Annotated in this window: 38 protein-coding genes and 1 tRNA gene (1 of these 39 running past the window's edge); 27 read left to right on the top strand and 12 right to left on the bottom strand. The window is 57.4% G+C overall.

The genetic code is table 11. The features are described from left to right. Positions 1-384: 384 nt before the first annotated feature. Positions 385-654, bottom strand: coding sequence for a WhiB family transcriptional regulator (locus Q4E11_RS09395; protein ID WP_016422223.1), 270 nt, complete (start codon positions 652-654; stop codon positions 385-387). 522 nt (positions 655-1176) lie between these two features. Continuing rightward, the gene (locus Q4E11_RS09390; RefSeq protein ID WP_303165371.1) at positions 1177-2253 is read right to left on the bottom strand and encodes a diacylglycerol kinase family protein; all 1077 of its coding nucleotides are present in this window, start codon (positions 2251-2253) and stop codon (positions 1177-1179) included. Positions 2254-2305: 52 nt separating this feature from the next. Between Q4E11_RS09390 and Q4E11_RS09385 the strand changes: the two genes are divergently transcribed. After that, a complete protein-coding gene (locus Q4E11_RS09385; protein WP_303165370.1) occupies positions 2306-2755 on the top strand; it encodes a hypothetical protein in 450 nt (149 codons plus the stop codon). A 41-nt stretch (positions 2756-2796) separates the two neighbouring features. On the opposite strand, the gene Q4E11_RS09380 is transcribed toward Q4E11_RS09385, so the two are convergent. Continuing rightward, entirely contained in the window at positions 2797-4125 is a 1329-nt protein-coding gene (locus Q4E11_RS09380) for a hypothetical protein (RefSeq protein ID WP_303165369.1), read from the bottom strand. Positions 4126-4182: 57 nt separating this feature from the next. After that, positions 4183-5541, bottom strand: a complete 1359-nt coding sequence (locus Q4E11_RS09375) for a DEAD/DEAH box helicase (protein WP_303165368.1) — start codon at positions 5539-5541, stop codon at positions 4183-4185. Between the two features lie 62 nt (positions 5542-5603). Here Q4E11_RS09375 and Q4E11_RS09370 point away from each other — a divergent pair, with 62 nt between their 5' ends. The 7 genes from Q4E11_RS09370 to Q4E11_RS09340 all read left to right on the top strand — a co-directional run bounded on the left by Q4E11_RS09370 (position 5604) and on the right by Q4E11_RS09340 (position 17862). Further along, positions 5604-5828 carry a DUF3107 domain-containing protein gene (locus Q4E11_RS09370; protein ID WP_303165367.1) on the top strand — a complete coding sequence of 75 codons (225 nt, stop codon included), beginning with the start codon at positions 5604-5606 and terminating at the stop codon, positions 5826-5828. Next, the gene (locus Q4E11_RS09365) at positions 5828-6739 is read left to right on the top strand and encodes a DUF3152 domain-containing protein (RefSeq protein WP_303165366.1); all 912 of its coding nucleotides are present in this window, start codon (positions 5828-5830) and stop codon (positions 6737-6739) included. The genes Q4E11_RS09370 and Q4E11_RS09365 overlap by 1 nt, the downstream gene beginning before the upstream one ends. 6 nt (positions 6740-6745) lie before the next feature. Continuing rightward, positions 6746-7597 carry a TIGR02569 family protein gene (locus Q4E11_RS09360; protein WP_303165365.1) on the top strand — a complete coding sequence of 284 codons (852 nt, stop codon included), beginning with the start codon at positions 6746-6748 and terminating at the stop codon, positions 7595-7597. Positions 7598-7726: 129 nt separating this feature from the next. Next, a complete protein-coding gene (locus tag Q4E11_RS09355) occupies positions 7727-11002 on the top strand; it encodes an ATP-dependent DNA helicase (RefSeq protein WP_303165364.1) in 3276 nt (1091 codons plus the stop codon). A 2-nt stretch (positions 11003-11004) separates the two neighbouring features. Beyond that, positions 11005-14493: an ATP-dependent DNA helicase gene (locus tag Q4E11_RS09350; RefSeq protein ID WP_303165363.1), complete on the top strand. Its 3489-nt coding sequence runs from the start codon at positions 11005-11007 to the stop codon at positions 14491-14493. 102 nt (positions 14494-14595) lie between these two features. Beyond that, the gene (locus Q4E11_RS09345; protein ID WP_303165362.1) at positions 14596-15663 is read left to right on the top strand and encodes a TrkA family potassium uptake protein; all 1068 of its coding nucleotides are present in this window, start codon (positions 14596-14598) and stop codon (positions 15661-15663) included. A 60-nt stretch (positions 15664-15723) separates the two neighbouring features. Next, a complete protein-coding gene (locus Q4E11_RS09340) occupies positions 15724-17862 on the top strand; it encodes an ATP-dependent DNA helicase UvrD2 (RefSeq protein ID WP_303165361.1) in 2139 nt (712 codons plus the stop codon). Between the two features lie 9 nt (positions 17863-17871). On the opposite strand, the gene Q4E11_RS09335 is transcribed toward Q4E11_RS09340, so the two are convergent. Further along, complete coding sequence (locus tag Q4E11_RS09335) at positions 17872-18675, bottom strand: TOMM precursor leader peptide-binding protein (RefSeq protein ID WP_303165360.1); 804 nt, start codon at positions 18673-18675, stop codon at positions 17872-17874. Positions 18676-18842: 167 nt separating this feature from the next. Between Q4E11_RS09335 and Q4E11_RS09330 the strand changes: the two genes are divergently transcribed. After that, a complete protein-coding gene (locus Q4E11_RS09330) occupies positions 18843-19373 on the top strand; it encodes a YgjP-like metallopeptidase domain-containing protein (protein ID WP_303165359.1) in 531 nt (176 codons plus the stop codon). A gap of 39 nt (positions 19374-19412) precedes the next feature. Here the strand turns inward: Q4E11_RS09330 and Q4E11_RS09325 are convergent, their stop codons facing one another. Next, positions 19413-20939, bottom strand: coding sequence for a zinc-dependent metalloprotease (locus Q4E11_RS09325; RefSeq protein WP_303165358.1), 1527 nt, complete (start codon positions 20937-20939; stop codon positions 19413-19415). A gap of 165 nt (positions 20940-21104) precedes the next feature. On the opposite strand from Q4E11_RS09325, the gene Q4E11_RS09320 reads away from it, so the two are divergent. Continuing rightward, a complete protein-coding gene (locus tag Q4E11_RS09320) occupies positions 21105-22163 on the top strand; it encodes a PDZ domain-containing protein (RefSeq protein WP_303165357.1) in 1059 nt (352 codons plus the stop codon). Positions 22164-22259: 96 nt separating this feature from the next. Here the strand turns inward: Q4E11_RS09320 and Q4E11_RS09315 are convergent, their stop codons facing one another. The 3 genes from Q4E11_RS09315 to Q4E11_RS09305 all read right to left on the bottom strand — a co-directional run bounded on the left by Q4E11_RS09315 (position 22260) and on the right by Q4E11_RS09305 (position 24613). Then, positions 22260-23687 (bottom strand): sodium:alanine symporter family protein, encoded by a 1428-nt coding sequence (locus Q4E11_RS09315; protein WP_303165356.1) that lies wholly within the window; start codon positions 23685-23687, stop codon positions 22260-22262. Between the two features lie 69 nt (positions 23688-23756). Continuing rightward, the gene (locus Q4E11_RS09310) at positions 23757-24185 is read right to left on the bottom strand and encodes a CrcB family protein (protein ID WP_303165355.1); all 429 of its coding nucleotides are present in this window, start codon (positions 24183-24185) and stop codon (positions 23757-23759) included. Further along, positions 24182-24613 (bottom strand): CrcB family protein, encoded by a 432-nt coding sequence (locus Q4E11_RS09305; protein ID WP_303165354.1) that lies wholly within the window; start codon positions 24611-24613, stop codon positions 24182-24184. Before Q4E11_RS09305 ends, Q4E11_RS09310 begins: the two co-directional genes overlap by 4 nt. Before the next feature lie 194 nt (positions 24614-24807). Here Q4E11_RS09305 and pgm point away from each other — a divergent pair, with 194 nt between their 5' ends. From pgm to Q4E11_RS09275, 6 genes are all read left to right on the top strand, one after another. Beyond that, complete coding sequence (gene pgm / locus Q4E11_RS09300) at positions 24808-26463, top strand: phosphoglucomutase (alpha-D-glucose-1,6-bisphosphate-dependent) (protein WP_303165353.1); 1656 nt, start codon at positions 24808-24810, stop codon at positions 26461-26463. A 54-nt stretch (positions 26464-26517) separates the two neighbouring features. Further along, positions 26518-26958, top strand: coding sequence for a MauE/DoxX family redox-associated membrane protein (locus tag Q4E11_RS09295; RefSeq protein ID WP_303165352.1), 441 nt, complete (start codon positions 26518-26520; stop codon positions 26956-26958). 82 nt (positions 26959-27040) lie between these two features. After that, a complete protein-coding gene (locus Q4E11_RS09290; RefSeq protein ID WP_303165351.1) occupies positions 27041-27772 on the top strand; it encodes a thioredoxin domain-containing protein in 732 nt (243 codons plus the stop codon). A 109-nt stretch (positions 27773-27881) separates the two neighbouring features. Next, positions 27882-27957: transfer RNA gene (locus Q4E11_RS09285), tRNA-Ala, on the top strand. A gap of 109 nt (positions 27958-28066) precedes the next feature. Next, positions 28067-28501 (top strand): pyridoxamine 5'-phosphate oxidase family protein, encoded by a 435-nt coding sequence (locus Q4E11_RS09280; RefSeq protein WP_303165350.1) that lies wholly within the window; start codon positions 28067-28069, stop codon positions 28499-28501. A gap of 179 nt (positions 28502-28680) precedes the next feature. Beyond that, entirely contained in the window at positions 28681-29277 is a 597-nt protein-coding gene (locus Q4E11_RS09275; protein WP_303165349.1) for a TetR/AcrR family transcriptional regulator, read from the top strand. 18 nt (positions 29278-29295) lie between these two features. Here the strand turns inward: Q4E11_RS09275 and nadE are convergent, their stop codons facing one another. Further along, a complete protein-coding gene (gene nadE / locus Q4E11_RS09270) occupies positions 29296-30147 on the bottom strand; it encodes an ammonia-dependent NAD(+) synthetase (protein WP_303165348.1) in 852 nt (283 codons plus the stop codon). Between the two features lie 137 nt (positions 30148-30284). Between nadE and Q4E11_RS09265 the strand changes: the two genes are divergently transcribed. From Q4E11_RS09265 to Q4E11_RS09215, 11 genes are all read left to right on the top strand, one after another. After that, a complete protein-coding gene (locus tag Q4E11_RS09265) occupies positions 30285-31667 on the top strand; it encodes a sugar porter family MFS transporter (protein WP_303165347.1) in 1383 nt (460 codons plus the stop codon). Positions 31668-31860: 193 nt separating this feature from the next. Then, positions 31861-31983, top strand: coding sequence for a type B 50S ribosomal protein L36 (ykgO, locus tag Q4E11_RS09260; RefSeq protein WP_005511141.1), 123 nt, complete (start codon positions 31861-31863; stop codon positions 31981-31983). A gap of 553 nt (positions 31984-32536) precedes the next feature. Next, positions 32537-32761, top strand: coding sequence for a glutaredoxin-like protein NrdH (gene nrdH / locus Q4E11_RS09255; RefSeq protein ID WP_005511161.1), 225 nt, complete (start codon positions 32537-32539; stop codon positions 32759-32761). Positions 32762-32845: 84 nt separating this feature from the next. Then, positions 32846-33268 carry a class Ib ribonucleoside-diphosphate reductase assembly flavoprotein NrdI gene (gene nrdI, locus Q4E11_RS09250; RefSeq protein ID WP_303165374.1) on the top strand — a complete coding sequence of 141 codons (423 nt, stop codon included), beginning with the start codon at positions 32846-32848 and terminating at the stop codon, positions 33266-33268. 158 nt (positions 33269-33426) lie between these two features. Continuing rightward, entirely contained in the window at positions 33427-35571 is a 2145-nt protein-coding gene (gene nrdE / locus Q4E11_RS09245; RefSeq protein ID WP_303165346.1) for a class 1b ribonucleoside-diphosphate reductase subunit alpha, read from the top strand. 381 nt (positions 35572-35952) lie between these two features. Continuing rightward, positions 35953-36678, top strand: a complete 726-nt coding sequence (gene deoD, locus Q4E11_RS09240; RefSeq protein WP_303165345.1) for a purine-nucleoside phosphorylase — start codon at positions 35953-35955, stop codon at positions 36676-36678. Positions 36679-36724: 46 nt separating this feature from the next. Further along, positions 36725-38155 carry an MFS transporter gene (locus Q4E11_RS09235; protein ID WP_303165344.1) on the top strand — a complete coding sequence of 477 codons (1431 nt, stop codon included), beginning with the start codon at positions 36725-36727 and terminating at the stop codon, positions 38153-38155. Positions 38156-38457: 302 nt separating this feature from the next. Further along, positions 38458-39474 (top strand): class 1b ribonucleoside-diphosphate reductase subunit beta, encoded by a 1017-nt coding sequence (gene nrdF / locus Q4E11_RS09230; protein WP_303165343.1) that lies wholly within the window; start codon positions 38458-38460, stop codon positions 39472-39474. Between the two features lie 294 nt (positions 39475-39768). After that, entirely contained in the window at positions 39769-41469 is a 1701-nt protein-coding gene (gene ctaD / locus Q4E11_RS09225; protein WP_303165342.1) for a cytochrome c oxidase subunit I, read from the top strand. Between the two features lie 223 nt (positions 41470-41692). Further along, complete coding sequence (gene serB / locus Q4E11_RS09220) at positions 41693-42985, top strand: phosphoserine phosphatase SerB (protein WP_303165341.1); 1293 nt, start codon at positions 41693-41695, stop codon at positions 42983-42985. After that, on the top strand, positions 42985-43764 hold the full coding sequence (locus Q4E11_RS09215) for a peptidyl-tRNA hydrolase (protein ID WP_303165340.1): 780 nt from the start codon (positions 42985-42987) through the stop codon (positions 43762-43764). Before serB ends, Q4E11_RS09215 begins: the two co-directional genes overlap by 1 nt. On the opposite strand, the gene Q4E11_RS09210 is transcribed toward Q4E11_RS09215, so the two are convergent. Both Q4E11_RS09210 and Q4E11_RS09205 read right to left on the bottom strand, forming a co-directional pair. After that, positions 43761-45338, bottom strand: a complete 1578-nt coding sequence (locus tag Q4E11_RS09210) for an AMP-binding protein (RefSeq protein WP_303165339.1) — start codon at positions 45336-45338, stop codon at positions 43761-43763. The genes Q4E11_RS09215 and Q4E11_RS09210 overlap by 4 nt on opposite strands. Positions 45339-45480: 142 nt before the next feature. After that, positions 45481-47077, bottom strand: partial view of an ATP-dependent DNA helicase gene (locus Q4E11_RS09205; protein WP_303165338.1) — the 3' portion only. 446 nt of this gene lie beyond the right edge of the window; 1597 of the gene's 2043 nt are visible here — the last part of the coding sequence; its start codon lies beyond the right edge, outside the window; the stop codon is at positions 45481-45483.

Genomic DNA, 47077 nt, shown 5'->3' with positions numbered 1-47077 from the left:
CTTCACTACTTCTCCTGGTCGAAAAGTGGTGATGCATTCACCGCTAGAACCTACCGGGCCTAATTCGGGCCCAAAGTGCCATAAACCTAGTCACTTTCTCATCTGATACTCGTTGGGGCATCCGTTAGAGCCGCAAAAACTCCACCCCATTGCATCGGCGCAACGCCGACGCAATGGGGTGGAGTGAGATGTCCTAGCCAAGGTCGGCTAAGACTGCTGCAACTAAGGGCAACTTAGCTGTTCGGACGCTTGCCGTGGTTAGCCTTGTTCTTACGGCGGTCCTTGCGCTTACGGCCACGCTTGCTCATAGCTGGGCTCTCTTTCTATCGGATTAAACAGGTATCAACCGGTATAGATTACACGGTAAGGGTGTAAGTCTATTAATTAGACGGTGGTGCTGGTGCGAGTACGGCGGGTGCGACCACGGTTGCGGCGACGCTTCAGAGCACGACGCTCGTCCTCGCTCATGCCGCCCCAAACACCGGCATCCTGGCCGGTCTCGAGTGCCCAGGCCAGGCACTGAGCGGTAACTGGGCAGCGGTTGCAAACGACCTTGGCCTTTGCAATCTGTGCGAGAGCCGGGCCGGAGTTACCGACCGGGAAGAACAGCTCGGGATCTTCTTCACGACAAACGGCCTTGTGACGCCAATCCATGACAAACTCCTAAAACGTGACATGCCCGGGTGTGGGCTGGGTGAATTTCCTTGCGGGAAGGGCAGTGGCCGACAACGGATTTCACCGGGCACGACTAATGAAGCCGAGACCAGTGAGAATCGGGGGTTCGTTCCCGGGTGCCCAGAGACGGGGTGATTAGGCAACTTTGGACTGGTTGCTTATTCGCTTACCTGCCACAGGTGGCAGTAGTTGGTGCGTACCAAATACTTTGTGCCTAAAAATTGCGAGACTGCATGATTGCACATTGAGTGAACTTCACGCTTGTCCCGCCGACGGATTACATATTTTCATGAGTGAGCGGTTTCGTAAAGGGCAAACTGAATAAAAGTGCCAAACCTCACAGAAAAGTTAAGTTTTGGTTAAAACCCCTGGTTAAAAGCAGCCCCTTTAGGGGGTAATTTTAGTTTTGGAGATTGCAGCACCTAGAGGGTATGGGGCCAGACAGGTGATGAGTAAACAATCGGTGAAAGTTTAAGTAAGCGTTACTTTGCTGTCTGTGGGCTAACTCAACGGTCTACGGAACCGGTCGATGACTCGTTTTGTCACCACATTGAACAAACGCGCGTCCATCGGACGGGATGCAACATTCTTGGTGAACTGGCCCTCCGTGTAATCGTCGGCAAGCGCGACAATATTAAGTGCCCCCTGGCGAACTCGCAACGTGAGATGCTCGCGCTGACCGATATACTCGCCGTCCAACTGGAGTCGGAGCGGGGAGGTGGCCTCGAGGTGAATCACGTGGGCATTGTCGGCCCGGCGTTCGCGATCTTCGACCTGGAAGGTAGTGCGCAGGCGCGTCAGCGATCCGGCCAAGTTAGCTGCGGCGATAAGCCCTGGCATACCTTTCAGCGAGGTAAAGCCGTAGAAACCGAGTCCCTGGCGAACGGAAAGGGAAGGGTTGGTGACAATCGGCAAGTCGCCGAGGAAAGTCCATGGATTGGAATTGGAAACCACAGCCATGGCTAGGTCGCGTCCCAGCTCTTTGCCGTCAACGGTAGCGGTGATGCTCGGTGGATTGCGGCGCAGCTCATTCCACACACTGAAAATAGTCGGAATGTAGCGTGCTGCACTTGCGCGGGTGCCGTTTTCCCGCAACTGCTCCATCGCGGCAATTACTTCGGCATCAATGCCGATGCCGGCGTTGACCACAAAGCAGCGGTCCGCAGCGTGGCCGACGCTAATTGTGCAGCACTTACCGGCTCGCAAAAGGCTTGCGACGAACCAAGCGGCATCCACTGGATCGCGCGGCATTCCCAGGCAGCCAGCGAGCACATTCGCGCTACCGGTGGGGATGATGGCGACAGTAGGCAGCTCATCTGCAGGGCGCGCGCTAAACGGGTCGGAGTTCATCAGCCCGTTGACTATTTCATTGATGGTGCCGTCACCACCGAGACAAATGATGACGTCGAAGTCCTCGTTTGAAAGTCCCGCCACCATTTCCTCGGCATGGCCGGGGTAAGCAGTAAATTTCGTCGTCAAGCGCATTCCATCGACGGAGCGCAACGCTCGGACCATACCGGGCATACGCGAAGCGGTATTGCTGGTGGAGTTGGGATTCGAAATTAGCAACGCACGCACAGGCTCCAAGACTAGTGCAAAGTGCGGTAGCCGTCGGGCTAACATGTAGGGCGTGAGTAACCAGAAAAACAGCAGCAATGCCCCCGCAGCTCGGTCGGATGCTCAGTTCGCAGGCCCGATTGCAGCGCCGCAAATTGTCATGACCGGCGCTTGGATTGGTGTCGTCGAATGTGTCCTGGGCTTGGGATACGGTGTCTTTCTTCTGATTCGCGATCTTATGGGGTATCGCGATGAGGCTGCGGTGATTTCCGGATGGGGCACCGCGTTGTGGTTTTTCCTCATCTTTGGTGCCGTCTTGGCCGGTGCCATCATGCTGCTGCGCGGTGCAAGGTGGGGTCGTGGCCCCATCATCATGCTAAACCTGTGCTTGCTCGGCGTTTCCTATTACATGTTCCGCTCCAGCGCGTTCGTTCTGGCTATTCCTACTGCCGCAGTATCGATTGCGGCGCTGGCATGCATGTTTAGCCCGAAGGCCATTGACTGGGCAGCGCGCTCGATGTAATTAGGTGAAAATCGAAACCGGCTGTAAAAGCACAACCGGTTTTATGCCTCGATTGCGAAGGCATCAATTGCGGCGTCGTGCTGCACCAGCAGCGTGTCGCCGACTACAGCGAGCCGAACGGGGACTGAAGCGTTGGAGCCCGCAAATCCCATCCCGTCCGGCAGTGGTAGGGTGCCAATAATCTCGCGCGTCTCACTATTGATTACGGCGATTCCATCGGCGACAGGCATCAAAATATGCTCGCCCCAGGGGGCCGGGGTGCCAACGGCCTCGGGAAATTCGAAGGCCGACTCCAGCGTACTCGGCCTAAATCCCATCAAGCCACGCGGAGACCACCAGGTCATCTGGTGCGGCAGGTCAGCGGTAAACGCCGCGCGCGGCTCGTCCGAAGTCGGCTTCTGACTCGTTGCATCTGACTGAGCTGGGCGCAACGCGGTGTCCTGCAGCGCAGTATCGCTGAGCTGAGTGCCGTCTTCCCGGAACACGCGCACACGATTGTCCGACAGCACCGCCGCGGATTTTTGGCCAATCGCCACCAGCTGCATATCCGAGGTCATCGGCCCAAGGTCAATATCACTCTTGACCTCTGGTTTCCTGGACTCCTTCGGGTTGGCGTCCTGCATCACCAGGCGAGCCCTCCCATTGCAGTTATTAATCACGGCCAGCAGCTCCACACGCGTTTGAGCACTGACAATCGAGCAATCCGCGTGCGGCTGCAGATCCGGCTCCGGAGTCGCAGGAATTTTGCCGTACTCAACGACACGCACAAGGTCGGTGCGCCACAGCTCCAGGAAATCGGAGTTGTACACGCCGGCGTAGGAGTTGGAGCGCACGGCAATCGGGCTATCCGAGGAAATCGACCTGCGCGTGGCCGCATATTCCCCCGTCTCCGGCTTCAGCGCCACAGTCTCACCGCAGCCGGCCGGGCCGCGGAATGTCGCGTAGACCAGGCCGTCACTGCCCGAGAGCGCGCACAGGGGAATATCTCGACGGTAGTGCCAGCGCTCGGTGCCGTCGTGAAGCGAAACGGCGCGCACACCGCTGTCTTCAGCGACGATGAGGGAGGTGCCCAGCACCAGCGGCGTGGGGGAGGTCAGGTGCGAATCCGTGCTTGACGACGTCGCGGTGGACCACACCGGATTGAGCGCACGTGGCATGGCTGCAGGGTCGCCCGCCACCGGCGATTGCCCCATGGTGCTGGCGGTGGCGGCCGATTGACTGCGGTCGACGTTGCGGGCGGGCGATGACCACCACGTCCACCCGATGACCAGGACTACTGCAACAATGATGAGTGCTGATGCGATGCGATTGCGGCGTAAGCGAGTTGATGCGTCCGAGTCCACTGCGCGAGTCGAGGTGGGGAAAGGCACGTAGCAGGTCCTGTCAACGAGTTGTCGGTGCTTAAGGTCGGGTGATGGTGGAAGTGGCTAACTGCGCGGTCGGCGTGGGCGGCGGGAGCCAGACCGACGCGGCCGTGAGCCATGACCGCCCCTGCCGCCGTGGCCCCTTGGCGGGCGAGCGCCGAGTACCGGACGCGGTGGTCCGACCTTCTCCTCGATGCCGTCGGGGATATCCAGCGCTTCCGCCAGCTCTGGGGAGGTTGAGAACCACGTGGGAATCTCGGCCATGTCCAAATCGAGAGCGTCAGAGATCATCTTCCACTTGGCGGTTTCATCCCAGCCGACCAAGGTGACTGCAACGCCGCTGTGTCCAGCACGACCGGTGCGGCCAATGCGATGGACGTAGGTCATTTCATCATCGGGGACCTGGTGGTTGATGACGTGCGTGACATCGTCGATGTCAATGCCGCGGGCTGCGACATCGGTGGCGACCAGCACGTCGACATCACCATTGCGGAACGCGGTGAGAGAGCGCTCACGGGCGGGCTGGCCCATATCGCCATGGACGGCGGTGACTAGGAAGCCACGCTCGCCGAGCTGCTCGGCAACGGAGGCGGCACCGCGCTTGGTGCGGGCGAAAATAATGGTGCGACCGCGACCGCGGGCTTGCAAGATGCGGGAGATAACCGCGACCTTATCCATCTGATGAGACTGGAACACGATCTGTTTAGTGGTCTCATGAATCGTGGCTTCTTCCTCGCCGGATTCAGCGCGGATATGGACCGGGCGATTCATGAATGTGCGGGCCAGCGTGAGGATTGGCCCCGGCATGGTGGCCGAGAAGAGCATGGTCTGGCGCTCAGTGGGCACGGCAGCCAAAATCTTTTCAATATCCGGCAGGAAGCCCAAGTCCAGCATCTCGTCAGCTTCATCGAGGACCAAGATTTTGACTCCGGAGAGCTCCAGATTGCCACGCTGGTAGAGGTCAATCAGACGACCCGGCGTGCCGACGATGATGTCGACGCCCCGTTCAAGCTGGTCAATCTGCTCTTCGTAGGGACGTCCACCGTAGATGGTGCAAATGCGCAAGTCGGTCGACTGCGCCGCGCGGTGAAGATCCTCGCCGACCTGGACACACAACTCGCGGGTAGGGACAATAATCATTGCCCGTGCAGTGCCATCGGGCTCTGGAATACGAGCATCGTCGAAGACTCGGTCAATCAGTGGGACACCGAAGCCCAAGGTTTTGCCCATTCCGGTGCGAGCTTGGCCAATGATGTCGGTGCCATCGAGGGCCAGCGGCAGCGTGAGTTCCTGAATGGCAAAGGTATGGGTAATGCCTTCGTCCGCGAGTGCGTCGCAAATCTCGGCGGCGACTCCCAATTCGACGAATGTCGGGGACTGAGACTCTGCCACGGCGACTCCTTCACTGCTCAAAGACGGCATATTGTATTCGTTTACGGTCAGCCCTAATCCTAGCTTCTTTGGGAATGGTTATGATGTCACCTATGGACATCACTATTGGATTCGCAGAAAACACACGCGAGCTGAACATCGAAAACGTCGCCGGTGGTGAAGAGACTAAGGCGAAGATTGCTGAGAAGCTGGCGAGCGGCGAAGGCCTGATTGAGCTGACCGACGCTGCAGGTTCTTCGTACCTGATTAACGTTGACAAGGTTGCTTACGTGCGTACCGGCAGCGGTTCTGACCGAAAGGTCGGCTTCTTCGCCTAATGTCCGACGAACCCTTTCTCGTTCGCATTGCAAGACAGTGGGGCTGGCGGGCATACGCCATCCCCGTTCTTATAGTGCTTACCGTCATCATCCTCGTTGATATCTTCAGCGCTGATGGCAGCTCGTCAGGTGCGGGCGATGAGACCGTCGCCTCGCAGCAGGGCAGTGGCCGGTCAGGCCCGGTTCCGGGTAAGGGATACGGTGACGGCTTCGAGAATGGTCAACTGCCACCGGGGCCTGACTACGCCACTAAGTCTTCGGGCACGTTTAAAGACATCACTGTCGTACATCCGCGCGTCGGTGAGGGGACAAACCACAAGGTTACCTATGCCGTCGAAATGGAAGACAACATTGATGCTCCGTCGGTAGGCGGGGAGCGCGCTTTTGCCGAAACTGTGAAGTCGATTCTGTCCGATCCACGTGGGTGGACTGCAGACCCGAGCTACTCGTTTGAGGCTGTCCCGCGCGATAAGGAACCGACGTTGCTGGTGCAACTGGCCGCCACGGAGACTACTCATCAGCTGTGTGGCAATAGCCTGGAGGTGGAGACGTCCTGCTACTTGTCTGGTCAAAAAGAGGGCGAGCCGGGTCGGGTGATTGTCAATATCGCACGGTGGACCAGGGGAGCGCTGCCTTTCCAGGGCGACTTGGGGCTCTATCGGCAGTACTTGATTAACCATGAAGTCGGTCATGCTCTGGGGTATGCGGCTCATGAGCCCTGCCCGTCAGATGGCGCGGTCGCGCCGATTATGATGCAGCAAACCCTCAGCGTGTCCAATGATGAATTGAATTCGTTGGACGAAAATGAGGTCTATCAGCGCGATGGTAAGACCTGTACCGTCAATGGCTGGCCGTATCCGTTCGGTGCCGACGATGTCGTCGCCGCTCCGACTCAGAAAGTGAGGCAGTAGCAGCACATGAGCGCCACTCCTCCTGACCATGTTCTCAACGCCTTCGGCGCCGAGGGCGAGCCGCGTCGCGCCGGGCGCGCGTGGGATAACGGCTGGGTCTACGACGATTCCATCGTGCTGTCGGCCGTGCGCAACTCGGCGCAGGCACTCTGGTCTGCAAAGGTACGCAGCACACTCGATGTCGATGGTGTGCGCGTTGCCAACTCCGTGCGTACCAGCGACGGGCGCTTGGTCATTGCCGGCTGGCAAGCGCGGCATTATATTCCCGGCGACTTTGCCCCGCGCGCCGACGAAACCATCGTCGCCGCAGGTCGCGTCGAAGAGGGGCTTGCTGGCGTGGCACGTCCGCAGTTTCTCTCTGATAAGGAAGAGGATTACTTCCGCAAGTGCGATCGCGCAGCATGGTCTGCCGACCCCATTTCTATTCTCGAGGAGATGCTCGATCCCAACAGCGTCCCACGTGCCGATTGTGCCGAGGCGCTCACCATCGCCGGCGACCTATTGCAACTTCGCGAGGAACTGGTCGTGCCAACAGAGCACATGCAGGTCTGTCACGCAGATCTCGTCGGCACGCTGCTTTACGACGGCACGGCCGCCCCGGTTTTAACCGACATCGTGCCAGCGTGGCATGTTCGCGGTTGGACCGCGGCGCTGGCAGCCGTGGATTGCCTGGCCATGGTCGGGGCGGATGAAGAGCTATTGCGTCGTTTTGATCATCTGCCTGATTTTGGTCAGCTTTTGGTGCGTGCGATGTGCTACCGACTTTTCGTCCACGCCGTCTGTCCGGAGTCTCAGCCGGGTGCCTACCGTGGACTTTTCCGTGCTGCGTCGTTGGTTCGCGCTTTTGTGAGTAACTAGTAGTCTCGGTGCTCCCTTGGTAGGAGGGGGGGGGACATGGGAGCGCCGTGAGCTGGGGCGGGGGTAATTTCCACCTAATTCGCATATGTGTTCGAATATGGATCCGGTGAATGTGCCACAATGGTGCACATGATCTTAGAAGGCATGCCGAAGGTCCGGTTCGTCCAGGAAGAACCGCCTAGTACCAGGCAGTGGGAAGGCACTGCGGTAGAGGGGCTTTTCCCTTCCCGTAATCAGGCATTGGTTGCGGGGCGAACTGTGTGCCAGCAGCCAGTAACCCGTGTTCTCGGAGGCCCTGGTACGGGTAAGAGTTCGCTGTTGGTGGATCTGGCAGTGGACTACATTGAGGCCGGTATCCCAGCGGACAGCATTGTAGTGATTTCGCAGTCAAAGGAGTCCGCTGCGGCGCTGCGGCGTGATTTTGACCGGCGGTTTGCTTCCTCAGATTCAGAAGTTCGTGGTGCCGGTCAGGGTGGGATGATCCGTGCGTTGCACTCTCTTGCATTTGCGGTGGTGCGGGACGCAGCGGTCAGCCGCGGGGAGCCGGAGCCATCACTGACCACTGGTGCCAGGCAGGATGCCGTGGTTCGTGAGCTGTTGACTGGGCATGCTGAAGACGGTGGTGCGTATTGGCCAGAGAGGTTGCGTCCGGCGCTGCCATTGGTCGGCTTTTCCAGGGCCGTTCGTGATTTCCTGCTGCGTGCCGCAGAGCGAGGAGTAGATGCGCAGCGCCTGCAGCAATTGGGTGCGGATTATGGCATTGAGGCCTGGAGCGCTGCCGGTAAGTTCATGGCGGAGTACCAGCAAACAATGCGCTTGGCGTGGGAGCCCAGCTTGAATGCCGCTGAGATCGTTTCTGCTGCATTGGCTGAGCTTGATGCTGATGAAGAGGCGCTTTCGCGGTGGGGCAAGTCGGTGGTTTTGGTCGATGATGCGGAGCATCTGTCACCGGAAGCAGCACGGCTGGTGGATAGGTTTGTGCAGCACGCAGCGGTGGCAGTGATTACTGGTGATGAAGACCAGTCGGTGTTGCATTTCCGCGGTGCTAGTAATGACTATCTCCGGGCATCCGGCGACGACGCCCAGCAGATACTGCTCAAACAGTCCTACCGCTGCCGCAGTGCTATTGCAGATGCGGCTAATTCGGTATCGGAGAAGTTGCCTAAGCCGCCTGCTTACCGCGGTATTGTCGGTTTTTCAGGCGATGAGGTAGGGGAAGTGACCGCTGATGCAACTGCCATGAATGGCGCCGTGCGCATTGCCATCCACTCTTCAGAGCGTGCACAGCGGGCAACTATTGCTGACTTCTTCCGCCGTCTTCATATTGATGAAGGCCTGGCGTGGCGGGACATGGCAGTCATTGTACGTTCTGGAGCAGGGGAATCATCGCTGTTTCGAGCTCTGTCGCGTGCAGGTGTACCAGTGCAGATTGACCCGACAGACATCGTCCTGCGTCATCAGCGTCTAGTCCGTGCGCTGCTGGTTGCGCTGCGCGCCACTCTCAACCAGCTCGATGATGTGGAATGGGAGGAATTCCTCGCGGGACCATTGGTCAACATGGACCCCATTGTGAAGGAGCGGTTGCTGCGTGGAATCCGTAAAGCGGATTTGTACGGCGAATCAGCAATGTCGCAGTTGATTGACATTCTGCGTGCGGAAACGCTTACCGCAGAGCAGGAAGAACTGATTGCATCGCTGTCTGAGCGTGAGCGTCAGGCTCTATCCGTACCGGTGGAGCTGTTGCGGGGTGCGCGTGCTGCGCTGCGCGATGGTGTGGAAGCCACGCTGTGGGCAATTTGGCAGGCTACTGGGTTGGCAGATCACTTGATGGCCGCATCACTGCGAGGTGGCACGGCGGGAGCGTCGGCGGACCGGGATCTGGATGCTGTCATGGCGCTGTTCGACTTTGCAGGTGACCGCGTTGAGCTAAACCCTAAATTGACTGTCTCTGGTTTCATCGCTTCGGTGGAAGAGCAGGAGCTGCCCATCGGTACTCGCGATCGCAGCGGAATTGAACGTGATGCCGTTCGTATTCTCTCGGCGCACTCTGCGCTTGGCCGCCAGTGGGCTGCAGTGGCTATTGCCGATGTCCAGGAAGGACAGTGGCCCAGCCTTGGCGTGACCGGTTCTGTGATGAAGCAAAACGAGTTCATTGGGCTGCTTGATTATGGGATTGAACCACACGAATACATCAATTCAATCTCAGATGCGCTGGCAGAGGAACGCCGTTTGCTGCATGTGGCCGTCTCCCGCGCAAGCCAGCATGTGCTGCTTACCGCAGTCGACTCACCGGAGGATGTCGGAGTCCCCAGCCCCTTCGTCATGGAATTGGCGGAGAAATTTGGAGTCACAAATCCGGAACAGGAGGTGTCGGCCGCAGGTACTGCTGAAGATGCAGCTGATGCTGAAGGCCAGGAATCTGTTGCGGTAGAGCGGTTAAGTTCGGGGTTGCCTCGCGTTTTCTCTGTGGAATCGTTGTTGGCAGAACTACGGGCGGCTGCCGTTGATGATGCAGAGACTGAGACGCGGCGTCGTCAAGCAGCACGCCAGCTCGCTCGATTGGCTGAGGTGGGTGTGCCGGGGGCGCATCCGGACTCGTGGTGGGGCTTGCGTGCCCCGTCGACCGCTCAGCCGCTGGCGCAGGAAAAGCCTGCGCGAATCTATCCCTCCAAGGTGGAAGCGACACTCAGTTGTCCCCTCAAGGCCATGATGGACAAGCCGGTGGCGACCTCGGTAATGCACTTGGGTTCGCTGTTCCATCTGGCAGCAGAAGCTCTGGCCAAGGGCGTGACCGTGCCCGAGGCTCAGCAGGAAATTCGCCGAGTTTATGGCGAATTGTCGGACGCCCCGGATTGGCGCAAGCAGCAAGAGGAAGAAGTATGGGTAGAAGCGCTGGAAAATTGGCAGCGATGGATTGAAAATCAGAAGGACTTGGGAACTGAAGTTCCAGTGAAGGTCGCCGTTACTGATGACATTGTGATTGTCGGTCGAATTGACCGCTTGATTGAAGATGTCGACGGCTCAATCCAGATTGTGGACATCAAGACAGGTAAGCACGCACCGACGGGTGACGAGGTAGAGAAGCATGCACAGTTGGCGACATATCAGTTAGCGCTGTCGAAGGGTGAAGTTGTTAAGCGTGACGGCGGTATGGCGATTGTCAGCGGTGATGGAGTTGAACAATCCGGGGCCTATCTCGTGTTTCCACGGATATCCAATAAGAAAACGATTATTACTACCAGGCAGCAGGCTCAACAGACTCCGGAAATGCTGGAGACCTGGGAAAATCGCGTGAAGCAAGTAGCTTCCGCTGTGACAGGTCCGCGTGCGCTGGCCTTGGCTGGAGATCATTGCAAGTACTGCTCGTTGGCAAAGGCATGCCCGGCAGCAGAAGGGAAGCGGTAGGGATGTCTCAGGAACGCACCATTATTGACCCAGTAACTCTGTCCGAGATGATGGGACAGGAGTTTCCGCCGACAGAGCAGCAAGCGGCTGTTATCGGTGCCCCGATGGAACCTATGCTTGTCGTCGCTGGCGCTGGCGCTGGCAAGACAGCGACCATGGCGGCACGTGTGGTCTGGTTGGTTGCCAATGGTTTTATTCGGCCAGAGGAAGTCCTCGGGCTGACATTCACCCGAAAGGCCGCTCGTGAGCTGGGCGTGCGCATTCGACAGCAGCTCACTCGACTGGCTGCATCAAAGGCATTCCGTGCCCAGGCTTCTCCTGAGGTCTTAGCAGCACTCGAGGTTATTGCGCCGACCACGCTGACCTACGATGCGTACGCATCGGAAGTCGTGGGCAATTATGGTCTACTGCTTCCTACCGAACCGGGTGTGAGCATTATGGACGGCGCCACGCAATGGCAGCTGGCTTGGGAAGTCGCCCGGAGTGCAAAGACTGTCGAAGCTGACATGGCGCCAGTGACGCTGGCCACGAACATCATTAAGCTCGGTGAGAATATCGACTCAAATCTGTCTTCCGCCACTGCAATTCGGGAGGAGACAGAAGCTTTCATTAAAAACATCGAGCAGACACCGAAAAAGGGCGGCAAGGGCGACGGCCTGCTTAAGGGCCTGCAGGATATCGTTGATAAACAGCGGGTTCGACTCGAGATTCTGCCGTTCGTGGAGCAAGTGCGTCAGCGCTGCAACGAAGAAAATGTCGCCACCTTCGGTATGCAGATGGCGCGTGCTGCACGCCTGGCCACCGAATTTGACGAAGTGGGGCAGGGGGAGCGGCGTCGCTTTAAAGTCATCATGCTCGATGAATACCAAGACACCTCACACACCCAGCGTCTGTTCCTCCGCGCGCTGTTTTCCGGTTGTTGTGTCACGGCCGTGGGGGACCCGATGCAGGCCATCTACAGTTGGCGTGGCGCGACTGCAGAAAACCTGGTCCAATTTGTTAACGACTTCCCGCGCTCAGATGGGCAGCCAGCAGAGAAGAAACAGCTAACCATTTCATGGCGTAACCCGCAGTCGGTGTTGCAGCTGGCTAATACGGTGTCGGACCGCGCTTTTGCCGGCTATCCGCGCACCGTGGAAGCACTCAACGCAGGTCCGAAGGCCGGCGAGGGCGAAGTCCAGTTGGCTTTCACCATGACCTGTGAAGAAGAAGTGGCATTTATCGCCGACTGTATGGAAGCAGAATTGCGGGAATGTGAAACAACGGGCAAAAAGCTCGATGCTGCAATCTTGGTGCGTACCAACGCTGAGTCACCCGTCTATCTGGACGCTCTATCTGCGCGGGGTGTTCCGGCTGTCATCGTGGGGTTGGCAGGTCTGCTCAGTCTGCCAGAGATTATGGACGTCACCTCGGTGATGAAGGTGCTGGTAGATCCAAGCTCCGATGCCGATACGTTGCGTCTCCTGCTCAGCCCCAGGTTCAATTTTGGTGCGGCAGATATTGAGGCCCTGCGCACCCGCGCAGGTCAGCTCGCCGCTGTCGGACAGGAACAACGCGAACAGCAAGCTGAAAATTTTGGTGAGCGCACTCCGCTGGAAGAACTCGCGGAACAATACGACAAGCTTGTAGAGGAGGCCATCAGGGAAAGGACTGTCATCGGCCTTGGCCATGCAGTCGCGGACCCGGATATTCGCTTTGCCGACGGAACCCCGTTGGCACGTGGCACCGTTGAGGAAAATGGCCCATTGACGTGCAGCGATGCGCTGAACTATTCGGATGAGGCCATGATTCGGCTTGCTGAATTGGGTGCCAGCCTGCGTAAACTGCGTCGCTTCTCGTTGAATAAGTCCCTGCCTGAGCTAGTTGAAGATGTAGCGACCGAATTTGGTATTCGCGTCGAGGCAGCAGCGGGACAGTACGGTGAGGCGACCTCTATTACCCGGCCTACAACAGCCCATTTGGACAAGTTCGTCGACATTGCCGCGAGCTACTCGCAGAACATCTCTGATGATGTAACCGGTTTCCTCAACTACTTGGAGTTTGCCGCCGAGCATGACGGAGGACTTGAGCGGGCTCCCATGAGCGTTCCGGAAAACTGTGTGCAAATCATGACGATGCACAAGTCCAAGGGGCTGGAATGGGACACCGTTGCCGTGCCCGGTATTACAAGCGACAAGTTCGATCAGCCGAAACTGTATTCCTGGCTAACCACTCCAAATATGTTGCCACCTGGAGCAATCACGCAGGTCGCGCCATTGGCAGAGCAGTTCGCCGACGACAGCACCACAGTTCAGTTGTCGGTGGGGGACTGGGCACCAGTTGCGGATTCGGTTGATAGCGATGCGCCGGAGCTGGATATTTCGGGCAGCGATAATCAGACTGAGCTCAATAAAGAAATCAAGGCTTACAAGGAACAGCTGCGAGACATGCTGCGCGAAGAAGCACAGCGACTTTTCTATGTAGCGCTTACTCGTTCGGCGAAGAAACTGGTTATCACAGCAAGCAGGTGGCCAAAGCCAAGCTTGAAGAACCCCTCGGAGGCCTCAACTGACTTCAAGGCTATTGCCGAGCAGTTCAGCCACTATGTGACATCCTGGGCTGACGGCGCTGACCCGGTTGTCGAGGAAACAGAGCCGAACCTCGACTGTGACAGCGCTGTTGATGGTGTCGTCTGGCCAGTCGATACCCTCGGACAGCGGCGCGACCGAGTTCAGCGCGCTGCCGACAGCGTGAAGTGGTACCTCAAGAATGAACACGATGAGGCACCTATTTCCGGTGACCTTTCCGAGGTTTGGGAGACGGAAACGACCATTCTCGTGGATGAAATCCGCCGAGCACGCGCTGCTGAAATTGAGCTACCCATGCCGACAAGCATGTCCACCAGCGAGTACCAGTCCATGATTGCAGATCCGGTCGCGTTTGCTCGTCGTAAAGCGCGCCCGGTGCCGTTTAAGCCGAACCGCTTTGCGCGACGCGGCACGGCCTTCCACGCCTGGCTGGAAAACCGCTTCGGTGCGCACAGTCTGCTCGATGATGAAGACTTGTACAGCGACAACTTGGATGATTTCCTCGGCACCGAACAAGGTGCGTCTGAGCGTGAGCTAGAAAAGCTCAAGACCAATTTCGAGGCATCCGAGTGGGCGCATCGCACGCCGCGTTTTGTCGAGGTTCCTTTTGAAATTGCCATTGGTCAGCGACGCGTCGTTGGGCGTATCGACGCCGTCTTTAACCACCAGGGCAAGTGGAGCGTCATTGACTGGAAGACCGGCCAAATGCCCAAGGGTAAAGACCGGTCAGTTGCGGCTTTGCAGCTAGCGATTTACCGCTTGGCGTGGTCGGATCGCCTTCGCGAAATGGGCGAGGATGTGGCGCCAGAAGATATCGAAGCAGGGTTTTTCTATGTCTTAGCCGGTCGTACGTTGGTCCCGGATGAAGCATTATTGCCAAGCAGGATAGAGTTAGACAGGAAAATGCGCGAGCTGATTGGATAGTCAACTCCATACGTGACTGCAGCTAGAGCACACGTTCTCAGCGACAGTTCGGAGTTTCCAATTTCACCGAAATAGCACTCACGAAAGGCGGGCGAGAGGCGGTTGCGAAATCCAATTCGTAGGACCTCTGGATACGAAACCGGACTCAATGATTTGCCCGGTCACGCGCTGCTGGGAGTCATCGGCCTGCCAGAGTCTGCGCCGAAGAATCCATGGCGGCTGATTACCCGTCGTCTGAACTATGCTGCAGTCTTGCTTCTGATTGCCTCGGTTGTGGTCTACTACGACCGCAACGGTTATACGGAAGATCTCACCTTCATTGATGCCGTGTATTACTCGGCGGTCAGTTTGTCCACGACAGGCTACGGTGACATCACCCCGGTAACGCAGCGGGCCAGGCTGCTCAACATTTTGATTATCACACCACTGCGTGTGGCCTTCTTGGCCCTCTTGGTCGGTACGACCTTGACGGTCTTGACACAGGAATCGCGAAAAACTCTGCAAATTCAGCGCTGGAGGAGACAGTTGCGCAATCACACCGTAGTTATCGGATACGGCACCAAGGGCCGTTCTGCCATCGCTGCTCTTCTGGCCGACGGCGTTGACCCAGCGGAAATTGTCGTCATTGACACGGACAAAGAATCACTGAATCAGGCATCTAACCAGGGCTTGGCGACGGTGCATGGGTCGGCGACTAAATCCGAGGTGCTGAAGTTGGCCGGTATCCAGCGAGCGCGGTCGGTGGTTGTCGCACCGAATAAGGACGATACCGCTGTGCTGGTCACTCTATCTGTACGTGAGCTGGCCCCAGGTGCATCGATTGTGGCGTCGGTACGTGAGTCAGAAAACCGTCACCTGCTGACACAGTCCGGTGCTGACCAGGTGGTTATTTCTTCTGAAACCGCAGGTCGCATGCTGGGCCTGGCCACAGTGACACCTTCAGTCGTGGAGATGATGGAGGATTTGCTGAGCCCTGATGAAGGCTTCTCCGTGGCAGAGCGATTGGTGACTGAAGAGGAAATTGGCGCCAGCCCGCGTCACCTCGCTGATATTGCGCTGGGTGTGGTGCGTTCGGGTGAGCTGTACCGTATTGATTCGCCAGAGTGTGAATCGGTCGAGCCTGGCGATCGCCTGCTCTATGTCCGCCGCGTGTACAGCAACGACGAATAACGCCAGCACCAAAGCGTCAGCAACTTAGCAGAAAGTGAGGCCGAAAGACCTTTGTCGGGTTTGGGGACGGATGTTAACGGGGCGGATTACCTAGCTGGCCTCGATCCGGATCAGCGTGAGGCAGCTACGGCACCGATGGGGCCGGTTTGCATTCTCGCCGGTGCGGGAACAGGCAAGACGCGCACTATCACGCACCGCATCAAGTACCTCATTGATCAGGGGTTTGTGCAGCCACAGAAGATTCTTGCGGTGACGTTTACCTCTCGCGCCGCGGGAGAAATGCGTGACCGTCTGGCAGCGATGGGCACTCCTGGCGTTCAGGCGCGTACTTTCCACTCGGCGGCACTGCGCCAGCTGCGTTACTTCTGGCCAAAGGTCGCAGGTGATATGCCGTGGCGTCTGCTCGACGATCAGAAATTCCGAGTGGTGGCGCAAGCCGTTCGTCGCGTTGGGCTGGATAATTCCAAGGAAACAATCCGCGATGTCATGGGCGAAATTGAGTGGTCCAAGGCCACTCTCGCCGGTGCTGACCAGTACCAGGCAGCACTGCGGGAACATGGCCGCACTGCACCACTGCCGGTGGACAAGATTATTGATTGCTACCGCGCCTACGAGGACATTAAAACCACACCTGACGGGCTGTTGCTCGACTTCGATGACCTACTCATTCACACTGCCGGCGCGATGGAGAACTCCCGTGCGGTGGCCGAGGAATTTCGTAACCAGTATCGCTGCTTCGTGGTCGATGAGTACCAGGACGTCACGCCATTGCAGCAGCGCGTGCTCAATGCCTGGTTGGGCGACCGCGACAACATTACCGTCGTTGGCGACGCTAACCAGACGATTTATTCGTTTACCGGTGCAACTCCGAACTACCTGATGAACTTTTCGCGGACCTACCCGGATGCCACTGTGGTTCGTCTCCAGCGGGACTACCGTTCGACTCCGCAGATTGTGGAGTTGGCTAACGACGTCATTGGTCGTGCGCAGGGCCGTATTGCAGGATCGCGTTTGAAATTGGTGGGCCAGCGTGAGGACGGACCTGAGCCGACGTTCAACCAGTACGACGATGAGCCGATGGAAGCGCGCGCCACAGCTCGCAGCATTAAGCGCTTGATTGACTCCGGGACGCCAGCCTCGGAAATTGCTGTGCTCTACCGCATCAATGCGCAGTCGGCAGTCTTTGAGCAGGCATTGTCGGAGGTAGGCGTCTCCTACCAGGTGCGCGGTGGTGACGGTTTCTACCAGCGCCCAGAAATTCGCGATGCCATTGCCGCATTGGTAAAAGTCTCGCGCTCCTCTAGGACAGTGCCGACGCTTCAGGGCACCGACTTGCTGGATTTGGTCAAGCGAGTTTTCGCAGGCCTTGGTATGACCGAGCAGGAACCGGAGGGTGCCGGCGCCAGGGAACGCTGGCAGTCCCTCAATGCCCTGTATGACCTGTGCAAGGACATCGTCCACGCGAATACAGAGACCAATATTCAGGCATTGCTCGGCCAACTACATACCCGTCAGCAGGCAAAACACCCGCCGACACTCAACGGTGTCACATTGGCCAGCTTGCACGCTGCCAAGGGCCTTGAGTGGGATGCCGTGTTCCTCGTTGGGCTTACCGACGGCGCCCTGCCAATCCAGCATGCGTTGAAGAAATTTGAACAATCCCCGGCACAGGGTGCCGAGGCCATTGAAGAAGAACGTCGCCTGTTCTACGTGGGAATTACCCGTGCCCGCGAGCATCTGGAGTTGTCCTGGTCGCTGTCGCGTACCGAAGGTGGGCGCAAGTCGCGTCGCCGAACCCGCTTTCTGGATGACCTGGATATTGAAATCTCGGACTACTCATCGGCAGCGCAGAGCACGCGGAAGAGCTCTCGGGGATCGCGGCAGAAGTCGCGGCAGTGTAAGGGCTGCACCAAGCCACTGATGACGGATGCGGAGCGGATCTCTGGTCGCTGCGAAGAGTGCCCGGTAACTGCGGATCCGGCGCTGCTAGACGCACTGCGCGCATGGCGATTGGAAACTTCCAGGGAAATGACAGTCCCGGCATTTGTCATTTTCTCGGATGCGACGCTGCTGGCTATCGCAGAGCAAATGCCTACGACACCGGAAGAACTGCTACAAATTCCAGGAATCGGTGAGGCCAAGCTGAGCCACTTTGGTGAAGGAATCTTGGGAATCGTCAATTCCTTCGTCAACTCGTAGCTGGCCGAATTACATAAATCCCGCGCCCGAATTGCCATGACCGCACACAGGGCAATGTGGGTGCGGGCCAACAGTGGTGCGAGTGATATCCAGCCGTTCCATGTCAATGCGCACTTCTGTGGCGCAAAGATCGGAAAGGTCGGGCCGGCGCAGTTGGCCGAGCAACAGTGGCACGGCCGTGTTGAGCCATTCAGGTGCGGCAACCGGAGTGAAGGTGCGCAGCTGCAGAGCTATGAGTGACCGGACGGGATCGCGATCTCGTCGATAAGCCTCAAAGCACATCGCACATGGACCCTGACCTGGGCGGACAAGCGGACCAATGATCAGTGCGCCATCGCGGAAGTGCGTGTGCAGATGCTCAATCCCGCGGTGATACAGCGCGCGCCCCAGCGGCAGACTGGGGACCTCCATGCCGGTAATGACGGCCAGTCCGATGTCCTCAGGAGTCGATTGTGACAGCTTCAACGTCGCATTTCTGGTCGGCGACATCGCCTTTGTCCAACTGGCGGAGCCACTGCGTCGGAGCCCTTCCAGAAGACCGGTTCTTAAGCCATCTCTGCCAATAATCGTGATTGTGCGCCGCAGGGGAGGCCTGCGCACCAAATCCGCACGCTCTAAGTCGCTAATCAGCGCATCGATGAACTGTGGCTGTAGCGTACCGGCAGCATCCGCAAAGGCGGCTCCCAAAGCGGCACCTCGATGAGCAGCAAGAAGCGCGGAAAAGACAGGTCCCGGCGGGGTGCCGTCGGCAAGCGGCAAGACCATGCTGCGCTCGGGTTCCACGCCGAACTGAATGCGCGCGCCGGGACGCATGACTATCGGAACCTCTGGTTTGAGTGCGCACGTCGCAGCGGCTGGACTTCTCGGCCCCTCAGCATCCCGCTTCCGAGAAGTATTCAAAAATTCCCCCATAAAATTATCTTCTACCCCGGGGGAAACTTTTACGCAATCGCAGGGCAGAACATATACGCTTGAAAAGCATGAGCAGCAAGCGACCTGAGTACGGTCCTGATATTGAGGTGCGGCGTTCCAAGCGTCGTCGCCGGACTGTGTCTGCCCGTGCTGAAGGAAACCGCATCATTGTCATGGTTCCCGATGATTTGAGTGCTGCTGCGGAAAAACAACAGGTCAACGATATTGTCGCGCGCGTGCGTCAAAAGGTCGGCAGCAATCTGGACAACTCAGAGCTTCAGCGGCGTGCGCAGTTGCTCTCACGCACAGTGCTGGAAAATCGCCCGAACTTCGAATCCATCAAATGGGTCAAAAACATGTCGCGCAGATGGGCATCGGTCACCGGGGGCGTCGATAGCCCGGGGCGTATTCGCATTTCGCATCGGCTTGCCGACGTTCCGGGGTATGTCCTCGACGATGTCATTGTGCACGAACTGGTGCACACCTTTATCGATGGTGGGCATACCGAAGAATTCTGGTATTGGGCCGCAAAAGCCCCGCACCACGAACGGGCACGGGGCTACTTGGAGGCTTATCAGCGCTGGGGAACGCAGAGCTAGACTGCGTCAGCGGTGCGCGAGGTCGCGCATGCGCTAGGGCTACTTGTCAGAATCGTCGTCCTCAGCGTCCTTGTTATCGCTGTCCTGGTCGTCACTTTCAGAGTTTCCTTCGGCGTCACGCTTTTCGGCCTCCTTGCGCAGCTGCTCTTCCAGCTCCGCAATCGGGTCGAAGTCATCGGTGTCAGTGCCACCGAGAACCGAGTCAATGAAGGCGGCGGAATCGTCCAGGTCCTCTGCCACAGGCAAGAAGTCTGGGTGATCCCAGACCTTGTCGCGGCGCTCAACGCCCACAGCGGTGGTCAGGCGACGCCACAGATCCGTGGCTTCGCGGACCTTCGGGGAACCCAGGTCAATGCCAGTGGCCTTTTCCAGGGCCTGCTCTGCGCCTTCGGTAGCACGGCGACGGCGCCATGCCTCATCCAGCTGAGCAGCACCCGGCAGTCGCTCGCCGAGCGCATCGTTGACGACCATGTCGACCCAGCCCTCAACCAGTGCCAGCAGCGTCTGGAAACGCGTGCGGGCGTTCTCATTGCGAGAACGAATCTTCGGGCTCAAGTCCATGTTCTGGAACTCGGCCATGGCCTCCTGAAGGCGCTGCGGATCCTGCAGATTTTCAATATCCAGGCCGCGAGCTGCCTCTTCGATATTGGAGTAGTCGATAACAATGCCAGCGGCGTATTCCTCAACGGAGGAAATCATGCGCTCAACCAGCCACGGCACGCGGTCAAAAAGACGCTGATGTGCCGCTTCGCGGGCAGTGGCGTAGATAAACAAATCGCGAGCCGGAACCTCGAGCTCTTCAGCAAGGTTAATCAGGTGGGTCGGCAGCAGAACTGCGGCACCAGTAGTGTGCAGCGGCAGCCCCAGATCCGAGCCAGTCAGGCTGGTCTGTGCCAGGTCGGCCAGAGCATTGCCCAGCTGCGTACCAAAACTCATGGAGTTCATCTGGCGCATGATGTTTAGCATCGGCCCCATCATCTCGCGGGCTTCCTCCGGAACACCCTCCAGCGAGGCATCACCCATGCGGCCGGCAACTGGGTCGACCAGACGCGTCCACGTAGACATGGTGTTTTCCAACCACTGCAGACTATTCCACGCCTCAACGCGGTTAGCGCCAGCGGGCAGGGAAGTGGCATCGTCCAACCACAGTTCTGCCAGACGCAAGGAGTCAGTGAGGGCCTCGCGCGCGGAATCCTTAATAGGCGCAGGGTCGCCAATTCGAGTGTGTGCAACCCGCTCTGCCGCCTGGTAATTCACCGGGCCGGAGTTGGCCTCCTTGAATTGCTGTCCCATGCCGGAGAACATCTGACCGAACTGGTTCAGAATATCGCCCAGATTGGGCTGGCCGCCCTGACCGGACCGTCCGCCCTGGCCAGACTGGCCGGAGCCACCAAAACCGCCAAAGCCGAAGCCCCCGGAACCGGAGTTGCCACCGAAGGGGAAGCCGAAAATACCGAAGGGACCGCCCTGGCCGCCGTGACCGCCCTGGCCGGAGTCGCCGTTGCCTGCGTCATCACGATCGTCGTCATTGTCATTCGGACCAAAGCCAAATCCGTTAGAACTCATGCTCCCACCGTACCGGGCAAAAGGCTCCGTGAGTACTCCAAAATCCGTCCTTTTGGCCAACTTCGCGCCCAGCGAACAAGAATCCTCCAGACCACAGCCATAAAGTCCGCAATCGAGTCCATGACGTGTCGAGTTGCTTAGGTAGGGGAATGTAGGGTGTTACCTGTGAATCGTCGTACCCAAACTCTCCTAGTTGGCGCAGTCCCTATTGTCGCGTTGGCTGGCGTGCTGTCGCTTCCAACGCTGACAGTGCCATACGCTGCGCAAGGGCCGGGCCCGGTCTTCGATGTCCTCAGCGACGTTGAGGGCAAGAACATCATCTCGGTCAGCGGCAGTGGCGTCGATCGTGAGCGTTCCAAGGGCGAGCTGGATATGACCACCGTGGCGGTACGTCACAATCTGACGCTGCCACAGGTCCTTGGACTGTGGCTGAATCCGGACAATGACATCGTTCCCATCGAAGCCATCTTCCCGCCTGGCCAAAGTCAGGACGAGGTAGAAGAGGAAAACAAGGCGGCGTTCACCGAATCCGAAGCAAACGCCACCACCGCCGCATTCGCGCACTTGGGCTTGCCGACGGAAGTTACGGTCGCCTACACGGTCCCGGACAGTCCAGCAGATGGCCGAGTGCATGAAAATGATGTCATTGTTGCCGTCGATGGCGAGGACGTCGCGAAGCCAGAAGAGGTAAAGGCAGCAATCGCTGCACATGCTCCGGGCGACAAGGTCACGCTCAGCATCATTGCGGCCAAAGATGACAAGGCCGGTAATAAGGCAGCTGCAAAGCCGACCGACATTGAGGTGGAGTTGGCGGAAAATCCGCACCAGAAGGATTCCGCGATGCTGGGTGTGGGAATGGCTACACAGTCGGCCGGGGATACCAAGGTCGAATACCAGCTCAGCGGCATTGGCGGTCCGTCGGCAGGCCTGATGATGACTCTCGGCGTCATTGACAAGCTGAGCCCCGGGGATTTGACCGATGGCCGTCATGTGGCGGGCACCGGCACTATTGATGCGGACGGCAACGTGGGTGAAATTGGCGGCATTACACACAAAATCTCGGCTGCCCGAGATGCGGGTGCCGAGATGTTCTTTGTGCCATCGGGCAACTGCACTGAAGCGCTGACTGCCGACAATGGTGATATGAAGTTGGTGAAGGTCGACAAGCTGGATGATGCATTGGGCGCATTGGACAAACCCGAGGGCGCACCATCGTGCTCCTAAACGATAAGTAGCTGGCCAGCCGGCAGCTTATCTGCACGGCGAATGCCAGCTACTTTCTTCCCAGCTAGTGTGCTTAAAAAAGAGTTACTTAACCAGTTACTTGCTGAAAGCCTCAAAGCTCTGCTGGGCCTGCCACTTCTCAATTTCCTCAGCTGTAGCGCGCAATTGTGGGTCAAAGGCGAGGTAGGCCTTGGTCTCACGGGCGATAAGACCCGACAGAACAATTAGACCGATGAGGTTTGGCAGAGCCATCAGGCCGTTGAGCGCGGAGGCAACCGACCAGACGGTCTCCAGCTGAGTCACAGCACCGACGAAGACCACGCAGGTGAATACTGCACGGTAGAAGCGGGTGCCGCGGCGGCCGACCAGTGATTCGAAGGCGCGCTCGCCGTAGTAGGACCAGCCCAGCATGGTGGAAAACGCGAAGAACACAATCGACAGTGTGACAATGGTGCCACCCCAGTGACCCGGCAGGCCACGGGAGAATGCCTCAGCGGTCAGCGCACCGGCATCAATATTGCCGTCCTGCCAAGCACCGGTGCTGATGATGACCAAACCGGTAAACGACACGACGATGATGGTGTCGATGAACGTCTGAGTCATGGAGACCAGACCCTGGCGGACTGGGTGAGTGGTGGAAGCAGCAGCGGCTGCGATAGCGCCGGAACCCAGACCGGACTCGTTGGAGAACAGGCCACGAGCAACACCCATCTGTAGGGCGAGAATCACCGTGGAGCCTGCGAAGCCACCCACCGCAGCGGTACCGGTGAAGGCATCGGTGAAGATCAGCTTGAAGGTCTCCGGCAGTGCAGAGACATTGGCGATGAGCACCCAAATTGCAGCACCGATGTAGAGGACGATCATCATCGGCACGAAGCTGGCGGTGATGCGGCCGATGGACTTAATGCCGCCCATCAGTGCGGCACCGACCAGGATAAACATAATCATGCCAGTCAGCTTCGGATCGATGTTGAAGCTGTTTTCCAGGTTCGTAGCGACGGCGTTGCCCTGTGTCAGGTTGCCGATACCGAATGCGGCCAGAGCGGCGAAGATTGCAAATAGCACACCGAGGGTCTTGCCGAAGCCGTTTGGAATGGCCTTCTTCAGGTAGTACTGCGGACCACCGGACTGCTCACCAGCTGCATCGAGCTGGCGGTACTTCACGCCCAGGAATGCTTCGGAGTACTTTGATGCCATACCCAGCAGGCCGGTGACCCACATCCAAAACAGTGAGCCCGGGCCGCCCAGACCGATGGCTGTCGCAACACCGACGATATTGCCGACACCGACCGTTGCCGCCAGCGCCGTTGCAAGCGCCTGGTAGTTAGAGATATCACCCTCGGCGTTCTCGTCGTCCTTGCGGTCAATCAGACCCAGACGCAACGCCGGACCGAGCTTGGCCAGGTGTACTGCGCCAAGACGAATGGTCAAGATAATTCCGGTGCCGATCAGTGCGGGGATAAGGAGATAAGGACTCCAAATAAAACTATCCGCCGCTGAGGCAAAATCGCTGAAGCTTTCCATGCTGTGGAACTTTACTGATAGAAAGCCAAGAAACCGCATATAAATATGCGGATAACAGCCACTGAATCGCTAATTTGTCACAAGTGGGGGTAAAGACATCCCCATATAAGCAAAAATTTCGCCGCCAACAACTGTGAGAATCAGATAGCTCAGCCCCCGCCAAATGTGTTGGGACCGAAGGCGTACAAGCTCACCTGCAAGCGTCGACCACGTCGAAAGGCCCCCGGCAAACCCAATCATCACTGCTGCATAGGCGAGGGCGGGACGCACGTTTTCGCTTGACGACGGCACCTGCGACCATGCCGTCACCGCGACACCGGCGGCCAAACACGCTGCCATATTCGCCGTCCATGTTCCGGGCAGCTTCGATTCGCGCCATGCAACTGCGAGTTCGGCCAAGGTGTAGCGCAGCGCCCCGCCGAGAGCAGCGCCGAGTGCGACCGAGGCGATGGCCAGGAGCGCTGTGGATAGGGAAGTGCCCAGGAGAAGATGAGTCATTCCACTTTCTCCCGCACACACTTAGTGCCTATCCAATAGGCAACTGGGCAGCCCACAATGTGAATTACCAGCACACTTGCGATGGCGGCGATCGACGTTGTCGATTGCGCAATCAGCGCAATGACAAAAGCCGAAAAGGCGGTGAAACCACCACAAAAACCCGTACCACTCATGGCGGCCAAGCGGGGATTGGCGAAGTCAATGGTGCTGACAATGCCAAAGAACACGCAGCCGAGCAGGTTAATCACTGTTGTTGACAGTGCGCTTGTCTGCATGCCAAATGCGGTATCAATGCCCGCGCCGAGAAGAAATCTCGTCACTGCGCCGAGTGCTGCGCCCGCTGCAACAGCGAGCCCTGTGGTCAGTTGCGCCCGACGGGTGGTCGGCAGCGCCGGGGCTACCTCTTCTTCTATCGGGTCTGCAGTCACGAGAAAGACGGTAGCACAGTGTTTATTGAGGTTTATTGACGCCTATACGGCCATTTTTGCCCTGAGTTAACCCCCTATTGCAGGGGCGAGTTGGCCTCATAACGGGCATCCAGCCCTGCGCGTCGACGTCAAAACGGGGACACTGGAAAGGGAAAGGCTGAAATAGGTTTTACAACTTGCAGGAGGAACCCACAATGGCTCATGAGCGCGCCGGGCAGCTTGCCCAGCCATCTGACCTGATTGATATCGCTGAACTGGTCACGGCCTACTACACGCAGCACCCGGATCCGAACAATCCCGACCAGAAGGTCGTCTTCGGTACCTCGGGGCACCGTGGTTCCTCCCTCGACGGTGCGTTTAACGAAGACCACATTCACGCCACCACTCAGGCCATCGTCGATTACCGCAAGGGCCAGGGTATTGAGGGTCCGCTTTACATCGGCCGTGACACCCATGGTCTGTCCGAGCCGGCGATGGTCTCCGCACTGGAAGTTCTCACTGCAAATGGGATTACCGTCAAGGTTGATGCCCAGGGGCGCTACACTCCGACTCCGGCGGTCAGTCATGCAATTTTGATCTACAACCGTGAGGTTGAAGGGGGCCCAACGGGGACCAGCTCTGCGCGTGCCGACGGCATTGTGATTACCCCTTCCCATAATCCGCCGCGTGATGGTGGTTTTAAGTACAATCCGCCGACCGGTGGTCCTGCGGACGCAGATGCCACTGACTGGATTGCAGCCCGTGCCAATGAGTACCTGGCCAAGGGACTTGAAGGTGTCAAGCGCCAGTTGGTGGAAAAGGCAGGGGACCTCGTCGTAAAGCACGACTACCTCAATGCATACGTTTCCGACCTGCCGAATGTGGTTGACCTTGACGCGATTCGTGATGCGGGCGTGCGCATCGGCGCTGACCCGATGGGCGGTGCCTCGGTGGATTACTGGGGTGCGATTGCCGATATTCACAATTTGAACCTGACGGTGGTTAATCCGCTGGTAGATGCAACGTGGCGGTTCATGACGTTGGATACGGACGGCAAGATTCGTATGGACTGCTCGTCACCGAATGCGATGGCATCCCTGATTGGCAATCGCGACAAGTTCGATATTTCCACTGGTAATGATGCGGACTCGGATCGCCACGGCATTGTGACGCCGGATGCTGGTCTGATGAACCCGAACCATTACCTGGCTGTGGCGATTGATTACCTGTTCGCGCACCGTCCAGGCTGGTCGCAGGACACCGCTGTCGGTAAGACCTTGGTGTCGTCGTCGATGATTGACCGTGTGGTGGAAAACCTCGGTCGCAAGCTGGTGGAAGTACCGGTTGGATTTAAGTGGTTCGTCCCGGGGCTGATGGAGGGCACCATCGGCTTCGGCGGTGAGGAATCTGCAGGCGCGTCCTTCCTGCGTAAGGATGGCACTGTGTGGTCGACCGATAAGGACGGCATCATCTTGGACCTGCTGGCCAGCGAAATTACCGCAGTGACCAAGAAGACTCCATCGCAGCTGTACGCAGAGCTGGCAGACAAGTACGGTGCACCGGCCTACGCTCGTACTGATGCCGATGCCACGCGCGAGCAGAAGGCAATTTTGAAGAAGCTCTCGCCGGATCAGGTTAAGGCTGACACTCTGGCCGGGGAGAAGATTCTGGCCAAGCTGACGGAGGCCCCGGGCAATGGTGCTGCAATTGGTGGTCTGAAGGTTGTCACTGACAACGCATGGTTCGCTGCACGTCCGTCCGGCACAGAGGATAAGTACAAGATTTACGCAGAGTCCTTCAAGGGAGCTGACCACCTAGCACAGGTTCAGGCTGAGGCGCAGGATGTTGTCTCTGCTGTTCTGAACGGCTAATTAAGCGCAGTTGGGCTGGCTGGAAACAGCCAGCCTCGATTAATCTTGTTTTCCATGAAGGACATCTTGAGCGTGATCGCGCGCTTCGGGCTTGCGGCGATTTGGCTGTATTCGGGTTTGATTAAACTGTTGAACCCGTTGGAATCGCGTCAAGCAGTGCAGGCGTATGAGATTTTGCCTGCTGATCTCATCCCGACAGTGGCGGTCGCGCTGCCAGCCTTCGAGGTCATCCTGGGGCTGTTGCTGCTACTCGGCCTATTCTTACGCCCGGTAGCAGTGGCCTCCGGACTTTTGCTGCTGGCATTCATCGTCGGCATTGCCTCTGCGTGGGCGCGTGGCCTGCAGATTGACTGCGGTTGCTTCGGCGGCGGCGGCTATAGCGAGGATGCGGGGCCGGTGACCTATCTGACTGAGATTGGCCGCGATATTGTCTTCATTGCCATGGCTGCGATTGTGTACGTGTGGCCCTGGAAGAAGTGGGCTATCTACGCCTAGATGTGGTTGTTTTTAAACACAATCATGGTTTTCTAAGTCTCATTTATGTCTTCATCAAGCAATCACCGCTATCGTAAGCGATGTGACTCAGAAGATTAAGAACCCAAATGAAAAGGGTAATGGCTTTGTTGTAGGCCTCATTGCTCTTATCGCAGTTGTAGTTGTCGTAATCGGCGCTGTTGTTTACATCGGTCGCTCCCAGCCCATTGAAGGACTGCCGGATGAAGATGTTAACTTCTCCGTCGCACTCGATGGTGACGTTATTCGTCTGGGCAAGGAAGACGCCAAGGATGCGACCACTGCCACTGTTTTTGAAGACTTCTCCTGCCACTACTGTGCGCAGATGAGTGAAGAGGGCCACTCCGATGAGCTTAAGGCGCTCAACGATGGCAAGCTCATCGCCGAATACCGCACTCTGAACTTCCTGGATGGCCAGGAAAAGGATCAGCGTGATGGTCACTCCACCCTCGCCTACGCAGTTGCCCGCAAGGTCGCCGAGACCGGTGATGCCCGCGCATTCTGGAACTTCCGCACCATGATGATGCGTGACCAGCAGCACTCCATTACGTGGGATAATGAAGAGCTTGCTGATCGCCTGAAGCAGCTCGGCGTTGCCGATGACGTGGTCAAGCAAGTCCGCGACGGGCTGGACACCACGGAAGCTAAGGCCAGCGCCAATGCAAATTACGACGATTTGGAAAAGCGCCTGGGCAAGGTTTCCTCGCCGCACGTCTTTGTTGATGGCAAGGACATCCTGGAAAACATCGAGGCCGAAGGCGGCCTGGGTCAGTGGGTGAAGAAGGCACTGGGTTAATTCCCGCTAAAGCAGGCGTTACCAGCGGATTTGGTAATAATGGCAGGTGCATGTAGCCTTTGAGGAGTCCGCAGCGGAGAAAGGCGCGAGCCAATCCGATGTTGATTCTGGGGCTATGGCGCAGCTGGTAGCGCATCACACTGGCAGTGTGGGGGTCACGGGTTCGAATCCCGTTAGCTCCACCAGATGAAATACCCTCGGTCGTTTTGACCGGGGGTTTTGTCGTATCTGAGCTGCTCATTAGTAGTGCGTATGGGTCTAGCAACTTTGTCTAAACGGTGGAATACTGGGTATATGGCATACAATGACTCCGTAATCCAGAAACTGTCCACCGAAGAGTCCCTTGAGCTGCTGGCTTCGCAGACTTTTGGTCGTCTCGTCGTACGTCGTGCAGACGATATGGACCTTTTCCCGCTGAACTACGTCGTTCATGAGGGGCAGATTTACTTCCGAACTGCAGAGGGCTCAAAGCTCTTTACGGTTTCTTTGAACCATGATGTTCTTTTTGAGGGCGACAATGTCGATAAGGACTCCCAGCAGGCATGGTCCGTTATCGTCAAGGGTGATGCTGAGGTCCTCACCTCTCACACAGATGTCAACAAAGCTGATCAGCTGCCGCTGAAGCCGTGGCTGCCGACTCTGAAGTACAACTACGTGCGTATTACTCCGAAGGAGGTTTCGGGTCGCCGCTTCCATCTCGGCGAGGAGCCGAATCGCTACGAAGCCTAAGTAGGGCTTCGCGCAAAAGATTTCGCTTGGCGACGGATGGGTTGCTAAGCGGTAGCTAACGGCGGAATGGGGTAGCTTTTCGGCTACTGAACATCGCCGTTAGCTCTTTTTTTAAAATTACTGAAGTTAAATTGCGCAAAACCGCCCTAAGTGAGTCGCAACGCGTTACAGTCACCACTGTGACGTGCACCATAGAACCAACCAATGGGGCGCCAGCACTGCCCGATGTGCGTAAGCAGTCCCCACGGATGCAGAAAATTGTTGACGAAGCGCGCACTATGCTGCGTGAATCGGGCTGGAGTGCTATCAGCATGCGCCGACTCGCGGCTCGGCTGGATGTCAAGGCCCCGTCGTTGTACAAGCACATCAGCGGCAAAGAAGAGCTTCTGCAGCTCCTGCTGGCCGAAAGCCTCTCTAACCTGGGCAAACGTATTCACGCTGCCATTGATGAGGATTGCTCCTCAGCCGCACTGCTGCAGGCCTACCGCCAGGCAGTCTTGGACGATCCGCACGGCTACCGGTTGATGAGCCGTACGAACTTCGTCAACGTGGCCTCACCATCGTCGTTGGATGCCTGGATTCGCGATGCCTTTATCAAGGTTGCTGGCACCGAATCCAAGGGGCTGGCCATGTGGGCGTTTGCCCATGGTCTGGTGACGGCGGAGCTCATTCAAGATGGCTCGCCAGCGGTGGAGACACCAACGTCCTCCGATACTGAGGAAAGTATGGAGGCTGTTGCGGCTATTTGGGACGCTGGTGCAGAGGCCTTTTCTTAAGAGGGCCTCTTTAAAGGCCTAGCGCCACCACGAATCAGCAGGCCCAGGTGGGACGATTCGCTTGTGTCGGCTGATGGAGTAGAGGTGCTCAATTCGCGCGGCATCTTCTTCACTGACGGCCTTGCCCTCTAGGTAGTCATCAATTGCGGTGTAGGTGACTCCGAGCGCGACTTCGTCGGGAAGCGCAGGGCGATCTTCCTCGAGGTCGGCGGTCGGAACCTTTTCCCACGTGCTGGCAGGCGCGCCCAGATGGCGTAGAAGCGCTGCGCCCTGGCGCTTGCTGAGCCCCTGGAGCGGTACGAGGTCACACGCGCCATCGCCGTGTTTGGTGTAGAAACCGGTGACGGCCTCGGCAGCGTGGTCGGTGCCGATGACCAATGCGCCGTCAACGCCGGCCACGGCGTATTGAGCAATCATGCGCATGCGGGCCTTGATATTGCCCTTATTGAAATCGCTCACCACGTCACCACCAAGTGCGTCATTGACCTGGGTGGTCATGTCCTTGGTCGCCGGGGCGATATCAATAGTCAGGCTCTTGTCGGGGCGAATGAACTGTAACGCCAGCTGGGCATCATCCTCATCGGCCTGGACACCGTGGGGGAGGCGTACGGCGATGAAAGTAGCGTCAGTGCCCTCGGCGCGCAGCTTTTCCACGGCGAGTTGAGCCAGACGGCCTGCCAGCGTGGAGTCCTGGCCGCCGGAGATGCCGAGTACAAAGCCCTTGCTATGGGCTGCACGAAAATAATCGCAGAGAAAATCAACGCGCCTGTCTACTTCCCCTGCTGGGTCAATGCTGGGGCGGACATGTAGTTCAGAGATGATTTCGCGTTGAAGGCGGTGTGGGAATGGCTTCGATTCGGCTGTTGTCATGGTTTTCACTTTACCGGCAGCAATGACGGCCAAAAGGGGAGTTTTAGGCGTCAAAGTGGGCTGAAAACCACCTACTTTATCGAGTAAGACGCTTGTGGATGGGAGCAAGTTCGGCGGTCGGTGGCAGTATCTGGAGGGTGAGTACAACCCAACAGAACATCTCTGAGCCGAGTCGACAAACAACGTCGACGCGCTCAGTTATCGTCGCTATCATCGCCGCCCTCGGCGGTCTCCTCTTTGGTTACGACACCGGTGTCATCTCCGGCGCGCTCCTTTTTATTCAGCGTTCGTTTGAGCTGACACCTAGCCAGGAGTCCACCGTTACCGCCATGCTGCTGGTCGGTGCCGCCATCGGTGCTTTCCTCGGCGGTCGAGTTGCGGATGCTCTCGGATGCCGTGGCACCATCTTGCTGGGCGCTATCGGCTTCATTATCGGCAGTATCTGGTGCGCCATGGCCTCGAGTGCTTTTGAACTCGGTGCCGCCCGCACGTTGCTGGGCGTATGCATCGGTGGCGTGTCCATCGTGGTGCCGATGTACATTTCTGAGATGGCTCCGCCACATGTGCGCGGTCGGCTGGTCAGCTTGAACTCGCTGATGATTGTCATTGGTCAGCTCGTGGCCTTTCTTACCAACTCCGCGCTAGCATCCTCCGGAAACTGGCGCCTCATGCTTGGTCTCGGCGCCGTGCCCGCAATCGTTTTGCTGCTGGGCATGCTCGTTTTGCCGGATACGCCCGCTTATTTGATGCGTCGCGGTTACGAGGGCAAGGCCCTGGCTGTGCTTCGCCAGATGCAGGGCAGCGATGCCACGTTGGATGAAGTCGCAGTCGCAGAATCGTCGTCAAGCGCAGATCAGCGCGCGGCTGAGCGTCAGGCCCTAAAGACTCCGTGGGTGCGTCGCACGGTCATCATCGCGATGCTCATCGGTGTGACGCAGCAGGTCACGGGTGCAAACGCAATTATGTACTTCGCGCCGACGATGATGAATAAGGTCGGCTTGTCGACGGAAAGCTCGGTCTATACCTCCATAATTATCGGTACCGCCTCGGTGATTTCGTGTGCGATCGGTATGAGCATTATTGACCGCGTGGGGCGTCGCCGCATGCTGATTATTGGTCTGGTTGGTTGTGCCTCCGCGCTGCTGGTGCTCGCGCCGGTCTACGCTATGTCCAGTGACTCCAGCTCTGCGGCCATGTTCTCGCTGGCGCTGATGACGGTTTTCATTGTCTTCCAGCAGGCGGCGGTATCGGTGGCCACTTGGCTGCTGATCTCTGAAATTGTCCCGACTGAGGCTCGTGGCCTGGGCATGGGGCTGGCGGGTCTGGCGCTGTGGGCGGCCAATTGGTTCGTCGCGCAGGCATTCCTGCCGATGGTCGATGCCATCGGTGGCGCATGGTCGTTCTTCTTCTTCGCGGTAACGGGCGCGATTGCGCTGGCATTCACTGTGAAGGCCGTGCCAGAGACCTCTGGGAAGTCCCTTGCTGAGGTGCGCGAGCATATGATTGCCGCTGCCAAGTAGGGCGGGTAGCCCCAGTTTTTTGGAGATATCCGTCTCATTAGGTACTATGGCAACTCGTGTCGTAACGCATGCCTTTTGTTCTTTCTGTGAATGACAAGGAAGTGCGTTGCCAGGCAGTCACTGGGCGTGACTGTCCGGAGTAGTGCGATGTGCATGTACTCCGTCTCGGAGCCGAGTAGAAAGGAGCGCCCGAATGAAGGTCCGTAAGTCCCTTCGGTCGCTGAAGAACAAGCCGGGCGCTCAGGTCGTGCGCCGTCGTGGCAAGGTCTACGTGATCAACAAGAAGGAGCCGCGCTTCAAGGCCCGCCAGGGCTAAGCCTGATTTTCAGGTTAGTGCGAAGCGAAGTAGCTTCCTTATTTATTGCAAGGAACCGCAAGTTGCGGTCGCAGTGTTGCTGTGACCGGGCTTGCGGTTCTTTGTTTTTCGGGGGGGGGGAGTTGCTTTGTTGGACAGGGCAGGGGACCCAAGGGGGATCAGAAGGGTAATTGGTTTAACCGAAGAGCGTCGATAGCTGTTTTTCCACAATTTTCGTGATTTGTCAGAATTTTCCGCGTGAAATTACAACCTTGTGGTGCCGAGCCGTACAACATCTTGTGCGCACTGAGCTGGCGAACTGGGAATATCATGGTTGTGAGTACTACATATAGTGCGACTAGAGTTTTTCGGATACCAAGTGTAGTGTTTTCCGTGTCGAGCCAAGGACAGTAACAAGGATCTGTCGAGCTTTCCGTACTCGGTTTCTCGTGAACCTCGCGGAAGCTTCCAGCCACTTAATCAGTTCGCTGATTCCAAGGCCGCTTCCGGTATTTGTACGAAGTCGATTTAAATCTATTGGTCTTAATTCAAAGCCAGAAAGTTTGTGAGAGTCATGGTTACCGTTTACAGCAAGCCCGCCTGCGTCCAGTGCCGCGCCACCACTCGTGCCCTCGATAAGGCTGGCATTGCCTACGATATCGTCGACATCACTATGGACGATGAGGCTCGTGACTACGTCATGGCTCTTGGTCATCTTCAGGCACCAGTCGTCGACACTGGTACCGAGACCTGGTCGGGTTTCCGTCCGGATCGCATCAAGGCTCTCCAGGCTGCTTAAAGTCCGAGAATTGCCCCGCGGATTTCGTTCACGTTTGTGCCAACGAATGTCGCGGGGTTTCGCAATGTAAAGGGTGAAGTTCTCATGCTGGTGGTGTATTTCTCCTCGGCGACGGGGAATACACACAAGTTTGTTCAGAAACTAGGAATCAAAAACGCCCGCATCCCCATCCGGCGCAATGATCCGGAGCTCATCGTTGATGAGCCCTATGTGCTCATTTGCCCGACATACGGTGGAGGCGCCTCCATCAGTGGCGGTAACGTACGGCCGGTCCCGCCACAGGTCATCAAATTCCTCAATAACGAGCACAATCGCTCGTTCATCCGGGGAGTGATTGCCGCAGGTAACCTCAACTTTGGTGAGGACTTCTGCAAGGCCGGCGACGTTATTTCGTACAAGTGCAAAGTCCCGTACTTGTACCGCTTCGAGTTGATGGGCACCGATCACGACGTACAGCGCGTTCGTGAAGGGTTGGATGAGTTTTTTCACGGTAAGGCTAGTGCATAAGCCTGCTGTCGGGGAGACTGGTAGTGCTGGGAGAGTACGCCCGCAGCTGCCGTCGTAAAGCAGTGCACGAGCAAAATCGCTAGATTAGATTGTTCTGGGCAGTGTCAGTGAGATGCTGCGCGGGGTAGTAGACGTCAAAAGGAGTCAATGTGTCGGAAATGGGCAGGCAGGTCGCGGAGCCGGTGGGCGACGATAAGTTGGATTACCACGCACTCAACGCGCTGCTGAATCTGTACGGTGAAGACGGCAAGATTCAGTTTGATAAGGACCGCATGGCTGCGCGGCAGTTCTTCTTGCAGCACGTTAATCAGAACACTGTCTTCTTCCACAACCTGCGGGAGAAGCTCGATTACCTGGTAGAAAACAAGTACTACGAGGCTGAGGTTCTGGAAAAGTACGAATTTGAGGACGTCAAGGCGCTGTTCAAGCAGGCCTACGCTCACAAGTTCCGGTTCAAGACCTTCCTGGGCGCGTACAAGTATTACACTTCGTACACGCTGAAGACTTTCGATGGCAAGCGCTACTTGGAGCGCTATGAGGACCGTGTCTGCATGGTCGCACTGACGCTTGCCGACGGAGACCTGGGGCTCGCGCAGCACCTGGTTGATGAGATCATCACGGGTCGTTTCCAGCCTGCTACCCCTACCTTCCTCAACTCCGGTAAGGCCCAGCGCGGTGAGCCGGTGAGCTGCTTCCTGCTGCGTATTGAGGACAACATGGAGTCCATCGGTCGCGCCATCAACTCCTCACTGCAGCTGTCCAAGCGCGGCGGTGGCGTGGCATTGCTGCTGAGTAACCTGCGTGAGCAGGGCGCTCCGATTAAGCACATTGAAAACCAGTCGTCCGGTGTCATCCCGGTCATGAAGCTGCTGGAGGACTCCTTCTCCTACGCCAACCAGCTGGGTGCTCGCCAGGGTGCCGGTGCGGTTTACCTGCACGCGCACCACCCGGACATCATGCGCTTTTTGGATACCAAGCGTGAGAATGCGGACGAGAAGATCCGTATTAAGTCGCTGTCGCTCGGCGTTGTCATTCCGGACATCACCTTCGAGCTGGCTAAGCGTAACGACGACATGTACCTGTTTAGCCCGTACGATGTTGAGCGCGTCTACGGCAAGGCTTTTGCGGACATCAACATCTCCGAGAACTACGCGGACATGGTGGAAGACCCGCGTATTCGCAAGCAGAAGATCAACGCGCGTCAGTTCTTCCAGACCATCGCTGAGATTCAGTTCGAGTCCGGTTACCCATACATCATGTTCGAGGACACGGTCAACCGTGCGAACCCGATTGAGGGCCGCATCAACATGTCGAACCTCTGCTCGGAGATTCTGCAGGTCAACACTCCATCGACCTTTAATGCAGACCTGTCCTACGAACACGTCGGTGAGGACATCTCCTGTAACCTCGGTTCGCTGAATATTGCGATGACCATGGATTCGCCGGACTTCTCCCGCACTGTGGAGACCGCTATTCGCGGCCTGACTGCAGTCAGTGAGCAGACGTCCATTGATTCCGTGCCGTCGATCCGCAAGGGTAATGAGGGCTCGCACGCAATCGGTCTGGGGCAGATGAACCTGCACGGCTACCTCGGCCGCGAGAAGATTATGTACGGCTCTGAAGAGGCGCTGGACTTTACCAATGCCTACTTCGCAGCGATTCTCTACGCAGTTCTGCGTGCCTCCAACAAAATTGCTCGTGAGCGTGGCCAGAAGTTCGTTAACTTTGAAAACTCCGACTACGCCAGCGGCAAGTACTTCGATGGCTTCGATCCGGCTGAATTCCAGCCGAAGACCGAGCACGTCAAGGAAATCTTCGCCAATTCCACCGCGCACATTCCGACTGCACAGGACTGGGCGCAGCTGAAGGCCGACGTTATGGAGTACGGCCTGTTCAACCGAAACCTGCAGGCAGTGCCGCCGACGGGGTCGATTTCCTACATCAACAACTCGACCTCGTCGATTCACCCGATTGCCTCTCGTATTGAGATCCGCAAGGAGGGCAAGATCGGCCGCGTGTACTACCCAGCACCGCACATGGACAATGACAACCTGGAGTACTTCCAGGATGCCTACGACATCGGCTACGAAAAGATCATTGATACCTACGCGGTTGCTACCAAGTACGTTGACCAGGGTCTGTCGCTGACGCTGTTCTTCAAGGACACGGTCAGCACCCGTGATCTCAACCGCGCGCAGATTTACGCATGGCGCAAGGGTATTAAGACTCTGTACTACATCCGCCTGCGTCAGGTCGCGCTGGAGGGCACCGAAGTTGAGGGCTGCGTCTCCTGCATGCTGTAGCAGCATTGTGGCCAGCATTTTGTTTGCCGAGTCCGCCGGCTAAAGGGCAACTAAAGGGCGCGAGAATTCTTCCGAGTAATGGAGGGTTCTCGTGCCCTTTTGTTATGCGCGTTGATATGCGTGTTTATATGCGCGTTGCGATGTGCGCCTTACCCCATTCAGGCGCGGTTTAGAACAAATGTAAATATCAGTATTGACGAATGTAATAAAGATAATTAACCTGGTCAATGACAGGTAAAAGGTCACTTAATCGGTTGATAGTGCATGGCTGATTAAGTCCAGAGTTGCACAGAAAACTGCGCGTTCGCCACGCAAGAACCGTCGTTAGGCGGTATGCGCATCATTGAACCCACGCGAATGTGGGGGAAGGGGATGGAAGTCATGTCCGATCAGTCCGCTAAGAGCACTCCGCACATTAACCCGAAGGGTGCGCCGATTGCAGAGACCATTTTGCTGCCGGGCGATCCGCTGCGGGCAAAGTTCATTGCTGAGACCTACTTGGAAAATGTGGTGCAGTTCAATGACGTCCGCAACATGCTCGGCTTCACCGGTACCTACCAGGGCAATGAAGTTTCTGTGATGGGTTCGGGTATGGGCATTCCGTCGATCTCGCTGTACTCCTGGGAGCTTATTCATGTGTTCGGCTGCAAGAAGCTGGTCCGTGTGGGCTCCTGTGGCGCGCTGCAGCCGGAGCTGGATCTCTACGATGTTGTGATTGGTCAGACTGCATCGACGGATTCCAACTTCCTGTCGCAGTACAACCTGCCGGGTACTTTCGCACCGGCGGCATCGTTCCGTCTGATTGAGGATGTCCGTGATCGTGCACGTGAACAGGGAATTAAGACTCACGTTGGCAATATTCTCTCCAGCGATATCTTCTACAACTTCCAGGGCGATGTGAATGACCGCTGGGCACGCATGGGTGTGCTGGCTGTGGAGATGGAGTCGGCTGGCCTCTACGCCACGGCTGCTGAAGCCGGCGTGGAAGCCATGGGTATTTTCACCGTGTCGGACAACATTGCAACCGGTGAAAAGACCACTCCGGAGGAGCGCGAGAAGGCGTTCACCACCATGATGGAGCTGGCACTGCCGCTGGCTCGCATCTAGTTCACTTCTTTAAATCGGCTCGTTTTTTGGAAACTAGGTAAGTGCGATGAGCAAGCCCACGAATTCTGCCGGCGCAGGCGAGAGGTCAGCCACTAGCGCCGCACCAAACCCCAAGGCCGCAGTGCCGGTCCTGCTATTTTCCTTCGTCTTCTGTCTTGTGCTGGATAATGGCTTCAAGTTCATGACGAAGCCGATCGCGGAGTCGCTGGATCTCAGCGTCTCCACGGCAAGTTTGCAGGCCACGCTAGCCGGTATTTTGATTGGTATCGGCGCGGTGGTCTACGCCGCCCTGGCGGACAGCATCAGCATCCGCAAGCTGATGATTGTGGGTATTGGCTTCGTCGCTGTCGGTTCGTTGCTCGGCTACTTCTTCCAGGATGTCTGGCCAATGGTGCTCACGGCCCGCATTATTCAGACGGCGGGTCTGTCAGCAGCAGAGACGCTCTACGTCATCTATGTCACGAAGTACCTCGATGCGAAGGATCAGAAAACCTACCTCGGTTTCTCCACCGCCGCTTTCCAGGGTGCGCTGCTGATTGGCACGTTGACCTCCGGTCTGGTGGCCACCTACATCTCATGGCCGGTGATGTTCCTCATCGCACTCATTCTGGTGGTTGCTATCCCGTTCCTTATTAAGACGGTTCCGGAGGAACAGCAGCAGAAGAGTCACCTGGACATCTTCGGCCTCCTCTTGGTTGCTGCAATTGCTACCGCAATCATGCTGTACATGCAGCACTTCACCTGGGGCTGGCTGATTTTCATCGCCCTGGCTGTTGCACTCTTTGTCTGGCATATCCGCGCCCATGACAACGCTTTGGTGAGCCCGTCGTTTTTCACCAACGCACGCTACGTCACCGTGCTGATTGTCGTCCTGGTGGTCTACATGGTGCAGCTTGGTTACTCCGCCATTTTGCTGCCGTACATGGTCGACGAGCTCTACGGCATTAACCTCGACGGTGCCGCCTACATTCTGGCTCCTGGCTATATCTGCGCCGTGATTGTCGGTGTGATGTCGGGCAAGATTGCCAAGTTCTTGAATTCGCGCCAGGCTATCATCTCCGCAATCGCCCTGGTGGTCATCGCGCTTCTGATTCCGGCAATCTTCCCGGGTGCTTCGGTAGCGACAGTTGTCATTTCGATGATTCTGTTCCCATCCGGCTTCGCGCTGATGTACGCGCCGCTAGTCGCAACAGCACTGCAGAACATTCCTGCGGCCAAGTCCGGTGTGGCAATCGGCTTCTACAACCTGACCATCAATATCGCAGTGCCGGTTGGTATCGCACTGACTGCCTTGCTTGTTGATTCCCGCCCGACCTTCTTCAGGGCTCTGTCTCTGGCGCAGTCCGGTTCTGAAAACGTCACGGCCACGATTTCTTGGATTCTCGCAATCATGGCCATTATCGGTCTTGTTGTCTACGTCATCTCCGATCGCATCATCAGCGCATCGGGTGCAGATAAGGACGCGGTCTACGTCTAGTGATGCCGCACGAGGCACATGGTGCTTGACGACGGAAGCTCCGTCGCCAAGCACCTTTTTCTTTCTGTGACGGTAGGGGAGGAGATGCCCGCCACAGCGGGGTGAGAATTTAACTTCTCGTGGGTATGCTGCATAGGGTAGTGGCTCCTCTAACTGGGAGCCTTAACTCTGCGGCCGCAAGTGGGGATTTCCCCCGGCGGTAGCTGCGCCGTCCTTCTTCTGCTATTTCGGAAGCACACCTTATATATAAGGAACAAGTTGAGGTCGGCGAAAATGACTGAAGAAAAGGGAGAGGTCTCCACGTGAATTTCGATGATTGCCCACCCTCGACTCCGGCACACCGCGAAAAGAACCCTGAATCTCGTGCGTGCCCAGTTGCAGCAATTGACTGGAACACTATTCCTGATGACAAGGATCTCGAGGTTTGGGATCGCCTGACCGGTAACTTCTGGTTGCCGGAAAAGGTGCCGCTGTCGAATGATATTAAGAGCTGGAATACGCTCAATGCGCTCGAGCAGCGCACGACTATGCGTGTTTTCACTGGTCTGACCATGCTGGATACCATCCAGGGCACGGTCGGTGCCGTATCGCTGATTCCGGATGCCCTTACTCCGCACGAAGAGGCCGTGTACACCAACATCGCCTTCATGGAATCTGTACACGCAAAGAGCTACTCGTCGATTTTCCAGACGCTGGCGTCAACCCCGGAGATTCAGGATGCTTTCCGCTGGGGCGAGGAGAATGAGTACCTGCAGAAGAAGGCCAAGATCATCCTCGACTACTACGAGGGTGATAATCCGCAGAAGAAGAAGGTGGCCTCCACGTTGCTGGAGTCCTTCCTGTTCTACTCGGGCTTCTATCTGCCGATGTACTGGTCGAGCCACGCGAAGCTGACCAATACCGCGGATATCATTCGCCTGATCATTCGCGATGAGGCAGTGCATGGCTACTACATTGGCTACAAGTACCAGCGCAATCTCGAGCGTCTAACACAGGCTGAGCGTGATGAGCTGAAGGATTACACCTTCGATCTCATGTTTGACCTCTACGACAACGAGATTCAGTACACGGAGGAAATGTACGACGAGCTCGGCTGGACTGAGGACGTCAAGCGCTTCCTGCGTTACAACGGCAACAAGGCTCTGAACAACCTGGGTTACGAGGGCATGTTCCCGGCTGACGAGACCCGCGTGTCGCCGGCCATCCTGTCGGCGCTGTCTCCGAATGCAGACGAGAACCACGACTTCTTCTCCGGATCGGGCTCGTCGTATGTGATGGGCAAGGCCGAAGTTACCCAGGACGAGGACTGGGACTTCTAACTAAGTAACCGCTATCCTCACTCGGGGGTAGTGGTGATAACTTGGATATTTCCTGGTCGGCGGGCATTAGCGCAGGTTAAGACAATTCTCAGGAAACTAAGACTGTGCTTAATTGCCTGCACAAATGGCCAGGAAAATGTCTAGGCCTTAACTTTTTCCCAGGTTCAGACTACAATCTGGCACATAGCGGTAGGTGGGCTTACCGTCGTGTACCCGCCTGCACTATTCTCAAAGGACAAAACTTAAATTTCCTGTAGTGGGTTACAGGAACACTTCGCGTAGTAAGGAGGAAGAATGACTGCAGTAGCGCCTCGTCCAGATCAAGGCGTTGTAGCGCCGGAACGGCCGCAGCCGTTCGGACATGAGCGTAAGGGCAGCTGGGCGTGGGAAATGCTGACCACGACCGACCACAAGAAGCTGGGCATTATGTACATCATTATGTCCTTCTCGTTCTTCTTTGTTGGCGGTTTGATGGCTCTGCTTATCCGCGCTGAGCTTTTCGCGCCTGGACTTCAGTTCCTTTCCAACGAGCAGTTCAACCAGATGTTCACCATGCACGGCACGGTGATGCTGCTGCTGTTCGGTACCCCTATCGTCTGGGGTTTTGCTAACTACATTCTCCCGCTTCAGATCGGTGCGCCAGACGTTGCGTTCCCGCGTCTGAACTCTTTCGGCTTCTGGCTGACCACCGTTGGTGGCATCCTGATGCTGTCGGGCTTCCTGACTCCGGGCGGTGCTGCTGACTTCGGTTGGACCATGTACTCCCCGCTGTCTGACCCGATTCACTCCCCGGGTGTCGGTTCTGACCTCTGGATCGTCGGTGTCGGTATCGGTGGTGTTGGTACCATCGCTTCGGCTATTAACATGACCACCACTGTTCTGTGCCTGCGCGCACCGGGCATGACCATGTTCCGTATGCCGATCTTCACCTGGAACATCCTGGTTACCTCTATCCTGGCTCTGCTGATCTTCCCGATCCTGACTGCAGCTGCTCTCGGCGTTCTGTACGACCGTAAGCTGGGCGGCCACATCTACGACCCGGCCAACGGTGGTGCCATGCTGTGGCAGCACCTGTTCTGGTTCTTCGGTCACCCTGAGGTTTACGTCCTGCTGTTGCCGTTCGTCGGCATCATCACCGAGGTCATCCCGGTGTTCTCTCGTAAGCCGCTGTTCGGCTACGCAGGTATGGTTTTCGCAACCCTGTCCATCGCAGGCCTGTCCATGGCTGTGTGGGCACACCACATGTTCGTGACCGGTGGCGTTCTGCTTCCGTTCTTCTCGTTCATGACCTTCCTGATTTCGGTTCCGACCGGTGTGAAGTTCTTCAACTGGCTGGGCACCATGTGGCGTGGCCACATGACCTTCGAGTCCCCGATGATCTTCGCTCTGGGCTTCATCGTGACCTTCCTGTTCGGTGGTCTGACCGGTATTATGCTGGCCTCCCCGCCGCTGGACTTCCACGTCTCTGATACCTACTTCGTTGTTGCACACTTCCACTACACCCTGTTCGGTACCCTGGTCTTCGCTTCCTACTCGGGCGTTTACTTCTGGTTCCCGAAGATGACTGGTCGTATGCTCGACGAGAAGCTGGCAAAGGTTCACTTCTGGCTGACCTTCATCGGCTTCAACATGACCTTCCTGGTTCAGCACTGGCTGGGCAACGAAGGTATGCCGCGTCGTTACGCTGACTACCTGGAGACCGACGGTTTCACCACCCTCAACATGATCTCCACTGTTGGTGCATTCATCCTGGGTCTGTCCGTCATCCCGTTCGTCTGGAACGTCTTCAAGTCCTGGCGTTACGGTGAGGTCGTTACTGTTGACGATCCGTGGGGTTACGGCAACTCCCTGGAGTGGGCAACTTCTTGCCCGCCGCCGCGCCACAACTTCACCTCGATGCCGCGCATCCGCTCGGAGCGTCCGGCCTTCGAGCTGCACTACCCGCACATGGTTGAGCGTCAGCGCGCAGAGGCTCACGTTGGCCGCCAGCTCTAAGAGCTAATGGCTAGCAAGGCTTATGCATTACTGAGTTAATAACTACGCGAAGCGAGGGTCCCACCACGGTTTTCCGTGGTGGGACCCTCGCCATTTCTATAGGGACATCTCCGCGGTGGGGAATCCCACACAACGCGTGCGTCTGGCGCACACTCTCACCCGAAATATCTCATAATGCTGATGCGATGAGCGCTTTATATTGTGTTCATGCGATACTGGATTAGTGAATGAACAGGTAATTTCTTCTTCCGACCAGTCCGCGACGTCCGATTCGCTCTCAGTAGCGCTGGCAACCGGGTTTGTTCCGGTGCTAATTACCGCTTCTGGCCATGATCGTCCAGGCGTCTCGGCTTCCTTCTTCCGTGTCCTTGCTGCCCATGGTGTGCAGATTCTGGATGTCGAGCAGTCCGTGTTCCGTTCCAACCTGAGCCTTGGTGCTCTTGTCGGTGTTGCTAAGGACAAGGTGGAGGTCCTGCGCGAAGGACTCATCGAAACCCTTAAGCCACACGGCATGACAGTCAAGGTAGATGTGGATGCCCCGATTGAACGCAGCGGCGTGTCCACGCACGCACTCGTAGTGCTCGGCAACCCAGTCAATGCTGAGGACATTTCTCGTATCGGCCGTACCCTCGCTGACTACGGTGCCAACATCGACTCCATTCGCGGTATCGCTGATTACCCGGTTACGGGTCTGGAACTTCTGGTCTCTATCCCGAACCCGAAGCCAGGCGCCGGTATTCCGCTGCGTGCCGCACTGGCCGAGCTGGCTCAGGATCAGGACATTGACATCGCAATTGAGCGCGCCGGTTTGCAGCGTCGCTCTAAGCGACTGATTTGCTTCGATGTTGACTCAACTCTGATCACCGGCGAGGTCATCGAGATGCTGGCAGCTCACGCCGGCCGTGAAGCAGAAGTTGCCGCTGTTACCGAGCGCGCTATGCGCGGTGAGCTCGACTTTGCTGAGTCGCTGCACGAGCGCGTCAAGGCGCTTGCAGGTCTGCCAGTTAGCGTGCTTGAAGAGGTCAGCCAGTCGATTGAGCTGACTCCGGGCGCTCGTACCACCATCCGCACTCTCAAGCGCCTTGGTTACAAGTGTGGCGCTGTTTCCGGTGGCTTCATCCAGATCCTCGAGCCGCTGGCTAAGGATCTCGGCCTGGACTTCTACAAGGCCAACACTCTGGAAATCGAAGATGGTAAGCTCACCGGTCGGGTTATCGGTGATGTCGTCGATAGGCAGGAAAAGGCTCGCAGCCTGAAGGAATTCGCTGAAAAGTCTGGCCTGCAAATGCACCAGACGGTTGCGGTGGGTGATGGTGCCAACGACATCGACATGTTGTCTGTCGCAGGCCTTGGTATCGCGTTTAACGCGAAGCCGGCTCTGAAGGAAATCGCTGACACCTCGGTCAACGTTCCCTTCATGGACTCGATTTTGTTTATGCTCGGTATCTCCCGCGATGAAATCGACGATGCTGACCGTGAGGACGGCACCTTCCGTCGCGTGCCGCTGGAGCAGTAGTGCCTGACGAACAATCACAGGCCGTCCCCGAATGGTTCCGCCTCGCCCATAGTCTCCTGCCGCAGCCCGAAAGGGAAGATTACGGTGAGGACACTCCCTGGGCGATGGCAATCGTGCTCGAAATCCCAAAGAAGGAGCGTCCCTCGCGGACAGCGCTGCTGCGTGCCTCCGCGAAAGCAGTTGTCGCGTGCTGCTTGGATGAGCGCGCGGGCGATTCCACTTCCGCGTTCCAAGAGGGGCTGACGTCCTGGTACGGCGCGCGCATCCGCAAGCTTTCGCGTCGCGCTCGCAATATTGGCTGGCAGCGTGCGCAGTTGGCGCCCGGCGTGACAGTCGATGTCGACGGCGCACAGGCACGAGCCCTCGTGCCGACTCCGGTCGACGAGGTTTATCCGGAAATTGCCAAACTACAAATTTCCGGCACCGATTTGCCTTACGACGATTCCCCGGCGCACAACCTTACCGCGAAAAGCAGTGCTTCTGGTGAGGGAGCTTTCCCGCCACCTGTGATTTGGGTGGATAAGAACCTGCACATGTCCGTCGGTAAAGTGGCCGCGCAGGTTGGGCATGGTTCGATGCTATACGCGGCAACGCTGTCGGCAGAGGATGCGTGGGCCTGGGCGCAGACGGGGTTTGAACTGGATGTGAAAGAAATACCGCACGAGCAATGGCCAGCGCCAGAGCTACGTGCGGTAGAAGTCCAGGATGCTGGGTTTACGGAGATTGCCCCAGGCTCGATCACCGTGGCGGTTACACCAGGGGCAGTAGCAGCCAGCTAAGCGCGTGCTGCCTCCATGGCCTTAAGATCCTTGCGCAGGATCTTGCCGGTTGCCGACTTTGGGATCTCATCCATGAATTCGACTACTCGCACCTTCTTATACGGTGCGACGCGGTCGGCAACAAAGTCCATCACCTCATCAGCAGTAAGTGACTTTCCATCCTTGAGCACCACATATGCCTTCGGAATTTCCTCACCATCGGAGCGAATGACACCACTGCAGGCGGCATCAGCGATATCTGGATGCTCGAGAAGCACGGACTCAAGTTCTGCCGGTGGTACCTGGTAGCCCTTGTACTTAATTAGCTCCTTGAAGCGGTCGACAATGTATGCATTCCCCTCCTTGTCGAGCTCCGCAACATCGCCTGTTCGCAACCATCCGTCGACAAGCGTTGCAGCCGTTGCGTCGGGATTGTTGAGATACCCCTTCATCACCTGGGGGCCGCGAATCCACAGTTCTCCGGACTTGGAACGTCCCGATTCCGGAACTGGGATTTCATCGAGGTTCTCAGTGTCGAGGTCCACGATTTTGTACTCGGTGTTCGGGACTGCTCGACCAATGGAATCCAGCGGGCTGTCGTGGCCGATGCGAATGTGTGCGGCAGGGGAGGACTCGGTCATACCGTAGCCCTGGGCCACGATGCAGCCGAGACGCTTTTCCACCTGCTCCGCCAAATCCAGCTGAAGCGAAGCTGCGCCGGAGAAGATAACTTCCAGGCTGGACAAGTCGAAAGAGTCAACCGCAGGGTGCTTGGCCAACCCAACCGCAACTGGCGGTGCGATGAACGCAAACTTGACCTTGTGCTCCGAAATGATGGATAGAAAATCCAGCAAATCAAACTTGCCCATCGTGTACTGGGTAGTGCGTCGCCAGAGGCAAAGGTTGAGCAGAGCCGTCAAACCGTAGATGTGGAAGAACGGCAAAATCGTAACCGCCGGGGTTGTCTCATCCAATGCCTCGACGGTTGCTGCTCCTGCCTGAGCCACGTTGGCAACGAGATTGCGATGTGTGAGCTGGACGCCCTTTGGCACGCCAGTGGTGCCAGAAGAAAACGGAATGACAGCAACGTCATCGGGAGAAACGTCTACATTTGGTGCCGCATGGCCTTCAGCAAGCAGCTCGCCCATGCCGTGAAGCCCCGTCAGGCCAATGATTTTGTCTTCCGGGAGCCCGGCAGCCTCAGCACCATTGGCGCCGGCCCAACCAATCGAAGATGTGGTGAGCATCATCTTCGCGCCAGAGATGCGTAGCTGGTTTTCGATGTCTTCTGCCGTTGCCAGCGAGGCAACAGTCGTGCAGATTGCACCTGCGCGAAGAACACCGTGCAGCGCCACTGCGAAGGTAGTGGAGTTAGGGCAGTGCAGGGCAACAACATCGCCCTTTTTAATTCCACGTGCAGCAAGAGCGCCCGCAAAGGCCTCAATGCTGGACTTCAAATCCCCGAAAGTTACTTCTGAGCCGGAGTCAACTACTGCGAGTTTGTCCTTGTGCCGAGGCTCAATTTTGCCAAACAGAAAGTCGAATAGAGAGGTTTCCGGAATATCGATGTTGGGAAGACTGCTAGTCAGCGGCATAGGGGAAAACAACCTTTCTGCACGTGCGTCAGGCTTCAGATGAATCCCTGGAAAAGGATCACCGTGTTAGCTTCGTTGTGTTTCACATCACAGTAGTAGGTGCGCTGACAGTTCGTGCAGTTTTTGGGAAAAATATCATTTCTTATGTGAAATGACTGCCGAGTAAGCTGTCCCGCGTCAGCCTTGTCAGCGCACCAGCAGCGACATTGAGGTCAGTAGTACGCCAAAAGTCAGGCATCGAGGCCGCAATCCAGGAACCATATCGCGCCGTGGCCAAGCGAGAATCCAGCACTGCAACGACACCGCGGTCATCAACTTGGCGCAGTAGGCGACCGGAACCTTGTGCCATTAGCAGCGCGGCATGGGTTGCCGAGACCTCCATAAAGCCGTTTCGCCCTGCCGCATTGGCGGCATCGGATCGTGCGGACAGCAGCGGATCATCAGGACGTGGGAACGGAATGCGGTCAATAATCACACACGACAGGTTGGGGCCGGGTACATCAACGCCCTGCCACAGGGTGAGAGTACCAAACAGGCAGGTCTCGGGATCAGCGGCGAAGCGATCGACCAGCGCGCCGATGGAGTCGTCGCCTTGGCACAGGACGTCGTAAGGCAGACGCTTGCGCATCTCCTCAGCAGCGGCCTCTGCACCGCGGCGCGAGGAAAAGAGGCCAAGCGTGCGTCCGCCGGCGGAGCGAATGAGACGCTCCATGATGTCGAACTGCTGTGGGGTGGCACCGTCTCGGCCCGGGCGAGGCAGGTCGCGCGCGACGTAGAGAATGCCTGATTTCTTGGGGTCAAAGGGTGTGCCGACGTCAAGGCCGTCCCACACTCCGGAGGGAAGCCCCCAGGCCGCGGCCATGGCATCGAACTTTCCGCCGAGTGCCAGCGTTGCAGAAGTCAGCACAACGGTGGATTCGCCGAAGAGTCGTTCGCGCAGAAGCGCCGCGATGGACAGCGGTGCGACAAAGATTGACTTACTATCGCCGAGCCAGATGACATCGTCGCTGTCGAACTCCAAAATCCGCACGACCGTGTCATGCATGTTTTCAACCGCGGCGCGAACTGTCTGGCGCTCGGTGTTGTCGGAATCCTTGGAGTCTGAACCGGACGATCCGGACCCGGCGGTGCCAAGAGTCGTCTGCAGCTGCCACAGGTTGTCGCGGAGCGAAGCGAGTGCCATTCCCAACTCACCTGGGATTTCCTCAAGCGCGCCGGAGTAGTCGTCGGCAAGCGATGCGACGGTTTCGCCGAGCATATCGGTGGCGTCGATGACATCGTCGACCTGTTCGGCGGCGCCGAACTTGCGGGCACGCCTGGCCATCATGGTGATGCCGGCGGGCGAGAGTTCGTCGGTTGCCACAGACGTGATGCGTGCGTCGAGCTCATGGGCCTCGTCGATGACGACGCAGTCATGTTGGGGCAAAATCATGGCATCGGAGAGCGCATCGATAGCCAACAACGCGTGGTTGGTGACCACGATGTCGACCTGACTGGCCTCGCGGCGAGCGGCTTCGGCAAAGCACTCCTCGCCAAAAGGGCAGGAGATTGCGCCGACGCATTCGCGCGCCGTGACCGAGACCTGACGCCACGCTTCGTTGGAAACACCCTTGTCCAGGCTGTCGCGATCGCCAGTGTCGGTGTCGTTGGCCCACTGTCGAAGGCGCATCACCTCGGCCGCAGTACGGCTGAGCTGCGCCTCACTGAGCAGTGCGGTGGGGGAGGCATCGATGCCGGCG

This window comes from Corynebacterium sp., from assembly GCF_030532195.1.
GTDB lineage: Bacteria > Actinomycetota > Actinomycetes > Mycobacteriales > Mycobacteriaceae > Corynebacterium.
The sequence above is the reverse complement of the archived record's forward strand: the minus strand, read 5'-3'. Positions and strand labels throughout refer to the sequence as shown.

Excerpts from the sequence above, each read along its gene's own strand:
- Q4E11_RS09395 (WP_016422223.1), bottom strand. The coding sequence starts at position 654 with ATGGATTGGCGTCACAAGGCCGTTTGTCGTGAAGAAGATCCCGAGCTG.
- Q4E11_RS09375 (WP_303165368.1), bottom strand. The coding sequence starts at position 5,541 with ATGCCGTCTTTGAGCAGTGAAGGAGTCGCCGTGGCAGAGTCTCAGTCC.
- Q4E11_RS09370 (WP_303165367.1), top strand. The coding sequence starts at position 5,604 with ATGGACATCACTATTGGATTCGCAGAAAACACACGCGAGCTGAACATC.
- Q4E11_RS09365 (WP_303165366.1), top strand. The coding sequence starts at position 5,828 with ATGTCCGACGAACCCTTTCTCGTTCGCATTGCAAGACAGTGGGGCTGG.
- Q4E11_RS09360 (WP_303165365.1), top strand. The coding sequence starts at position 6,746 with ATGAGCGCCACTCCTCCTGACCATGTTCTCAACGCCTTCGGCGCCGAG.
- Q4E11_RS09355 (WP_303165364.1), top strand. The coding sequence starts at position 7,727 with ATGATCTTAGAAGGCATGCCGAAGGTCCGGTTCGTCCAGGAAGAACCG.
- Q4E11_RS09350 (WP_303165363.1), top strand. The coding sequence starts at position 11,005 with ATGTCTCAGGAACGCACCATTATTGACCCAGTAACTCTGTCCGAGATG.
- Q4E11_RS09335 (WP_303165360.1), bottom strand. The coding sequence starts at position 18,675 with ATGCGTCCCGGCGCGCGCATTCAGTTCGGCGTGGAACCCGAGCGCAGC.
- Q4E11_RS09330 (WP_303165359.1), top strand. The coding sequence starts at position 18,843 with ATGAGCAGCAAGCGACCTGAGTACGGTCCTGATATTGAGGTGCGGCGT.
- Q4E11_RS09325 (WP_303165358.1), bottom strand. The coding sequence starts at position 20,939 with ATGAGTTCTAACGGATTTGGCTTTGGTCCGAATGACAATGACGACGAT.
- Q4E11_RS09315 (WP_303165356.1), bottom strand. The coding sequence starts at position 23,687 with ATGGAAAGCTTCAGCGATTTTGCCTCAGCGGCGGATAGTTTTATTTGG.
- Q4E11_RS09310 (WP_303165355.1), bottom strand. The coding sequence starts at position 24,185 with ATGACTCATCTTCTCCTGGGCACTTCCCTATCCACAGCGCTCCTGGCC.
- pgm (WP_303165353.1), top strand. The coding sequence starts at position 24,808 with ATGGCTCATGAGCGCGCCGGGCAGCTTGCCCAGCCATCTGACCTGATT.
- Q4E11_RS09295 (WP_303165352.1), top strand. The coding sequence starts at position 26,518 with ATGAAGGACATCTTGAGCGTGATCGCGCGCTTCGGGCTTGCGGCGATT.
- Q4E11_RS09280 (WP_303165350.1), top strand. The coding sequence starts at position 28,067 with ATGGCATACAATGACTCCGTAATCCAGAAACTGTCCACCGAAGAGTCC.
- nadE (WP_303165348.1), bottom strand. The coding sequence starts at position 30,147 with ATGACAACAGCCGAATCGAAGCCATTCCCACACCGCCTTCAACGCGAA.
- ykgO (WP_005511141.1), top strand. The coding sequence starts at position 31,861 with ATGAAGGTCCGTAAGTCCCTTCGGTCGCTGAAGAACAAGCCGGGCGCT.
- nrdH (WP_005511161.1), top strand. The coding sequence starts at position 32,537 with ATGGTTACCGTTTACAGCAAGCCCGCCTGCGTCCAGTGCCGCGCCACC.
- nrdI (WP_303165374.1), top strand. The coding sequence starts at position 32,846 with ATGCTGGTGGTGTATTTCTCCTCGGCGACGGGGAATACACACAAGTTT.
- nrdE (WP_303165346.1), top strand. The coding sequence starts at position 33,427 with ATGGGCAGGCAGGTCGCGGAGCCGGTGGGCGACGATAAGTTGGATTAC.
- deoD (WP_303165345.1), top strand. The coding sequence starts at position 35,953 with ATGTCCGATCAGTCCGCTAAGAGCACTCCGCACATTAACCCGAAGGGT.
- Q4E11_RS09235 (WP_303165344.1), top strand. The coding sequence starts at position 36,725 with ATGAGCAAGCCCACGAATTCTGCCGGCGCAGGCGAGAGGTCAGCCACT.
- ctaD (WP_303165342.1), top strand. The coding sequence starts at position 39,769 with ATGACTGCAGTAGCGCCTCGTCCAGATCAAGGCGTTGTAGCGCCGGAA.
- Q4E11_RS09210 (WP_303165339.1), bottom strand. The coding sequence starts at position 45,338 with ATGCCGCTGACTAGCAGTCTTCCCAACATCGATATTCCGGAAACCTCT.